This is a genomic window from Streptomyces sp. AC602_WCS936 (genome assembly GCF_019049125.1).
Classification (GTDB): domain Bacteria; phylum Actinomycetota; class Actinomycetes; order Streptomycetales; family Streptomycetaceae; genus Streptomyces.
The window spans coordinates 1-48,671 of sequence record NZ_JAGMUF010000024.1; the positions used below are offsets into that span (position 1 = coordinate 1).

General features: G+C 70.8%; 40 protein-coding genes and 2 pseudogenes. 24 read left to right on the forward strand and 18 right to left on the reverse strand.

The features are described 5' to 3' along the window. Positions 1–116 precede the first annotated feature (116 nt). From KUM03_RS11430 to KUM03_RS11440, 3 genes are all read right to left on the reverse strand, one after another. Positions 117–374 carry a hypothetical protein gene (locus KUM03_RS11430; protein ID WP_217246926.1) on the reverse strand — a complete coding sequence of 86 codons (258 nt, stop codon included), beginning with the start codon at positions 372–374 and terminating at the stop codon, positions 117–119. Positions 375–441: 67 nt separating this feature from the next. Beyond that, complete coding sequence (locus KUM03_RS11435; RefSeq protein ID WP_217246927.1) at positions 442–948, reverse strand: sigma factor-like helix-turn-helix DNA-binding protein; 507 nt, start codon at positions 946–948, stop codon at positions 442–444. Positions 949–1,101: 153 nt separating this feature from the next. After that, positions 1,102–1,611: a MarR family winged helix-turn-helix transcriptional regulator gene (locus KUM03_RS11440; protein ID WP_217246928.1), complete on the reverse strand. Its 510-nt coding sequence runs from the start codon at positions 1,609–1,611 to the stop codon at positions 1,102–1,104. A 162-nt stretch (positions 1,612–1,773) separates the two neighbouring features. On the opposite strand from KUM03_RS11440, the gene ilvA reads away from it, so the two are divergent. The 3 genes from ilvA (at position 1,774) to KUM03_RS11455 (ending at position 5,033) form a co-directional block, all read left to right on the forward strand. Then, complete coding sequence (gene ilvA, locus KUM03_RS11445; protein WP_217246929.1) at positions 1,774–3,003, forward strand: threonine ammonia-lyase; 1,230 nt, start codon at positions 1,774–1,776, stop codon at positions 3,001–3,003. Positions 3,004–3,162: 159 nt separating this feature from the next. Beyond that, positions 3,163–4,170, forward strand: coding sequence for an ATP-binding cassette domain-containing protein (locus KUM03_RS11450; RefSeq protein WP_217246930.1), 1,008 nt, complete (start codon positions 3,163–3,165; stop codon positions 4,168–4,170). Continuing rightward, entirely contained in the window at positions 4,167–5,033 is an 867-nt protein-coding gene (locus KUM03_RS11455) for an ABC transporter permease (RefSeq protein ID WP_217246931.1), read from the forward strand. The genes KUM03_RS11450 and KUM03_RS11455 overlap by 4 nt, the downstream gene beginning before the upstream one ends. An 82-nt stretch (positions 5,034–5,115) precedes the next feature. On the opposite strand, the gene greA is transcribed toward KUM03_RS11455, so the two are convergent. Both greA and KUM03_RS11465 read right to left on the reverse strand, forming a co-directional pair. Continuing rightward, positions 5,116–5,613 carry a transcription elongation factor GreA gene (gene greA / locus KUM03_RS11460; RefSeq protein WP_073724709.1) on the reverse strand — a complete coding sequence of 166 codons (498 nt, stop codon included), beginning with the start codon at positions 5,611–5,613 and terminating at the stop codon, positions 5,116–5,118. Positions 5,614–5,755: 142 nt separating this feature from the next. Then, the gene (locus KUM03_RS11465) at positions 5,756–6,154 is read right to left on the reverse strand and encodes a DUF4307 domain-containing protein (protein WP_217246932.1); all 399 of its coding nucleotides are present in this window, start codon (positions 6,152–6,154) and stop codon (positions 5,756–5,758) included. Positions 6,155–6,355: 201 nt separating this feature from the next. On the opposite strand from KUM03_RS11465, the gene mca reads away from it, so the two are divergent. Both mca and KUM03_RS11475 read left to right on the forward strand, forming a co-directional pair. After that, entirely contained in the window at positions 6,356–7,216 is an 861-nt protein-coding gene (gene mca / locus KUM03_RS11470) for a mycothiol conjugate amidase Mca (RefSeq protein ID WP_217246960.1), read from the forward strand. Beyond that, positions 7,209–7,451, forward strand: a complete 243-nt coding sequence (locus KUM03_RS11475) for a hypothetical protein (RefSeq protein ID WP_217246933.1) — start codon at positions 7,209–7,211, stop codon at positions 7,449–7,451. The genes mca and KUM03_RS11475 overlap by 8 nt, the downstream gene beginning before the upstream one ends. Positions 7,452–7,469: 18 nt before the next feature. On the opposite strand, the gene KUM03_RS11480 is transcribed toward KUM03_RS11475, so the two are convergent. Continuing rightward, on the reverse strand, positions 7,470–10,679 hold the full coding sequence (locus tag KUM03_RS11480; RefSeq protein ID WP_217246934.1) for a tetratricopeptide repeat protein: 3,210 nt from the start codon (positions 10,677–10,679) through the stop codon (positions 7,470–7,472). A 550-nt stretch (positions 10,680–11,229) separates the two neighbouring features. Between KUM03_RS11480 and KUM03_RS11485 the strand changes: the two genes are divergently transcribed. The 4 genes from KUM03_RS11485 to KUM03_RS11500 all read left to right on the forward strand — a co-directional run bounded on the left by KUM03_RS11485 (position 11,230) and on the right by KUM03_RS11500 (position 16,708). Next, a complete protein-coding gene (locus KUM03_RS11485) occupies positions 11,230–12,705 on the forward strand; it encodes a xanthine dehydrogenase small subunit (protein ID WP_217246935.1) in 1,476 nt (491 codons plus the stop codon). Continuing rightward, positions 12,702–15,119, forward strand: coding sequence for a xanthine dehydrogenase molybdopterin binding subunit (gene xdhB / locus KUM03_RS11490; RefSeq protein WP_217246936.1), 2,418 nt, complete (start codon positions 12,702–12,704; stop codon positions 15,117–15,119). The genes KUM03_RS11485 and xdhB overlap by 4 nt, the downstream gene beginning before the upstream one ends. A 1-nt stretch (position 15,120) precedes the next feature. Further along, a complete protein-coding gene (gene xdhC, locus KUM03_RS11495) occupies positions 15,121–15,930 on the forward strand; it encodes a xanthine dehydrogenase accessory protein XdhC (protein WP_217246937.1) in 810 nt (269 codons plus the stop codon). 271 nt (positions 15,931–16,201) lie between these two features. Continuing rightward, complete coding sequence (locus KUM03_RS11500; protein ID WP_217246938.1) at positions 16,202–16,708, forward strand: nucleoside deaminase; 507 nt, start codon at positions 16,202–16,204, stop codon at positions 16,706–16,708. A 73-nt stretch (positions 16,709–16,781) separates the two neighbouring features. On the opposite strand, the gene KUM03_RS11505 is transcribed toward KUM03_RS11500, so the two are convergent. Next, positions 16,782–17,330, reverse strand: coding sequence for a DUF1062 domain-containing protein (locus KUM03_RS11505; RefSeq protein WP_217246939.1), 549 nt, complete (start codon positions 17,328–17,330; stop codon positions 16,782–16,784). Positions 17,331–17,535: 205 nt separating this feature from the next. On the opposite strand from KUM03_RS11505, the gene KUM03_RS11510 reads away from it, so the two are divergent. The 5 genes from KUM03_RS11510 to KUM03_RS11530 all read left to right on the forward strand — a co-directional run bounded on the left by KUM03_RS11510 (position 17,536) and on the right by KUM03_RS11530 (position 26,304). Continuing rightward, positions 17,536–19,566, forward strand: coding sequence for a thioredoxin domain-containing protein (locus KUM03_RS11510; protein ID WP_217246940.1), 2,031 nt, complete (start codon positions 17,536–17,538; stop codon positions 19,564–19,566). Between the two features lie 207 nt (positions 19,567–19,773). Next, positions 19,774–21,036, forward strand: coding sequence for a glycosyltransferase (locus tag KUM03_RS11515; RefSeq protein WP_217246941.1), 1,263 nt, complete (start codon positions 19,774–19,776; stop codon positions 21,034–21,036). After that, positions 21,033–22,682, forward strand: coding sequence for a glycosyltransferase family 39 protein (locus tag KUM03_RS11520; RefSeq protein ID WP_217246942.1), 1,650 nt, complete (start codon positions 21,033–21,035; stop codon positions 22,680–22,682). Before KUM03_RS11515 ends, KUM03_RS11520 begins: the two co-directional genes overlap by 4 nt. Further along, complete coding sequence (locus KUM03_RS11525; RefSeq protein ID WP_217246943.1) at positions 22,679–23,869, forward strand: glycosyltransferase; 1,191 nt, start codon at positions 22,679–22,681, stop codon at positions 23,867–23,869. The genes KUM03_RS11520 and KUM03_RS11525 overlap by 4 nt, the downstream gene beginning before the upstream one ends. A gap of 17 nt (positions 23,870–23,886) precedes the next feature. Continuing rightward, positions 23,887–26,304, forward strand: coding sequence for a galactose oxidase-like domain-containing protein (locus tag KUM03_RS11530; protein ID WP_217246961.1), 2,418 nt, complete (start codon positions 23,887–23,889; stop codon positions 26,302–26,304). Here the strand turns inward: KUM03_RS11530 and KUM03_RS11535 are convergent. Both KUM03_RS11535 and KUM03_RS11540 read right to left on the reverse strand, forming a co-directional pair. Next, a pseudogene (locus KUM03_RS11535) lies at positions 26,301–27,032 on the reverse strand (Mut7-C RNAse domain-containing protein). The gene KUM03_RS11530 and the pseudogene KUM03_RS11535 sit on opposite strands and share 4 nt — an antisense overlap. A gap of 16 nt (positions 27,033–27,048) precedes the next feature. Then, positions 27,049–27,753 (reverse strand): hemolysin III family protein, encoded by a 705-nt coding sequence (locus tag KUM03_RS11540; RefSeq protein WP_217246944.1) that lies wholly within the window; start codon positions 27,751–27,753, stop codon positions 27,049–27,051. A gap of 297 nt (positions 27,754–28,050) precedes the next feature. Here KUM03_RS11540 and KUM03_RS11545 point away from each other — a divergent pair, with 297 nt between their 5' ends. Then, entirely contained in the window at positions 28,051–29,880 is a 1,830-nt protein-coding gene (locus KUM03_RS11545) for a phosphoenolpyruvate carboxykinase (GTP) (RefSeq protein WP_217246945.1), read from the forward strand. A 380-nt stretch (positions 29,881–30,260) separates the two neighbouring features. On the opposite strand, the gene KUM03_RS11550 is transcribed toward KUM03_RS11545, so the two are convergent. The 4 genes from KUM03_RS11550 to KUM03_RS11565 all read right to left on the reverse strand — a co-directional run bounded on the left by KUM03_RS11550 (position 30,261) and on the right by KUM03_RS11565 (position 35,004). Further along, positions 30,261–30,683, reverse strand: a complete 423-nt coding sequence (locus KUM03_RS11550) for a hypothetical protein (RefSeq protein ID WP_217246946.1) — start codon at positions 30,681–30,683, stop codon at positions 30,261–30,263. Positions 30,684–30,760: 77 nt separating this feature from the next. Then, positions 30,761–31,972, reverse strand: a complete 1,212-nt coding sequence (locus KUM03_RS11555; protein ID WP_073724679.1) for a pyridoxal phosphate-dependent aminotransferase — start codon at positions 31,970–31,972, stop codon at positions 30,761–30,763. A gap of 98 nt (positions 31,973–32,070) precedes the next feature. Then, positions 32,071–33,681: an amidohydrolase family protein gene (locus tag KUM03_RS11560; protein WP_217246947.1), complete on the reverse strand. Its 1,611-nt coding sequence runs from the start codon at positions 33,679–33,681 to the stop codon at positions 32,071–32,073. Between the two features lie 21 nt (positions 33,682–33,702). After that, on the reverse strand, positions 33,703–35,004 hold the full coding sequence (locus tag KUM03_RS11565; RefSeq protein WP_217246948.1) for an amino acid deaminase: 1,302 nt from the start codon (positions 35,002–35,004) through the stop codon (positions 33,703–33,705). Between the two features lie 147 nt (positions 35,005–35,151). On the opposite strand from KUM03_RS11565, the gene KUM03_RS11570 reads away from it, so the two are divergent. The 6 genes from KUM03_RS11570 (at position 35,152) to KUM03_RS11595 (ending at position 41,056) form a co-directional block, all read left to right on the forward strand. Continuing rightward, entirely contained in the window at positions 35,152–36,192 is a 1,041-nt protein-coding gene (locus KUM03_RS11570; RefSeq protein WP_217246949.1) for a sugar kinase, read from the forward strand. Next, positions 36,189–36,953 carry an IclR family transcriptional regulator gene (locus tag KUM03_RS11575; protein ID WP_217246950.1) on the forward strand — a complete coding sequence of 255 codons (765 nt, stop codon included), beginning with the start codon at positions 36,189–36,191 and terminating at the stop codon, positions 36,951–36,953. Before KUM03_RS11570 ends, KUM03_RS11575 begins: the two co-directional genes overlap by 4 nt. Continuing rightward, positions 36,950–37,360 (forward strand): RidA family protein, encoded by a 411-nt coding sequence (locus KUM03_RS11580; RefSeq protein WP_073724669.1) that lies wholly within the window; start codon positions 36,950–36,952, stop codon positions 37,358–37,360. Before KUM03_RS11575 ends, KUM03_RS11580 begins: the two co-directional genes overlap by 4 nt. A gap of 133 nt (positions 37,361–37,493) precedes the next feature. Then, on the forward strand, positions 37,494–38,981 hold the full coding sequence (locus tag KUM03_RS11585) for a GntP family permease (protein ID WP_217246951.1): 1,488 nt from the start codon (positions 37,494–37,496) through the stop codon (positions 38,979–38,981). Positions 38,982–39,056: 75 nt separating this feature from the next. Beyond that, complete coding sequence (locus KUM03_RS11590) at positions 39,057–39,647, forward strand: hypothetical protein (protein ID WP_217246952.1); 591 nt, start codon at positions 39,057–39,059, stop codon at positions 39,645–39,647. Positions 39,648–39,727: 80 nt separating this feature from the next. After that, the gene (locus KUM03_RS11595) at positions 39,728–41,056 is read left to right on the forward strand and encodes an Nramp family divalent metal transporter (RefSeq protein ID WP_217246953.1); all 1,329 of its coding nucleotides are present in this window, start codon (positions 39,728–39,730) and stop codon (positions 41,054–41,056) included. A gap of 24 nt (positions 41,057–41,080) precedes the next feature. On the opposite strand, the gene KUM03_RS11600 is transcribed toward KUM03_RS11595, so the two are convergent. From KUM03_RS11600 to KUM03_RS11615, 4 genes are all read right to left on the reverse strand, one after another. Further along, positions 41,081–42,367: a hypothetical protein gene (locus tag KUM03_RS11600; RefSeq protein WP_217246954.1), complete on the reverse strand. Its 1,287-nt coding sequence runs from the start codon at positions 42,365–42,367 to the stop codon at positions 41,081–41,083. 79 nt (positions 42,368–42,446) lie between these two features. Continuing rightward, positions 42,447–42,956, reverse strand: coding sequence for a SigE family RNA polymerase sigma factor (locus KUM03_RS11605; RefSeq protein WP_217246955.1), 510 nt, complete (start codon positions 42,954–42,956; stop codon positions 42,447–42,449). Positions 42,957–43,042: 86 nt separating this feature from the next. Beyond that, positions 43,043–43,234, reverse strand: a complete 192-nt coding sequence (locus KUM03_RS11610; protein WP_217246956.1) for a hypothetical protein — start codon at positions 43,232–43,234, stop codon at positions 43,043–43,045. Positions 43,235–43,245: 11 nt separating this feature from the next. Further along, positions 43,246–44,097 carry a helix-turn-helix transcriptional regulator gene (locus KUM03_RS11615; protein ID WP_217246957.1) on the reverse strand — a complete coding sequence of 284 codons (852 nt, stop codon included), beginning with the start codon at positions 44,095–44,097 and terminating at the stop codon, positions 43,246–43,248. A gap of 209 nt (positions 44,098–44,306) precedes the next feature. Here KUM03_RS11615 and KUM03_RS11620 point away from each other — a divergent pair, with 209 nt between their 5' ends. From KUM03_RS11620 to KUM03_RS38230, 3 genes and pseudogenes are all read left to right on the forward strand, one after another. Further along, positions 44,307–44,795: an ATP-binding protein gene (locus KUM03_RS11620; protein ID WP_217246958.1), complete on the forward strand. Its 489-nt coding sequence runs from the start codon at positions 44,307–44,309 to the stop codon at positions 44,793–44,795. Between the two features lie 121 nt (positions 44,796–44,916). Then, on the forward strand, positions 44,917–45,228 hold the full coding sequence (locus KUM03_RS11625) for a hypothetical protein (protein ID WP_217246959.1): 312 nt from the start codon (positions 44,917–44,919) through the stop codon (positions 45,226–45,228). A 942-nt stretch (positions 45,229–46,170) separates the two neighbouring features. Continuing rightward, positions 46,171–48,105: pseudogene (locus KUM03_RS38230) on the forward strand (DUF6531 domain-containing protein); the annotation flags it as partial. A gap of 468 nt (positions 48,106–48,573) precedes the next feature. Here the strand turns inward: KUM03_RS38230 and KUM03_RS11630 are convergent. Further along, on the reverse strand, positions 48,574–48,671 hold a 98-nt coding region (locus tag KUM03_RS11630), incomplete at its 5' end, for an integrase core domain-containing protein (protein ID WP_217246962.1).

Genomic DNA, 48,671 nt, shown 5'->3' on the forward strand with positions numbered 1-48,671 from the left:
TTCCTCGACAGCTCCACTCCACAACCGGAGGCCTTCGCCGTCCTACAAGTTCAGACCGTGTCGTCGCACAAACTCGACCAACCTGGCTGGGCAGTACAGCTAGCCCGGAGAACGGCTCACCAGCCCTCCCAGCCCGTCACGGGTGGGGTCGTCTCCGACGGCGGCTCCACCCAGGGCTGGACGGTCAGCGCCCACACGGTGAACGCCACGGCCGCGGCGCACAGCAGCAGCCACATCACGCGGCGCACGGCCGTCCTGCGGCGCAGCATGCGGCTCCCGCGGCGCACGGCGTCCGCGTACAGGTCGGGCGGCACCCGCGACGTCGACTGCTCCATGATCCGCCGGGCCGCCGCCTCTCGTTGCAGCCGGTTCACCGGAGCCTCCCCGTCCTCCGCGCGGGCGCGCCGCCCGCACTCGCCGTTCCCCGCGCGGATGCGTCGGTCATGACGTCGCCGCCTTCGGCTCCGGCGCCGGGCGGGACCGCTGCGCGGGCGGGTGCAGCAGGGCGGCCGTGGCGCGCTCGCAGATCGCCCGTACGCGTTCCACGGGCAGACCCAGCAGGGCCGCCGTCTGTTCCTCCGCGACGCCCTCGTAGAGCCTGAGCACCAGGATCAGGCGCTCCTGCGGGGCGAGTCCACCCAGAGGGCCGACGGGGCGCCTGCGGGCGCGGGCGAGGACGGCGCCGTGCCGGTGCCAGGCCCCGCGGGCGAAGCGTGCGGCCAGGTACTGGCGGGCGCGGTCGTACGGGTCCTCGCCGTGCAGCCGGTCCCAGGACGCGTACGTGTGGGCGAGCGAGAGAGCGAGCAGGCGCCGCGCGCGCGGATTGTCGTCCGGCGGTTCGGCCGTGAGCAGGGTGGCGGCATGCAGCAGTCGCCCTGCCGCGCCCGCGACGAACGCCTCGAACTCCCGGGCCCGGCGGGCGCTGTGGGACGCCTGCCTGTCTCGCACCGCGCCTCCCGCCCGGAGAGCGACGGCCTCCGGGACTCGACGACGACCCTGGGGCGGCCTCGTGGACGACCCCTGAGGTCTCATATCAGGACAGGGGTGGCCCGCAGGTCAAGAGTCCGGTGCGATCCGCTCGCGAAAGCCCTGGCGGCCGTCTCAGGTGGATGACGGGGACTCCTGGCCCGTCGCCACGCCCGACGGGGCCATACGGGCGGACAGGGCGCCGTTGAAGCGCGCGAGGAGCGTGCAGAACGCCTCGCGCTCCTCCGGCGCCCAGTCGTGGGTCAGCTCGGCCATGAGCTGACGCCGGGAGGAGCGGACCTCCTCCAGTCGCGACACACCGCGAGGGGACAGCTGGAGGACCACCGCGCGGCCGTCCTCGGGGTGCGAGGTCCGCTTGACGAGGCCGGTGTCGACGAGCGGGGCCACCTGCCGGGTGACCGTCGAGGAGTCGATCCCCATGCTCGCGGCGAGCGCCTTCACGCCCATCGGACCCTCTTTGTCGAGGCGGTTGAGCAGCAGGTAGGCGGCGCGGTCCATGGAGTTGCGCACCTGCCCGACGCCGCCGAGCCGGGTCTGTTCGGCACGACGGGCGAAGAGCGCCACCTCGTGCTGGAGCGTCTCGAGAAGACCGGTGTCACCGGCGGTCGTCATGTCCATCGACATTTCAGGTGTTGTGGGCATGGCCGGGGGCTCACTTCGTGGAGGGCTGCTAATTGGGGGACAGGGTACGCGGCCGGGCGGCGAGCCGTACCTGCGCCGGGCAAAGCGGGTCTCGGAGGTTGGTCACAACGGCCCCGGGCGCCCGTGAACTGCGATGCTGGAGACATGAGCTACCGCACGGTCACCCCTGCCGCTCCCGTCACCCTCGACGACGTGCGCGGGGCGCAGAAGATGCTGTCGGGCGTGGCGCGGGTGACCGCGATGGAGGGCAGCAGGCACCTGTCGCAGCTGGTCGGCGCGCCAGTGCACCTCAAGTGCGAGAACCTCCAGCGGACCGGTTCGTTCAAGCTGCGCGGCGCCTACGTCCGGATCGCCGGTCTGCTGCCCGAGCAGCGGGCCGCCGGCGTGGTCGCGGCGAGCGCGGGGAACCACGCCCAGGGTGTGGCGCTGGCGTCGTCGCTGCTCGGGGTGCACTCGACGGTGTTCATGCCGAAGGGCGCCCCGCTGCCCAAGATCAGCGCGACCCGGGACTACGGCGCGGAGGTGCGGCTGCACGGCCACGTGGTCGACGAGACGCTGGCCGCGGCGCAGGAGTACGCGGAGCGGACGGGCGCGGTGTTCATCCACCCCTTCGACCACCCCGACATCATCGCGGGGCAGGGCACGGTCGGGCTGGAGATCCTTGAGCAGTGCCCCGAGGTACGGACCGTCGTGGTCGGCATCGGCGGGGGAGGGCTGGCGGCCGGGATCGCGGTCGCGGTGAAGGCGCTGCGGCCGGACGTGCGGATCGTGGGCGTGCAGGCCGAGGGCGCGGCGGCGTACCCGCCCTCGCTGGCCGCCGGGCGCCCGGTGGCCGTCGAGAACCCGTCGACGATGGCCGACGGCATCAAGGTGGGGCGGCCCGGTGACGTGCCGTTCGGGATCGTCGGCGACCTGGTGGACGAGGTCCGCACGGTGTCCGAGGACGAGCTGTCCACGGCCCTGCTGCTGTGCCTGGAGCGGGCCAAGCTGGTCGTGGAGCCGGCCGGGGCGAGCCCGGTGGCGGCGCTGCTGAGCGAGCCCGGCGCCTTCGCGGGGCCGGTGGTGGCGGTGCTGTCCGGCGGGAACGTGGACCCGGTGCTGATGCAGGGCGTGCTGCGGCACGGCATGGCCGCGCAGGGCCGCTACCTGGCGGTTCGGCTGCGGCTGACGGACCGGCCCGGCGCCCTGGCCACGCTCCTCGGGGTGTTGTCAGTGGTGGACGCTAACGTCCTCGATGTGAGCCACGTCCGGACCGATCCGCGGCTCGGGCTCACGGAGGCGGAGGTCGAGCTGCACCTGGAGACGAAGGGTCCGGAGCACTGTGCCGAGGTCGGCCGGGCGCTGCATGAGGCGGGGTATCCCGTCATCGGCTGAGCCGGCGACCGCTTCGTCACTCGTTCGAGTAACAGTGCGGGCAATCGCGTTGTGAGACGCGATACATCGCGTTATGGTGTCTCGTAATTCGCTCGCTGAGCCGAGCGAGATGCACAAACCTAGGCTTTTCGAAGAATCCCCGACGACGTGGAGACTCATATGCCAGGCGCCATCTATGCCGAAGGCCTGGTGAAGACCTTCGGTGACGTAAGGGCTCTGGACGGCGTCGACCTCGACGTTCCCGAGGGCACCGTCCTCGGTCTGCTCGGGCCGAACGGCGCGGGCAAGACCACCGCCGTCCGCTGTCTGACGACCCTGCTGCGCCCCGACAGCGGCAAGGCGGTCGTCGCGGGCATCGACGTGCTCAAACACCCCAACGAGGTCCGGCGCTCGATCGGCCTCTCCGGCCAGTTCGCCGCGGTCGACGAGTACCTGACCGGCCGGGAGAACCTCCAGATGGTCGGCCAGCTCTACCAGATGCGGGCCAAGGCCGCGAAGGCCCGCGCCGTCGAGCTGCTCGAGCAGTTCCACCTCTCGGACGCCGCCGACCGTCCGGCCAAGACCTACTCCGGAGGCATGCGCCGACGGCTCGACCTGGCCGCCGCCCTGGTCGTCTCCCCGCCCGTGATGTTCATGGACGAACCGACGACCGGCCTCGACCCGCGCAACCGCCAGCAGCTCTGGGAAGTCATCAAGCAGCTGGTCTCCGGCGGTACGACCCTGCTGCTGACCACCCAGTACCTGGAGGAGGCCGACCACCTCGCGCACGACATCGCGGTCGTCGACCGCGGACACGTCATCGCCCGCGGCACCTCCGACCAGCTCAAGGCCCGCACCGGCGGAGAGCGCGTCGAGGTCGTCGTCCACGAGCGCGAACACATGGCGACGGCATCCGAAGTGCTCGCCGGCTTCGGGAAGGGCTCCACCACCGTCGAGGAGCACACCCGCAAACTCACCGTCCCCGTCACCGGCGGCGCCAAGCTGCTCGCCGAGGTCATCCGGGAACTCGACATACGCGGCATCGAGATCGACGACATCGGCCTGCGCCGCCCCACCCTCGACGACGTCTTCCTCTCCCTCACCGGCCACGCGGCCGAGACCCGGGCCGAAGAGGGCGACGCCGAGGCAGACACCGGTCACCAGCCCGAGAAGGAGGCCGCCAAGTGAGCGCCGCCACCGATGCCGCCCAGACCGCGGCGCCCGCCGGTTCCGGGAGTTCCGTCGGCCAGTCCGTGCGGGACTCGCTGGTCATCGCCCGCAGAAACCTGATCCGGATGACCCGGATCCCCGAGATGGTCCTTTTCGGGGTCATCCAGCCGGTGATGTTCGTCGTCCTCTTCACCTACGTCTTCGGTGGGTCGATGAAGATCGGGAACAGCACCGACCCGGATGTCTACAAGGACTTCCTGATGGCGGGCATCTTCGCCCAGACCGTCACCTTCGCCACCGCCGGATCGGCCGCCGGCATCGCCGACGACATGCAGAAGGGGCTCGTCGACCGGTTCCGGTCACTGCCCATGGCGCGCGGCGCCGTACTGACGGGCCGGACGGTCGCGGACCTCGTGCAGACGTGCATCACCGTGCTCGTCCTCGCGATCGTCGCGCTGCTCGTCGGCTGGCGGACCGGATCCGCCGAGCCGACCAACGCCGGGAAGGTCCTGGGCGCCTTCGCCCTGCTCCTTCTGCTCGGGTACGCCTTCACCTGGATCGGCGCACTCATCGGCCTGTCCGTGCGCACCCCCGAGGCGGCGACCTCGGGCGGAATCATCTGGCTGTTCCCGGTGACGTTCGTGTCGAACGCCTTCGTGGACTCCAGTCAGATGACTCCCTGGCTGCGGCACATCGCCGAGTGGAACCCGTTCAGCGCGACCGTGCAGGCCACACGCGAACTGTTCGGCAACCCGGGCGTCGTGCAGTCCGACGCCTGGCCGATGCAGCATCCCGTCTGGGCATCGATCATCTGGTCCGTGCTGATCATCGCGGTCTTCCGCACGCTGGCGGTGCGCAAGTACCGCTCGGCCGCCGCATGACGAAACCCCCGGCGTCACCAGGACGCCGGGGGCTCGTACGGAAGCGGATGGCCGGGCGCACCGGCCCGGGCCGTCGGCCGGGTCAGCCGTTGTACGGCTCGGCCTTGAGGATCTTCACGGAGGCCAGCTTGCCGTTCGGCAGCTCGTACTCCGCGTCCTCGCCGACCTTGTGGCCGATGACGCCCGAGCCCAGCGGAGACTGCGGCGAGTACGTCTCGATGTCCGAGCTCGCGTACTCGCGCGAGGCGAGCAGGAAGGTCAGCGTGTCGTCCTCGTCACCGTCGAAGGCGATCGTGACCACCATGCCGGGCGCCACCTCGCCGCCGGCGGCCGGGGCCTCACCCACCTTGGCGCTCTCGAGCAGCTGGGTCAGCTGGCGCACGCGGAGCTCCTGCTTGCCCTGCTCCTCCTTCGCCGCGTGGTACCCGCCGTTCTCGCGCAGGTCCCCCTCCTCACGAGCCGCGGCGATCTTGGCAGAGATCTCGGTGCGCGCAGGACCAGTAAGGTATTCAAGCTCCTCCTTGAGCTTGTTGTACGCCTCCTGGGTCAGCCAGGTGACGTTCTCGCTGGTCTGGGTCACGGGTGCTCCTCGTTGGTACTGGGAATACAAATCAACGCCCTACCCAGAAGGATGTTCCTTCATGGAAGGGCGAAACCACGAGCCTAACAATTGAGTGGCCAAAGGGGGAGGACATAAGCCACCAGATTCATGACCCCGCAGGTCAGTCCGCGTGGCAGCCGAGGAGCTCGGCCGTGGTGCCCGCGGCCTTGGTGCGCAGCGTGACCACCTTGTCGACGCGGGTGCCGTCCCCGTCGAAGCGGAAGTCGGCCCGGCCGACCTCGCCGCCGTCCTCGGCCTGGGAACGGACCGTGCAGTAGCCGGTGACCCCGGCGTCCTTGCGGACCTCCAGGTGCACCTGCACCGAGTCCTCGGCCAGCTCGAAGCCGATCAGCTCACCGCTGATCTTGTTCTGGCCGACGTAGTGATAGCCGAACCAGCCGATCACCGCGAGCAGGACCGCGCCGAGCACGGCGCCGACGATCTTGAGTGTGCGGTCGGCCCGTTCGTCCGAGGAGCGGCCGTACCGGCTCTCGGGCGCTCGTGTGCTCGCCGTACTCATGATCGTCCTCTCGGCAGGAGCCGGTCTTCCCGGGCTGCGGAATTATTCGCCCCCCGATTCAGTCACTATAGAAGCCTCCCGCCCGCCACCCGACCGCCGCCCCTCACGGACGCCCCTACGGGGCGGCACCCATTGGATTGCGCCGATGCACGAGGGCGCCGACTGACCGAGGATTGAGTCTTGACTGACCAGCTGCGACTGATGGCCGTCCACGCCCACCCCGACGACGAGTCGAGCAAGGGCGCGGCCACCATGGCGAAGTACGTGTCCGAGGGGGTGGACGTGCTGGTGGTGACCTGCACGGGCGGGGAACGCGGCTCCATCCTCAACCCCAAGCTCCAGGGCGACGCGTACATCGAGGAGCACATCCACGAGGTGCGCAAGAAGGAGATGGACGAGGCCCGGGAGATCCTGGGCGTGAGGCAGGAGTGGCTCGGTTTCGTCGACTCCGGCCTGCCCGAGGGCGACCCGCTGCCGCCGCTGCCGGAGGGCTGCTTCGCCCTGGAGGACGTCGACAAGGCGGCCGGCGAGCTGGTGCGGAAGATCCGCTCCTTCCGTCCCCAGGTGATCACCACCTACGACGAGAACGGCGGCTACCCGCACCCCGACCACATCATGACCCACAAGATCACGATGGTGGCCTTCGAGGGCGCGGCCGACACCGAGAAGTACCCGGAGGCGGAGTACGGGGCGGCGTACCAGCCGGTGAAGGTCTACTACAACCAGGGTTTCAACCGTCCCCGCACGGAGGCGCTGCACAACGCGTTGCTGGAGCGCGGGCTGGAGTCGCCCTACGAGGACTGGCTCAAGCGGTGGTCGGAGTTCGAGCGCAAGGAGCGCACGCTCACCACGCACGTGCCCTGCGCCGACTTCTTCGAGATCCGCGACAAGGCGCTGATCGCGCACGCCACGCAGATCGACCCCGACGGGGGCTGGTTCCGGGTGCCGATGGAGATCCAGAAGGAGGTCTGGCCCACCGAGGAGTACGAGCTCGCGAAGTCCCTCGTGGAAACCTCCCTCCCCGAGGACGACCTCTTCGCGGGCGTCCGGGACAATGCCTGACATGAGTGCAAGCGCAAGCATGGCTATGACGCACCTCGTCACGCTCGCCGAGCTGGACGAGGACAAGGTCACGCCCGGTGTCCTCGGGTTCATCGTCTTCGCGGTGATGGCCCTGGCGGTGTGGGGGCTGATGCGGTCCATGAGCCGGCACATGGGCAAGGTCGACTTCAAGGAGGCGCCGGAGCCGGGGGCCGAGGCGGAGGCCTCCGGCCGGGCGGAGCCGCAGAAGGGGTGACCCGGGGCCGGCCCGCGGTCACGGCTTCGCCGTGACCGCCACCCCCATCACCTCCCGGGCCTGGCGGTTCGGGACCATGCCCAGGTGCCAGGCCTGCCAACCGGACTCCAGTTGGACGCCGCGTTCCAGGAGCAGATGGTAGGCCTCGATGTAGTCGTCCAGCTTGGTGTCCCGGGCCGGATGGGGGGTGCGGGACAGCTGGGCCAGCTCCTCCTGCGCCACCGCCGTGCCGATCTCCACGCCCCCCGGAGCGGCGTACGGCAGCAGCGTGCACCGCAGGAAGCGGGCCCAGTCGTCGCCCCGCCGGTCGCCGTACGCCGCGAAGAGCGCCGCCGCCTCGTCGCACAGGGCGAGTGCCTGCGGCGTACGGGCGTTGCCCGCGTCCACGACCGCCAGCTCCAGGCAGGTCCACGCCTCGCCGTGGCCGACGCCGATGCGCTGGAAGTCGGCGCGCGCGTCGACCAGGAGCTGCCGGGCGAAACCGGAGTTGCGCAGCGAGCCCGTCTGGACGGCGCGCTGGTCGCGGGTGACGCGGGCCGAGTGGTGCCGGGCGCAGGCCAGCCCGTACACGTCCCGCATCCGGGAGAACATCGTGCGGGAGCGTTCCAGCGCACGCACCGACTGGTCCAGGGCGCCCGTCTCCTCCAGCGCCTGGCCCAGGTAGTAGATGCTCCACGCCTTGCCGCGCGCGTCCTCGTTCTCGCGGTGCCGGGTCGCCGCCCGCCGCAGCTCCTCCACCGCCGCGGACACGTCACCGTCCACCAGCCGGGCCCGCGCCAGCTGGGTCAGTGCCCAGGCCTCGCCGCGGGCGTCCTGGGTGCGGCCGTACAGCTCCAGGGCCGTGCGCAGGTCCGTCTCGGCCCGCGGTACGTCCCCCATACGCAGGTGCAACTGGCCGAACTGGAAGTGGGCCCACGCCTGGCCGTGCACCGACTCGCCCGCGCGGTGCAGCACCAGCGACTCGGTGAGCAGGTCCAGGGCCTCCGCGAGCCGCGCCCGGTCGCGCTGCACCGCCGCCAGCGCGTGCAGCGTCCACGCCCGGTCGGTGGCCAGCCCCGGCGGGGCCTGGAGGTCCAGCGCCTCCCGCAGTTTCGCCGCCGCCTCGGTCAGGTTGCCCTGGTGGTGCAGCGTGATGCCCAGCGAGCACAGGGCACGGGCCGCCCCCGCGTCGTGGTGGGCCTCCATGTACAGGTCAACCACGGAGGTGAGCGTCGTCCGCGCCGTGTCCAGCTCGCCCAGCTGGCGCGCCGCGATGCCGGTACGCCACTGCACCGAACGCACCAGCAGCCCCTGGTCCACGGACTGCGCCAGCTCGCTGATCTCACCGAGCCGGTACAGGTCGCCGCGCAGCAGGCAGTAGTCGCACAGCGCGCCCAGCAGGTTCAGCACCGCGCCCTGGTCGACGCCCTCCGCGTGCCGCAGCGCCGCCGTGATGAAGCTCGACTCGTCGTCCAGCCAGCGCAGCGCCTCGTCCAGGGACGCGAAGCCGTACTGCCCGAACCGGTCCGAGCGGGTCGACATGTTGCCGTCGACCATGCGCAGCACCGAGTCGGCCAGCTCGGCGTAGTTCGCGATCAGCCGTTCCTGCGCCGCGGCCCGCTCGCCGGGCTCCTCCTCGTCGGCGAGCCGGGCCAGGGCGAAGGCCCGCACGACGTCGTGCAGCCGGTAACGGCTGCCCCGGACGTGGTCCAGCAGGCCCGCCCGCGACAGTTCCGCGAGCTGCCGGGCCGCCTCCGTCTCATCCGTGGCCAGCAGCGCGGCGGCGGCCGGGGCACCCAGCGAGGTCCGCCCGGCCAGCGCCAGCCGGCGCAGCAGCCGACGGGCGGGCTCCGGCTGGTCGGTGTAGCGCAGCCACAGCGCCCGTTCCGCCGGTTCCACCGGCCCGTACGCGCCCAGGTCGGTCGCCAGGGCGCGCGGCGAGCGCGGGCCCAGCGACGACCCGGCGACGCGCAGCGCCAGCGGCAGCCCGCCGCACAGCTCCCGGATCCGGTCACTGGAGTCGGCGTCGTAGGGGCCCGAGCTGTCCTGCGCGCAGGCGGACAGCAACTCCTCCGCGCCGGCCGCGTCCAGCGCCCCGACGGGCAGGTCGTACACCCGCGCCGGCAGGTCGGGCGGCAGGCGCAGCGGCTCCCGCGCGGTGACCAGCACCAGGCTGTCCGACCGCTCCGGCACCAGCGTGCGCACCTGCTCGGGGTCCGAGGCGTCGTTCAGCACGATGGTGACCGGTACGCCCGTCAGGTGCTGGTGGTACAGCTCGCTGAGCCGCTTGACCTGCTGGGCCGCCGAGGAACGCTCCCGGAACAGCAGCTGCTCGCGGGGCGCCCCGAGCCGGTTCAGCAGGTGCAGCAGGGCGTCCCGGGTGCTGAGCGGGGACTCGCCGCCCGGGACGGGACCGTCCCCGCGCAGGTCGACCACGCAGGCCCCGCGGAAGTAGTCCCGCAGCTCGTGGGCGGCGCGTACGGCGAGCGTCGTGCGGCCGCTGCCCGGCGTCCCGTGCAGCACCACCACCGTCGGCTGCGTCTGCGCACTCGCGCGGGCCGCCTGCACCCACTGCCGCAGCCGCGCCATCTCCTGCCGTCGGCCCGCGAAGGTGGCCTCCGGTTCCGGCAGCTGCGCGAACGACTGCTCCAGCGCGCTGCGCCCGCGGGCCGCCGCGCTCTTGTCGGCGCCCCGCAGCTTGGGCCCCGCCTTCTTGGGACCGGTCGACGCGGCGAGCATCCGCTGCTGGTCCAGGAACGGGCGGATGCCCCGTACCTCCAGCGCCGTCAGCCACTGCAACCGCAACTGCTCGGGTCCGCCGGGCTGGCTGACGGCACCGGCGCGGTGGTGGGCGGCCGGCACGTGGGACCCGACGACCTTCACCACGGTCGCCGCGGCGCCGACGACCCCGACGGTCACGCCCGCGCCCACCGCGGTGCCCGCGCCGGTGCCGAGGGCCATGTCGGCCACCACCGCGGCGACCGCCGCGACGGCGGCCACCAGCAGGGGAGTGCCGGCGCCCTCCCGGGCGTACCGCTGCCGGAAGGTCAGCTGGCCGGCCGCCGCCTCGTCCAGCGAGCGGGTGTAGGCCTCGTACTCCTCGGCGGCCGTGCCCGCCATCGCGTCCAGGGAGGCGCGCGCCCGGGACAGCAACACGTTGCCGTCCGTGCGCCCGCCCGAGCGCCGCACCTCCTCCTCCACGGCCCGCCTCAGTAGCCGCTCGGCCTCCGACCGATGACTGTCCCGCATGTCGCGCCCCCTCCGGCGGCATCGGTGTCACCCGGGTGTCCCCAGACCACAGACCACTCTGGATCTCTCCCGGCCCATCCCCGGGTCCTTCCCCGGTTGTGCGTCGGTCAAGTGTCCTGCGCGGGGGAGACCGCGGGGAGACCCCGCGTCGCCCCGTTGTCCCGTTGTCCCGTTGTCCCGTTGTCCCGTTGGCCCGTGTTGTTCCGCACCCCTTGACCCGGGTGACCGCAGCCACTAATTTGCGAAGGAAGCAGACCCATCATCATCGAAAGGAGGCGACCGGCGGATGTACACCAACTCTGATCTCGGTCGCCTCGCCCGCCGTACGGTCTGGGTTTCCGGTCGGGTCGCGCACGGCTGCTGAGTAGCCGTTCCGCTGTGCCCCCGCGTGGCACATTTCGGGTTTCCCCCTTCTTCACTTCACGGCATGCCCCTGTCGCGTGCCGCTGTGCGCCCGCGCTCTGACGCGGCGCGTTTCGAACATAGAAAGCTGCCTGGAATTGGCGAACATGATGAATCGACCTGCCCGAAACCGAAATGAAGGCCTGGCATGGTAGCGGCACGCATCACCGTCAACGGGAAAGAAGAACCGATCGCCCCCGTCGCGCCCCACACCACGGTGCTGGACTTCCTGCGCGAGCGCGGCCTCACCGGCACCAAGGAGGGTTGCGCGGAGGGCGAGTGCGGCGCCTGTTCCGTCCTGGTGGCCCGCCCCGGCGTGAACAAGCCCACCGACTGGGTCGCGGTCAACGCCTGCCTGGTCCCGGTCGCGGCGCTCGACGGCCAGGAGGTCGTCACCTCCGAGGGCCTCGCCACCGTCGGTGAGCCCGGCACGCCCGCCGCCCTGCACCCGGTGCAGGAGGAGATGGCGGTCCGCGGTGGCTCGCAGTGCGGCTACTGCACGCCGGGGTTCGTGTGCAGCATGGCGGCCGAGTACTACCGGCCCGGCCGCTGCGAGCACGCGGGCGCGGCCGAGGAGGCGGCCGACGCCGCCGACGCCGAGCACGGCCCCAACGGTTTCGACCTGCACGCGCTGAGCGGCAACCTGTGCCGCTGCACCGGCTACCGCCCGATCCGGGACGCCGCCTTCGCCGTCGGCGAGCCCACCGACGAGGACCCGCTGGCGCAGCGCCGCGAGCAGTCCCCGCCCGCGCCGGTCGCCACCGAGTACACGCAGGACGACAGCGCGTTCCTGCGCCGGGACACCCTGGCCGAGACCCTGCGGCTGCTGCGCGAGCGGCCCGACGCGGTCGTGGTCGCCGGCAGCACCGACTGGGGTGTGGAGGTCAACATCCGCTCCCGCCGGGCGGGTTGCGTGGTCGCCCTCGACCGGCTGCCCGAACTGCGGGAACTGCGCGTGGAGGACGACCGCCTCGAGATCGGCGCGGCCCTCACGCTGACCGAGATCGAACGCCGCCTCGACGGCACCGTACCGCTGCTGGCGGAGCTGTTCCCGCAGTTCGCCTCCCGGCTGATCCGCAACGGCGCCACCCTGGGCGGCAACCTCGGTACCGGCTCGCCCATCGGGGACAGCCCGCCGGTGCTGCTCGCGCTGGAGGCGTCGCTGGTCCTCGCCGACGCCGACGGTGAGCGCGAGGTCCCGCTGGCCGAGTACTTCACCGGTTACCGGCAGAGCGTGCGCCGTCCCGGTGAGCTGATCCGCGCGGTGCGCGTCCCGCTGCCGCTGTCGCCGGTCACCGCCTTCCACAAGATCGCCAAGCGGCGTTTCGACGACATCTCCAGCGTCGCCGTCGCCTTCGCCCTCGACGTCGAGGAAGGCGTCGTCCGCAAGGCCCGCATCGGCCTGGGCGGCGTGGCCGCCACCCCGGTGCGCGCGCTCGCCACCGAGGCGGCCCTGGAGGGCCGGCCGTGGACGGCTCAGACCGCCGAGGCCGCGGCCCGGGTGCTGCGGGGCGAGGGCACACCGATGGACGACCATCGCGCCAGTTCCCTCTACCGTTCCGCGATGCTCGGCCAGAGCCTGCTGAAGCTGTACGCCCAGACCACCGAGGCGGTGCCGTCATGAGCCACCTGTCCGAGCGTCCCGAGAAGCCGGCCGTCGGCGTCTCGCTGCCCCACGAGAGCGCCTACCAGCACGTCACGGGCACCGCGCTCTACACCGACGACCTGGTTCAGCGCACCAAGGACGTGCTGCACGCGCACCCCGTCCAGGTGATGAAGGCCCGCGGCCGGATCACCGCGCTGCGCACCGCCCCCGCGCTCGCCGTGCCCGGCGTGGTCCGCGTCCTGACCGGAGCCGACGTGCCCGGTGTCAACGACGCCGGGATGAAGCACGACGAGCCGCTCTTCCCCGACGAGGTCATGTTCCACGGCCACGCCGTCGCCTGGGTGCTCGGCGAGACCCTGGAGGCGGCCCGGCTCGGTGCCGCGGCCGTCGAGGTGGAGCTCGAGGAACTGCCCTCCGTGATCACGGTGCAGGAAGCGATCGCGGCGGACAGCTACCACGGCGCCCGCCCCGTCATGACGCACGGCGACACCGACGCCGGCTTCGCCGACTCCGCGCACGTGTTCACCGGCGAGTTCCAGTTCTCCGGCCAGGAGCACTTCTACCTGGAGACGCACGCGGCGCTGGCCCAGGTCGACGAGAACGGGCAGCTGTTCATCCAGTCCAGCACCCAGCACCCGTCGGAGACCCAGGAGATCGTCGCGCACGTGCTCGGTGTGCCCTCCCACGAGGTGACCGTGCAGTGCCTGCGGATGGGCGGCGGCTTCGGCGGCAAGGAGATGCAGCCGCACGGCTTCGCCGCCGTCGCCGCGCTCGGCGCCAAGCTCACCGGCCGCCCGGTCAGGTTCCGGCTCAACCGGACCCAGGACCTGACCATGTCCGGCAAGCGGCACGGGTTCCACGCCACCTGGAAGATCGGCTTCGACGCCGAGGGCCGCATCCAGGCCCTGGACGCCACGCTCACCGCGGACGGCGGCTGGAGCCTGGACCTGTCCGAGCCGGTCCTCGCCCGGGCGCTGTGCCACATCGACAACACGTACTGGATTCCCAACGCGCGTGTCGCCGGCCGCATCGCCAAGACCAACACGGTCTCCAACACGGCCTTCCGCGGCTTCGGCGGACCGCAGGGCATGCTGGTGATCGAGGACATCCTCGGCCGCTGCGCGCCGCGGCTCGGCCTGGACCCCATGGAGCTGCGCGAACGCAACTTCTACCAGCCGGGCCAGGGCCAGACCACGCCGTACGGGCAGCCGGTCACCCAGCCCGAGCGGATCTCCACCGTCTGGGAGCAGGTGCGGGTCGACGGCGGCATCACCGACCGCAAGCGCGAGATCGCCGCCTTCAACGCCGCGCACCCGCACACCAAGCGGGCCCTTGCGGTCACCGGCGTCAAGTTCGGCATCTCGTTCAACCTCACCGCCTTCAACCAGGGCGGCGCACTGGTCCTGATCTACAAGGACGGCTCCGTCCTGATCAACCACGGCGGCACCGAGATGGGCCAGGGCCTGCACACCAAGATGCTCCAGGTGGCCGCGACCACCCTGGGTATCCCCCTGCACAAGGTGCGCCTCGCCCCGACCCGGACCGACAAGGTGCCCAACACCTCCGCCACCGCCGCCAGTTCCGGCGCGGACCTCAACGGCGGGGCGATCAAGAACGCCTGTGAGCAGTTGCGCGAACGGCTGCTCCAGGTGGCCGCCTCGCAGCTCGGCGCCAACGCCTCCGACGTGCGCATCGTCGAGGGCGTCGCCCGCGCCCTGGGCAGCGACAAGGAGCTCGCCTGGGACGACCTGGTGCACACCGCGTACTTCCAGCGGGTGCAGCTGTCGGCGGCCGGCTACTACCGGACCGAGGGGCTGCACTGGGACGCGAAGTCCTTCCGAGGCTCCCCGTTCAAGTACTTCGCGATCGGCGCCGCGGCGACCGAGGTGGAGGTGGACGGCTTCACCGGCGCGTACCGCATCCGGCGGGTCGACATCGTCCACGACGTCGGCGACAGCCTCTCCCCGATGATCGACATCGGTCAGGTCGAGGGCGGCTTCGTGCAGGGCGCGGGCTGGCTGACGCTGGAGGACCTGCGCTGGGACACCGGCGACGGCCCGAACCGCGGCCGGCTCCTCACCCAGGCCGCCAGCACCTACAAGCTGCCGAGCTTCTCGGAGATGCCCGAGGAGTTCAACGTCCACCTGCTGGAGAACGCCACCGAGGAGGGCGCCGTCTACGGCTCCAAGGCGGTCGGCGAGCCCCCGCTGATGCTGGCGTTCTCGGTGCGGGAGGCGCTGCGGCAGGCCGCCGCCGCGTTCGGCCCGAGCGGCGCGAGCGTCGAGCTGGCCTCGCCCGCCACGCCGGAGGCGGTGTACTGGGCGATCGAGGCGGCCCGGCAGGCCGACACGGCCGGGAACGACGGGGCCCGGAGCGTGACCGCCGACGCCGGCGAGGTCCGCGCCGGCGCGGAAGCGCTGAGCGGTGCCTGACATGACGTGGATCGCCGCGGTCGCACGGTTGCGGGCACGCCGGGAACCCGGCGTGCTGGTGACCGTCGCGACCGTGCGCGGCCACGCCCCGCGCGACGCCGGTGCGAAACTCGTCGTGGGGCGGACCGGGGCGTGGGGCTCGATCGGCGGCGGCAACGTCGAGGCCGTCGCGATCGACCGGGCCCGGGAGCTGATCGACGCGTCCGATCCGAAGCCCGAGCTGATGGATTTCGCGCTGAACGACAAGGTGACCAACCAGCACGGTGTGCAGTGCTGCGGCGGCACGGTGTCGGTGCTGCTGGAACCGCTTCCGGTGGTTCGGGCGGTGGCCGTCTTCGGGGTCGGGCACGTCGGGCTGGAACTGGCCCGCATCCTGGCCCGCCAGGACCTCGACCTCCACCTGGTCGACAGCCGCGCCGAACTCCTGGCCGAGGAGCGGCTCGGCGTGCTGGCGGACTCGGTGGCGCAGGTGCACGTGCACCACACGCCGCTGCTGCCGGAGGAGGTGCTGGCCGAGCTGCCGCCCGGCACCCACGTCCTGATCATGACCCACGACCACGCCGAGGACGCCGCCCTGTGCGACGCCGCCCTGCGCACCGGCCACCTCGGTTCCATCGGGCTGATCGGGTCGGCGGCGAAGTGGACGCGGTTCCGCAAGCGCCTGTCCACCGAGGGCGGTCACGACGACGCCGTCATCGACCGGATCAAGACACCGATCGGACTGTCCGACATCAACGGCAAGGAGCCCGCGACCATCGCCGTGAGCGTCGCGGCCGACCTGCTGCGGACCTTCGAGTCGACGGGGGACTGACCCTCCCTCCGGACGCTCCTCCGGAGCCTCCTGGCGAACCCGGTCTCCAGGGTGCCCCGCCCGCGTCGACCACGCGGGCGGGGCACCTTTCCGCGTACTCGCGGGCCGGCGCCGCAAGTCTGAATAACCTTTGTAGGACCCTACGAAGCGCTCGTTTGAGCCTGCTCGTTGTTCGTGCCTTCGGTCCCTGGCCGGTTCCGGCCCTCAGCCTGTGTACTCCCCATACGGGTTGCAGCCGCAGGTCCACCCACACATCAGCCGAGGAGCCGCAATGACCATCCACACCGCCGACGAGACCGGCATCCGCGAGCACGAGCGCGCCTGGATGAACCAGGCGATCGAGCTGGCCACCACCAGCGTCGCCAACGGCGGCGGCCCCTTCGGCGCGCTCATCGCCAAGGACGGCGACATCGTGGCGCTCGCCAACAACAAGGTCACCTCCAGCCTCGACCCCACCGCGCACGCCGAGGTCAGCGCCATCCGCGCCGCCTGCCAGCAGCTCGGCACGTTCAGCCTGGAGGGCTGCACCCTCGTCACGTCCTGCGAGCCCTGCCCGATGTGCCTGTCGTCCTCCCTGTGGGCGCGCGTCGACCGGCTGATCTACTCCGCCGACCGCCACGACGCCGCCGTGGCCGGCTTCGACGACCGCAAGTTCTACGACCTGTTCGAGAAGCGGCCCCAGGAGCTGTGGCCGATGTCCGTCGAGCACCTCGACCTGTCCCACCGCACCCAGCCGTTCGACGCCTGGATCGCCAAGACGGACCGCATCGACTACTGACCGGCCGTCCCCCTTGCGCGGAGCGGTGGCCGCACGTCCCGCCACGTGCGGCCACCGGTCGCCGAGCCGGGACTCAGTGCTTGAGCGTGAAGGCGAAGTCCCCGCAGATGCGGCCGCTCAGCCGGACCGCCGACACGAGCCTCCCCTCCGTGACCAGCCGCTCCACCGCGGCCCGCGAGAGACCGCACCCTTCAGCGATCAGCCGCACCGGCCGCAGGGGTATCGGCGCCCCGAAGCGGACCGCCACGTCGATCACCTCGCGGTCCAGGTGATCCGTTCCGCCGGTCTCCAGGCGCCAGGCGCCGTCCCAGTCGAGGGCGACGCGATTGCGGCGCAGCAGGACCGGGTCCCGGAGCAGCTCGGCCGCCAGGGCGGAGTCGTTGTCGTGCATCCGGTCCAGCAGTTGGGACCGTACGGAACGCACGTTCGCCCGCTCCAGGACCGTGAGCTTCGCGGTGTCCCCGCAAGCGGTACAGAGGACGAGCAGCCAGGCGTCGATCAACTTGTGGTTGGCGTTGACGCGGAACTTGCCGTTCGCCCGGAAGCGGTCGGACGCGCACGTGTGGCAACGGCGTCGGACGAGTGGCAGGCAGGTGGGCACGACGGCCCATTCATTGAGCACAGGGGTACACCGGTTCCAGTGAGAAATCCGCAGCAAAAAGGAGCGCGGCGCGCAGGCGCGACGCGCGACAGATCAGCGCTCGGGAGGTCTCACACGGTGTACAACGGCACGTCCTCACCCAGACGACTCGGTCAGCCAGCACGGTAAGGGGGCGCGGCGGCGCCCTTCCACCGGTTTTCGCGGGCACGTGCGCGAGGATGGAGACATGGCCAACCGACTTGCGCAGGCGACGTCCCCGTACCTCCTCCAGCACGCGGAGAACCCCGTCGACTGGTGGCCGTGGGAGGCCGACGCGTTCGAGGAGGCCCGGCGGCGCGACGTACCCGTCCTCCTGAGCGTCGGCTACAGCGCGTGCCACTGGTGCCACGTCATGGCGCACGAGTCCTTCGAGGACGACGACACCGCCACGTTCATGAACGGGCACTTCGTGTCCGTCAAGGTCGACCGCGAGGAGCGGCCCGACGTGGACGCCGTCTACATGGAGGCCGTACAGGCGGCGACCGGGCAGGGCGGCTGGCCCATGACCGTCTTCCTCACGCCGGACGCCGAGCCCTTCTACTTCGGCACCTACTACCCGCCCGAGCCCCGCCACGGCATGCCCTCCTTCCGCCAGGTGCTCCAGGGAGTCCACCAGGCCTGGGCGGAGCGGCGCGGCGAGGTCACCGAGGTCGCGGGGAAGATCGTGCGGGACCTCGCCGGGCGGGAGATCTCCTACGGCGACGCCCAGCCGCCCGGCGAGGCGGAGCTGGGGCAGGCGCTGCTCGGGCTGACCCGGGAGTACGACCCGCAGCGCGGCGGGTTCGGCGGGGCGCCGAAGTTCCCGCCGTCCATGGTGGTCGAGTTCCTGCTGCGCCACCACGCCCGCACCGGCGCCGAGGGCGCGCTCCAGATGGCGGCCGACACCTGCGAGCGGATGGCGCGCGGCGGCATCTACGACCAGCTCGGCGGCGGCTTCGCCCGCTACTCCGTCGACCGCGAGTGGGTCGTGCCGCACTTCGAGAAGATGCTGTACGACAACGCCCTGCTGTGCCGCGTCTACGCCCACCTGTGGCGCTCAACGGGCTCCGACCTCGCCCGCCGGGTCGCCCTGGAGACCGCCGACTTCATGGTCCGCGAACTGCGCACCGCCGAGGGCGGTTTCGCCTCCGCCCTGGACGCAGACAGCGACGACGGCACCGGCAAGCACGTCGAGGGCGCCTACTACGTGTGGACGCCCGCGCAACTCACCGAGGTGCTGGGGGCCGAGGATGCGGAACTGGCCGCACAGTACTTCGGCGTGACCCAGGAAGGCACCTTCGAACACGGCTCCTCCGTGCTGCAACTGCCCCAGCAGGAGGGTGTCTTCGACGCCGACCGCATCACCTCCGTCCGGGAGCGGCTGCTGGCCGCCCGGGACGGCCGCCCGGCACCCGGCCGGGACGACAAGGTGGTCGCCGCCTGGAACGGGCTCGCGATCGCCGCGCTCGCCGAGACCGGCGCCTACTTCGAGCGCCCCGACCTGGTGGACGCCGCCGTCGCCGCCGCCGACCTGCTCGTGCGGCTGCACCTCGACGACCACGCCCGGCTCTTCCGCACCAGCAAGGACGGCCGCGCGGGCGCCCACGCCGGGGTGCTGGAGGACTACGCCGACGTGGCGGAAGGGTTCCTCGCGCTGGCGTCGGTCACCGGGGAGGGCGTCTGGCTGGACTTCGCCGGGCTGCTGCTCGACCACGTCCTCACCCGCTTCCGGGACGACTCCGGCTCCCTCTACGACACCGCCTCCGACGCCGAGCGGCTGATCCGGCGCCCCCAGGACCCCACCGACAACGCCACCCCGTCCGGCTGGACCGCCGCCGCGAACGCCCTGCTCTCCTACGCCGCCCAGACCGGCTCCGAGCCCCACCGCAGCGCGGCCGAGCACGCGCTCGGCGTGGTGAAGGCGCTCGGACCGCGGGTCCCGCGCTTCATCGGCTGGGGTCTGGCCGCCGCCGAGGCGCTGCTCGACGGCCCTCGCGAAGTAGCCGTCGTGGGGCCCGCGTTGAGCGATGCCGCCACCAGGGGCCTGCACCGCACGGCGCTCCTCGGCACGGCGCCCGGTGCGGTCGTCGCCCTCGGTGTCGAGGGAAGCGACGAGTTCCCGCTGCTCGCCGACCGGCCGCTGGTGGGCGGGGCGCCGGCGGCGTACGTCTGCCGGAACTTCACCTGTGACGCGCCGACCACCGATCCGGAACGGCTGCGCGCCAGCCTGAACAGCTGAAACGACAAAAAGAGAAAGAGTTGGAACGAGACCGGTGGGTGAAATGTTCAGACCCGGTCCTCGTTGTGAGGAAACACGCTCTTCACCCAACCACCTTATGTGTTTCACAGATTGCCCTTAGCCTCTTCACCGTGACGCGGCGGAGTGGTCGCCCGGGATCGGGCGCGCCGCCGCGGCAGGGGGAGTTCAAGGATCTGGGGGGATCTTTTGCTGACGTCCGTGTTCATCGCTGCCGTTTCACTGGCGCTCTTCTGGATGGCGGCGTTCACGCTGTGGTGGCAGATGCACGCCTGGCGTACGCCGGAGGTTCTCGCCTCCACCCGGTTCAGCCCGCCGGACGGGGACGAGCACGTGTCGTTCTCGCTGCTCCTGCCCGCGCGGCACGAGCAGGCGGTGCTGGACCACACCATCCAGCGGCTGCTGACCTCGTCCCACACCGACTTCGAGATCATCGTGATCGTCGGGCACGACGATCCGGAGACCACCGCGGTCGCCGAGCGGGCCGCCGACCGTGATCCGCGCGTGCGGGTCGTCGTCGACACCCATGAGAAGAAGAACAAGCCGAAGGCCATGAACACGGCGCTGCCGCACTGCCGCGGCGACGTCGTCGGGGTCTTCGACGCCGAGGACCAGGTCCACCCCGAGCTGCTCGCCCACGTCGACCACGCCTTCCGCACCACCGGCGCCGACGTCGTGCAGGGCGGCGTCCAGCTGATCAACTTCCACTCCAGCTGGTACAGCCTGCGCAACTGCCTGGAGTACTTCTTCTGGTTCCGCTCGCGGCTGCATCTGCACGCGCAGAAGGGGTTCATCCCGCTCGGCGGCAACACCGTCTTCGTCCGCACGGACGTGCTGCGGGCGGCCGACGGCTGGGACCCCGAGTGCCTCGCCGAGGACTGCGACCTCGGCGTCCGGCTCTCCAGCATCGGCAAGAAGGTCGTCGTCGCCTACGACTCCGACATGGTCACCCGCGAGGAGACTCCGGGCTCGCTGGTCTCCCTGCTGAAGCAGCGCACCCGCTGGAACCAGGGATTCCTCCAGGTGTACCGGAAGAAGGACTGGAAGCAGCTGCCCACCTTCACCCAGCGGCTGCTGGCCCGCTACACCCTGATGACGCCGTTCTTCCAGGCTTTCACCGGCGTGATCATCCCGCTCAACGCGGCCATCGCGCTCCTGCTGGACGTGCCCGTCGGCATCGCCTTCGTGACCTTCCTGCCGGCCGTCACCGCCCTGGTCACCTTCGTCTTCGAGGTCGTCGGCCTGCACGACTTCGGCAAGCAGTACGGCCTGCGCGTCCGCTTCACGCACTACGTGAAGCTGATCGTCGGCGGCCCCTTCTACCAGGTCCTCCTCGCCGGGGCCGCCGTACGCGCCGTGTGGCGCGAGCAACGCGGCCGCACCGACTGGGAGCTGACCAGCCATGTCGGCGCCCATCTCGCGCCGGTGGACCGAGAGGACGTTCCCGCGTGACCTCCACCCTCCCCGCGGCGACCGGCACCCAGGTCCCCGCGCAGCGCCGGCCTGCCCACGACACCGACCCGCCCGCCCGAAGAGCCACGCCACCGGGCCGGCTCCGCTCCTCGCGCCCCGACCTCCTGCTCGGCGGCACGCTCCTCGTCGCGATCATGCTCGTGCAGGGCTGGAACATCTCCGCCTACCCGACCCTCAGCGACGACGAGGGCACCTACCTCGCCCAGGCCTGGGCCGTCCAGCAGGGCGAGGGCCTGGCCCACTACACCTACTGGTACGACCATCCGCCGCTGGGCTGGATCCAGATAGCCGTGCTGACCTGGATACCCGCGCTCCTCAGCCCGGAGTCGATGACCGTCGGCACCATGCGCGGCGTGATGCTGCTGATCAGCGCCGTCTCCGCCGTCCTCGTCTACGTCATCGCCCGCCGCATGTCCCTGCCCCGCTGGGCGGCCGGACTGGCCATGGCCCTCTTCGGCCTCTCCCCGCTGTCGGTGGTCCTCCAGCGGGAGATCTTCCTCGACAACCTCGCGGTGATGTGGACGCTGCTGGCCTTCGCGCTGGCCGCCTCCCCGAGCAAGCACCTGTGGCACCACTTCGGCGCGGGCATCGCCGCCGCCACGGCCGTGCTCACCAAGGAGACGATGCTCGTCGTCCTGCCCGCCCTGTTCGTCACCGCCTGGCGCCACAGCCACCAGGACACCCGCAAGTTCGCGCTGACCGGCGCCGTCACGGCCTGCGCGCTCATCGGGTTCTCGTACCCCCTGTTCGCCCTGCTCAAGGGCGAGCTGCTGCCGGGCGCCGGGCACGTGTCGTTGTGGGAGGGCATCGAGTACCAGCTCACCCGCCCCGGCTCCGGCTTCATCCTCGACGAGGGCTCCGGCTCGTGGGGCGTCCTCCAGTCCTGGCTGTACTACGACCGGGTCCTCCCGCTCGGCGGGCTCGCGGGCGCGCTGCTGCTGCTCGCCACCTGGCGCTGGTCGGTCACCGCCCGCGCCCTGGCCGGCCCCGCCCTCACCGTCGCGATCCTCGCCGCCCTCGCCCTGCGCCCCACCGGCTACCTGCCCGCCATGTACGTCATCCAGGCCCTGCCCTACCTCGCCCTGGTGCTGGCCGGCGGCGCGGCGAGCGTCGCCCACGCCGTGCTGCGCAGATGGCGCACCCAGGCCGAGAAACGGGGCGTCACCCTCGGCCGGTACGCGCTCGCCGCGGTCCTGGTGCTCGCCGCCGGCGCCTACGTCGTACCCCGCTGGTACGACGGCGACCGCACCGCCGTCACCGCCGACGCCAACGCCCCCTACGAGGCCGCCGCCGACTGGATGGCGACCGAGGTGGAGAACCCGGAGGACACCCGCGTCCTCGTGGACGACGCGCTCTGGCTGGACCTCGTGCACGCCGGGTACGAACCCGGGCTCGGCGTCATCTGGTTCTACAAGGCCGACCTCGACCCGGCCGTCACCGAGACGATGCCGGGCGGCTGGCGGGACATCGACTACGTGGTCGCCTCCCCGACGGTGCGGCGCGACGCGGTCGACCTGCCCAACGTGAAGGCCGCCATGAACCACTCGGCTCCGGTCGCCGTCTTCGGCACCGGTGCGGACCGTATCGAGATCCGCCGCGTCCAGCCCTCCGGAGCCGCCCGATGAGCCACGAGTCCACCGTCCCCGGCGAGCTGGGGAATCCGGCCGTAGACGCCTCGGAGGTGCCCGAGCCGGGCGCCGTCACCATCGTCGTACCGACCTTCAACGAGTCCGGGAACGTACGGCGGCTGCTGGACCTGATCACCGAATCGGTGCCCGCGCGGCTGCCCTGCGAGGTCGTCTTCGTGGACGACTCCACCGACGACACCCCGGACGTGATCCGCGCGGCGGCCCCCGACTGCCCCTTCCCGGTCACCGTCCTGCACCGCGACGAACCCTCCGGCGGGCTCGGCGGCGCCGTCGTCGAGGGCATGCGGGCGGCGGGGTCGGACTGGATCGTCGTCATGGACGGCGACTGCCAGCACCCGCCGTCCCTGGTGCCGGAGCTGGTCGCCACCGGCGAACGGGCCAACGCCGGGCTCGTCGTCGCCTCCCGCTACGTCAAGGGCGGCAGCCGCGCCGGGCTCGCGGGCAGCTACCGGATCGCCGTCTCGCGTGCGGCGACCTGGCTGACCAAGGCGCTCTTCCCGCGCCGCCTGCACGGCATCAGCGACCCGATGAGCGGCTTCTTCGCCATCCGCCGCAGCGAGGTCTCCGCCGACGTGCTCAAGCCGCTCGGCTACAAGATCCTCCTGGAGCTGGCCGTCCGCAGCCGCCCCCAGACGGTCACCGAGGTGCCCTTCGTCTTCGAGGAGCGGTACGCGGGCGAGTCCAAGTCCACGGCGCAGGAGGGCGTGCGCTTCCTGCGCCACCTGGCCGGACTGCGCACCGCCTCGCCGCTGGCCCGCATGGTCGTCTTCGGGCTGATCGGGCTGAGCGGCTTCATACCGAACCTGGCCGCCCTGTGGGCGCTCACCGAGGCGGGCGTGCACTACCTGCCGGCCGAGATAGCCGCCAACCAGTTCGGCGTGGCCTGGAACTTCCTGCTCCTGGAGCGGCTGCTCTTCCGCGACCGGCGCCGGCACCGGCACTGGGCCGACCGGACCGCGCGGTTCGCGCTGATCGCCAACGCCGACCTGGTGCTGCGCATCCCGCTCATCGCCCTGCTCGTCGGCCAGTTCGGGCTGGCGGTGCTGCCGGCCACCGCGCTGGCCCTCGTCATCACCTTCGTCCTGCGCTTCGCCGGGACGGAGGCGCTCGTGTATCTCCCGCGCCGACGCCGTACGGCCCGCACAGCAAGGAGCGACGCATGAGAAGCAGAACGCGAAGAATGCCCCGCCGGGCCCCCGGGCGCCGGACCTCCGCCCTCCTGGCGGTGTCCGCCCTCACCGGCGGCCTCCTCCTGACCGCGCCGCAGTCCGCCTCCGCCGCCAACCTGATCACCAACCCCGGCTTCGAGACCGCCGGCACCGGCGACATGCCGTACTGCTGGGAGAAGTCCGGCTGGGGCGACAACGACTTCACCTTCGAGACGGTCGCCGACGCCCACTCCGGCACCAAGGCCATGAAGGTCGAGCTGACCCGCCGGACCGACGGCGACCGCAAGGCCCTGATCACCGAGTCCGCCGAGTGCGCGCCGGTGGTGACGGAGGGCAAGCAGTACGACCTGTCCCTCTGGTACAAGTCGACGACCCCGGACGCCTCCCTCACCCTCTTCCGGCACGACGCCACCGCGGGCTGGCAGTACTGGACCGACCTCAAGACGCTGGACATGGCGGCCGGCTGGACCGAGGCCGGCGTCCGCACCCCCGAGGTCCCGGCCGGCACCGACCGCATCAGCTGGGGCGTCTCCGTCTACGGCACCGGCTCGGTGACCACCGACGACTACACGATGGAGCAGGTCGCCGACCCGGTCCCGGACCCGGACTGCACGGCCACCGCCGAGGAGTGCGCCAACGGCCGCTGGGACGTGCTGCCCACCAAGAACCCGGTCCGCTCCATGCACTCCGTCGTCCTGCACAACGGCAAGGTGCTGCTGATCGCGGGCTCCGGCAACGACCCGGAGATGTTCGAGGCGGGCACCTTCACCTCGGCGGTCTACGACCCGCAGACCGGCGACTACAAGACGATCCCGACGCCCAAGGACATGTTCTGCGCCGGGCACGTCCAGCTCAAGGACGGCCGCGTCCTCGTCATGAGCGGCAACGCCGGCTACCCGTCGGCGGACGGCACGATCGGCTACCAGGGCTACAAGGACTCGTACATCTTCGACCCGGAGACCGAGACCTACCTCAAGACCAACGACATGAACGACGGCCACTGGTACCCGTCGGCGACCATCCTCGGCAACGGCGACGTCATCTCCTTCGGCGGCCTGCGCGAGGACTCCACCGGCTCGGTGACGGCGGACCTGTGGTCGGACGAGCAGCAGAAGTGGCTGCCGACCTGGCAGGTCAACCAGACCTGGTCGTACTGGGGCCTGTACCCGTCGATGATCCTCATGCAGGACGGCCGCCTCTTCTACTCCGGCAGCCACGTCTTCGGCAACAACATCCCCGGCACCGGCTCGGCGATCTACGACTACGAGGCCAACACCATCACCCAGGTGCCGGGCCTCCAGCGCAAGGACGAGCGGGACCAGTCGATGAGCGTGCTGCTGCCCCCGGCGCAGGACCAGAAGGTGCTGACCATCGGCGGCGGCAACATCGACTCCAACCCGGACGCCAACCGCCTCACCGACATCATCGACCTCAAGCAGCCCAACCCGACGTACGTCGCCGGGCCGCCGCTCCCGCAGGGCACCGTCGACCTGGGCAACGGTCCCGTCCCGCAGACCGGTGACCAGGGCAAGATGTACGTCTCCGCGGTGCTGTTGCCCGACGGCAAGGTCCTGGAGACCGGCGGCGCCCTGCACAACCGGGCCAACCCGGTCTACGAGACGTCGATCTTCGACCCGGAGACGGAGACCTTCGACCAGGTCGCCACCGACCCGGAGGCCCGCGGCTACCATTCCTCGGCCTTCCTCCTCCCCGACGGCCGCGTGATGACCACCGGCGACAACCCGGGCAACGGCTCCTGGAACCACGACGTGTCGATCTACACCCCGCCCTACCTGCTCAAGGGCGAGCGTCCGACGATCACCTCGGTCATCGACACCGAGTGGAACTACGGCGACACCCAGCGGATCACCGTCGACCGGCCGATCGCCAAGGCCGAGCTGATCCGCCCCGCCGCCGTCACCCACTCCTCCGACCCGAACCAGCGCTTCGTGGACCTGCCGCTGTCCGTCGACGGCAACAACGTCGACCTGAACGTGACCAGCAACCCCAACCTGGCCCCGCCCGGCTGGTACATGCTCTTCGCGGTCGACGCGAACGGCGTGCCCTCGGTGGCGGAGTGGGTGCACCTCGACGGCCCGCAGGCGCTCAGCACCAAGGACGCCTCCGCCCACGTCCACTCCTTCGCCGACGCCCCGAAGGGCAAGGTGACCGGGCCCGGCGACAAGCGCGCCTCCCAGCCGGTCAGCCCCACCGTCTCCGGCTGCGACCGGCACTACGGCTCCGCCAACGTCTGCGTGCCGACCGCCTTCCCCGAGGAGGTGAAGGCGACGACGGCCGACCGCTGCACCTGGCTGAAGGAGCACGACTACGGCCGCCTGAAGGTCAACGGCAAGGACGACCCGCTGAAGCTGGACCGCAACCGCGACGGCTTGGCCTGCGGAAAGGGCGACGTGCGCGGCAAGCGCTAAGGCTCGCGCCGCGACTCGGCCAGGGCGCGCTCCACGATGGCCTCCAGCTGATCGTGGTGCGCGCCCTTCCAGTACGCCCGCCCGCACTCCCGGCACTGCGCGAACACGTCGTACGACCGCTGGGTGCCGCCCTTGAGCTGGTCGGCCACCTCGTCCTTCGTGGCCTGCCTCAGCAGCCCGTTGCAGGCGGTGCACCGCGTCCACGGGCGCAGTTCGGGCCGGAACCGGTCCAGCACCTCGCGGAGCTGGTCCTCGGGCCGGGTGCTGTAGACATAACCGCCGGCCCACAGCTAGCGGCGGCGCAGCAGGCCCCGGTCGCGGCTGAGCATGACCCGCTTCTCGGCCGCCGACAGCGCGGCGAGCGCCGGGTCGCCGAGGTCGGTGGACTCGTAGGACGTGTCCACGCCGAGCAGCCGCAGCCGGCGGGCGAGGGTGCCCAGGTGCACGTCGAGCAGAAAGCGCAGGGGAGCGCCCGGCACCCGCTGCGGGCGCTCGACGGCACGCACGCTCACCGACTCGCCGCCGGCCGGCACGTGTCCGGGCGCCACCTCACGGCCGTCGACGAGGAGCGTGCCAACCTCGGTCAGCGGGACGCCGAGGGACTCGACGACGTGGCCGAGGGTGGAGACGCCGTCGGTGGCGGCGCGGGTGGCGCCGGTGGGGCGGGCCCGGGGGACGAACAGGTGCAGTTCGGGGGCGAATTCGACTTGGATCTCGGGTCCGTTCACGCGGTCAGGATGCCATCTAGTACGCGACCAGCGAGATCCCCACGTAGTGCGCGATGAAGGCGGCCAGCGTGAAGGAGTGGAAGACCTCGTGGAAGCCGAACCAGCGGGGTGAGGGGTTGGGGCGCTTGATGCCGTAGATGACGCCGCCCGCGCTGTAGAGCAGACCGCCCACGATCACCAGGACCAGGACGGCGATGCCGCCGGTCCGCATGAACTCGGGGAGGTAGAAGACGGCCGCCCAGCCCATGGCGAGGTAGCAGGGGGTGTAGAGCCAGCGTGGGGCGCCGACCCAGAAGACGCGGAAGAGGATGCCGGCCGCGGCGGCCGCCCAGATGCCCCACAGCAGCCACTGGCCCTTGGCCTCGGGCAGCAGCAGCATCGTCAGGGGCGTGTAGGTGCCCGCGATGATCAGGAAGATGTTCGCGTGGTCGAGTCGGCGCAGGACGCCGTCCATGCGCGGGCTCCAGTTGCCCCGGTGGTAGAGCGCGCTGACGCCGAACAGCAGGCAGGCGGTGAGGACGTAGATCCCGCAGGCGATGCGACCTTCTGGCGTCTCGGCGAGGGCGGTGAGCACCAGGCCCGCCACCAGCACGGCCGGGAACATGCCGAGATGCAGCCAGCCGCGCAGCTTGGGCTTGACCGGATGCGGCAGGGAGAGCGCCACGGGACCGCGGCCGGCGGCCGGCGTGTCATCGGGCGCGTCGGGGACGGACGCAGTCATGGGCGCATCGTACCTACGGGACCGTAAGTTACGTATCAGTACGGAGGCTCGACGTTCGTGAGTGGTCATCGTCTCACGGGGTACCCGGCCGCGCATCCCCCCAAAATCCCCGATGCGGGCACGTGGCGATCCTCACGCCGCTCAGGTGTGACGCCCTCTGGACAGATGGGCGCTCACGTCGGATGATCAAATGAGTGCGGTCGACACCGGATGAGCGCCCAAGAGGACAACGTCACGCATCCGGGTCGCAGCCCCCACGGGGCCCCCAAACAAAAAACCCCTCATTTAGGAGCAATCGTGGCGCGCGACATCGCTGCTCCCCCCGTCCCCACCAACCACCAGGAGCTGATCTCGTGGGTGAACGAGATCGCCGAACTGACCCAGCCGGACGAAGTGGTCTGGTGTGACGGAACCGAGGCCGAGTACGAGCGCCTGTGCGGGGAGCTCGTGGAGAAGGGCACCTTCCGCAAGCTCGACCCGATCAAGCGCCCCAACTCGTACTACGCGGCCTCCGACCCCTCCGACGTCGCGCGCGTCGAGGACCGGACCTTCATCTGCTCCGCGAAGGAGGAGGACGCCGGCCCGACCAACCACTGGAAGGACCCCGCCGAGATGCGGGAGATCTTCCGTGGCACGGGCGGCGAGGGCGGCCTGTTCCGCGGCTCCATGCGCGGCCGGACCATGTACGTCGTGCCCTTCTGCATGGGACCCCTCGGCTCCCCGCTGTCCGCGCTCGGCGTCGAGATCACCGACTCCGCGTACGTCGCCGTCTCCATGCGCACCATGACCCGCATGGGACAGCCGGTCCTGGACGAGCTGGGCGACGAGGGCTTCTTCGTCAAGGCCGTGCACACCCTCGGCGCCCCGCTGGAGCAGGGCCAGACGGACGTCCCGTGGCCCTGCAACAGCACCAAGTACATCTCGCACTTCCCCGAGGACCGCGAAATCTGGTCCTACGGCTCCGGCTACGGCGGCAACGCCCTGCTCGGCAAGAAGTGCTACGCCCTGCGCATCGCCTCCGTCATGGCCCGCGACGAGGGCTGGCTCGCCGAGCACATGCTGGTGCTGAAGCTGACCCCGCCCACCGGCGAGCCCAAGTACGTCGCCGCCGCCTTCCCGTCGGCCTGCGGCAAGACCAACCTCGCCATGCTGGAGCCCACGATCTCCGGCTGGACCGTGGAGACCATCGGCGACGACATCGCCTGGATGCGCTTCGGCGAGGACGGCCGCCTGTACGCCATCAACCCCGAGGCCGGTTTCTTCGGCGTCGCGCCCGGCACCGGTGAGCACACCAACGCCAACGCGATGAAGACCCTGTGGGGCAACTCGGTCTTCACCAACGTCGCCCTCACCGACGACAACGACGTGTGGTGGGAGGGCATGACCGAGGAGACGCCCGCCCACCTGACGGACTGGAAGGGCAACGACTGGACGCCGGAGTCCGGTACGCCCGCCGCGCACCCCAACGCCCGCTTCACCACCCCCGCCGCGCAGTGCCCGATCATCGCGCCGGAGTGGGAGGACCCCAGGGGCGTGCCGATCTCGGCGATCCTCTTCGGCGGGCGCCGCGCCACCGCCGTACCGCTGGTCACCGAGTCCTTCGACTGGAACCACGGCGTCTTCCTCGGCGCCAACGTGGCCTCCGAGAAGACCGCCGCCGCCGAGGGCAAGGTCGGCGAGCTGCGCCGCGACCCGTTTGCCATGCTGCCGTTCTGCGGCTACAACATGGGCGACTACATGGGTCACTGGGTCGACGTGGCCAAGGACAAGGACCAGTCCAAGCTGCCCAAGATCTACTACGTCAACTGGTTCCGCAAGGACGACGAGGGCAAGTTCGTCTGGCCCGGCTTCGGTGAGAACGGCCGCGTCCTGAAGTGGATCGTGGAGCGCCTGGAGGGCAAGGCGGACGGCGTCGAGACCCCGATCGGCGTGCTGCCGACCAAGGAGTCCCTGGACACCGACGGTCTCGACCTCGCCGACGCCGACCTGGAGTTCCTGCTCAGCGTCGATAAGGAGGTGTGGCGCGAGGAGGCGGCGCTCGTCCCCGAGCACCTGAACACCTTCGGCGACCACACGCCCGCCGAGCTGTGGGACCAGTACCGGTCGCTGGTGCAGCGCCTGGGCTGACGTCCCCCGCAGTCTCCGCGGCCGGTCCGACTAGCCCTGACCCGCGAAGTCGTCACGAAGGCCGGCCGCGAGGGGACCTCCCCGCGCTCCAGTAGCTCAGCAGTACCCGGAGCACGGAGAGGTCCCGCTCGGGCCGGGTCACCGCACAAAGGCGTGCGGACGACCCGGCCCTTCAGCATTTCGACACGCCGGTGAAATCCGCGCCCCGCCAGGGGCGCGGGGAACTGCGCGAGCAACCACCGAAAACGGAAAGCCGCCAACCGCCAGCCGCCCCCACGGCGCCGTCGCGACCCAGCCAAGGCCAACGCAGTGAATGGCACCCGGCCCGCACGTCGCTGCGGGTGCGCGCGGGCCGGGGCCGTAGGGGGAGCCCGGAGGGCTCAGTGGGACGCGAGTTCGCGCGGTTCGAGGGCCGCCGCGTGCGCGTCCATGCGCTCGGCGGTCAGGATCGCGACCGCCGTGTCGGCGCGGGAGGCCGCAACCACCAGGGCGCGGCCCGCCAGGGTGTGCGCCCGGCGGTGCAGGGCCGCCAGGTGGGGCGAGGGGCGGGCCGCGGTCACCGGCACGCGGACCGGCGCCTGGCCTCCCCGCAGCCGGGCCACCTGCTCGGCGAGCCGGTCGGCGGCGGTGTCCAGGTCGGTGTCGGGCGCCAGCGTGCGCAGCTCGTCCGTGACGGCGAGCAGTGCCGCGAGATGGCCCGCGAGCTGGATGTCCAGCTCTTCCTCCCGGGACCGGTGGGGGAAGTCCGAGGTGTCGCCGGCCATCGTGCTGTGGACCGACTTGGTGCGGATCGGTTCGTACATGGGACGGCCTCCTGAGTGCTTCAGGAAACTATCCTACATTGGATTCAATCTAAAGTTGACGGTCGTCGGAGATTGGCTCAGGGCTGGCCGTACCCGTCCAGGAAGTTCCCGATCCGCCCCACCGCCTCGCGCAGGTCGCTCGCCGTCGGCAGGGTCACCACCCGGAAGTGGTCGGGCTCGGGCCAGTTGAAGCCGGTGCCCTGGACGACCATGATCTTCTCCTGGCGCAGCAGGTCCAGGACCATCCGCCGGTCGTCCTTGATCTTGAAGACCTTGGGGTCCAGCCGTGGGAAGAGGTACAGCGCGCCCTTCGGCTTCACGCACGTCACGCCCGGGATGCTGGTCAGCGCCTCGTGCGCGGCGTCCCGCTGCTCCCGCAGCCGCCCGCCCGGCAGTACCAGCTCGTTGATGGTCTGCCGCCCGCTGAGCGCGGCGACCACGCCGTGCTGACCCGGCATGTTGGCGCACAGCCGCATGTTGGCCAGGACCGTCAGGCCCTCGATGTAGGACTCGGCGTGCGCGCGCGGCCCGGAGATCGACATCCAGCCGACGCGGTAGCCGGCCACCCGGTATGCCTTCGACATGCCGTTGAAGGTGAGGGTGAGCAGGTCCGGGGCGACCGCGGCGGTCGGGGTGTGCGTGGCCTCGTCGTACAGGATCTTGTCGTAGATCTCGTCGGAGCAGACCAGGAGGTTGTGGCGGCGGGCGATGTCGGTCAGCGCGCGCACCATCGCCTCGTCGTAGACCGCGCCCGTCGGGTTGTTCGGGTTGATGATCACGAGTGCCTTGGTGCGGTCGGTGATCTTCCGCTCGACGTCCGCGAGGTCGGGCATCCAGTCGGACTGCTCGTCGCAGCGGTAGTGCACCGCCGTGCCGCCGGAGAGGGACACGGCGGCCGTCCACAGCGGGTAGTCGGGCGCCGGGACGAGGACCTCGTCCCCGTCGTCCAGCAGGCCCTGCATCGCCATCACGATCAGTTCGGAGACGCCGTTGCCGATGAAGACGTGCTCGACGTCCGTCTCGATGCCGAGGGTCTGGTTGTGCATGACCACGGCCCGGCGCGCCGCCAGCAGGCCCTTCGCGTCGCCGTAGCCGTGGGCCGTCGACACGTTCCGGAGGATGTCCTCCAGGATCTCCGGCGGGCACTCGAACCCGAAGGCGGCCGGGTTGCCGGTGTTCAGCTTCAGGATGCGGTGACCGGCCGCCTCCAGCCGCATCGCCTCCTCGAGCACCGGGCCCCGGATCTCGTAACAGACGTTGGCGAGCTTCGTCGACTGGATCACCTGCATGTGCGCGAGCTTACGGCCCGGTCACGTTCCATGGGTGGTGTTATCCGCCACTTGAGACGGGTGCTTTGGGTGGGTTTCGTCACTCCGCGCGGGCTGCGCTACCGGGGAGTGCGCCGCACCGACCGCCCCGCCAGCACATCCGTGCGCCGCCCGTCCTCCATCACGAACCGCCCGTCGACCAGCACGTACGGGATGCCCGTCGGCAGCACGCGCGGGTTCTCGTACGTGCTGCCCGCCGCGACCGTCGCCGGGTCGAAGAGCACCAGGTCGGCCCGGTACCCCTCACGCACCAGCCCCCGGTCCGGCAGCCGCAGCCGGGCCGCCGCGCGGGAGGTGAGGTGCGCGACGCACTCCTCCAGTGACAGCACGCCCAGCTCGCGGACGTAGTGCCCGAGGTAGTGCGGGAAGGTGCCGTAGGCGCGCGGGTGCGGTTTGGCGCCCTGGAGGATGCCGTCCGAGCCGCCGGTGTGCACGCGGTGCCGCATGATCGCGCGGACGTTCTCCTCGTGGCCGACGTGCTGGAGGATGGTCGGCGCCAGCCGGTCGGCGAGCAGCAGGTGCCGGGCGACCGTCCAGGGACTCTCGCCGCGCAGCTGCGCCGACTCCAGGACCGTACGGCCGACGTACTCCGCCAGCGCCGGGTCGCCCGTGCCGGAGATCTCGATCGTCTCCCACTCCATGGGCACGCCGTGGGAGCCGTCGGAGCCGATCTCCTCCATGTGGTGGCGGATGCGCTCGGCGGTGTCGTCGTCCGCCAGCCGCTTCATGATCTGGTCCGGGCCGCCCTCGCTGGCCCAGCTCGGCAGCAGCGCCACGAGGGTCGTGCAGCCGGGGGTGTACGGGTACGTGTCGAGCGTGATGTCGGCGCCGGCGGCGAGCGCGCCGTCCAGCAGCGTCAGCAGCTCGGGCGCCTTGCCCTTGTTGACGCCGAAGTTCATGGTGGCGTGGGCGAGGTGGAGGGGGCAGTCCGCCTCCCGCGTCAGCTCCACCATCTCCTCGTACGCCTGGAGCGCACCGGCCCCGTACGAGCGGTGGTGCGGGCAGTAGTAGCCGCCGTACGACGCCACCACCCGGCACAGCTCGGTCAGCTCCGCGTCCTTCGCGTACATGCCCGGTGTGTACGTCAGCCCCGACGACATGCCGACCGCGCCCTGCTCCATGCCCTCGGCGACCAGCCGCCGCATGTGCTCCAGCTCGGCGTCGGTCGCCTCCCGGTCGTCCCAGCCGACCGCGAGGGCACGCACCGTGCCCTGCGGGATCAGGTAGGCGGCGTTCACGGCGATGCCCCGGTCGAGCCGGTCCAGGTACTCGCCGACCGACCGCCAGTCGAAGTCGACGTCGTCGCCGGGACCGTTCCACCCGGCGATCGCGCGGCGCACCTCGCCGAGGGTGCGGTCGTCGACCGGCGCGTACGACAGCCCGTCCTGGCCGATGACCTCCAGGGTGACGCCCTGCGCGGCCTTGGCGCTGTGGTCGGGGTCCCGCAGCAGCGCCAGGTCGCTGTGGGCGTGCATGTCGATGAAGCCGGGGGCCAGGACCAGGCCCTCGGCGTCCAGCTCGCGGCGTGCCTTGGGGCGCTGGCAGCCGGCGGCCGCCGCCTCCTTGACGATGGAGACGATCCGGCCGCCGTCGACCACGACGTCCGCGCGGTACGCGTCCGCGCCGGAGCCGTCGACGACGTCCGCGTCCCTGATGACCAGCTCTTCCATGTCCAGCTTCTCCCGGCTCCTCTAGAAGAACGTGCGGATGTAGTCGACGACCGTCCCGTCCGCCTCGGCGACCGGGATGAGCTGCCACTTGTCGAAGGACGTGCAGGGGTGCGACAGGCCGGTCCCGAGCCAGTCGCCCACCTCCAGCTCCGCGTCCGGGGTGGTGCGCAGCCAGGCGTGCTGGTCGGACAGGCCGGTCACCTCGATGCCGGTCGCCGGGCGCTCCGGGCCGCCGTCCGCGGGGCGCACGACCTGGGCGAAGGGCAGATGGAGGTCGTAGGCCGCGTCCCGCTTGCCCGCGTTGGTGAACGCCTGCTCGGGGGAGGGGCGGGAGACGACCTGGCTCCACAGGCGGAAGGCGGGCTCCAGGGCGCCCTCCTCGGGGACCCGGTTGAAGGGGGTCAGCTCGCGGTAGTGGCCGTCGTCGTGGGAGACGTACGCGCCCGAGCGCAGCAGCTTCAGCACCGGCAGGGACAGGTCGGGGACCTCGGCGAACACGTCGGCCACCGCGTCGAACCAGGCGCTGCCGCCCGCGCTCACCACGATGTCCTCGAGCCCGCCGAACCGCCCGGCCTTGTCGAAGTCGACGGCGAGCGCGACCAGCCGCCGCAGCCAGGCGTGCACCTTCTCGGGGTCGGCGTCCGGTACCTCGCCCTCGTACCCGGCGACACCGGCGAGCCGCAGCGTCCGCGCCCCGGCCACCGCGTCGGCGACCGCCGCGCACTCCGCCTCGGTGCGCACGCCGGTCCGCGCGCCCTCACCGGCGGCCAGCTCGACCACGACGTCCACCGGACGGGAGGCGCCCGCCTCCGTCAGCGCCGCGTCCATCAGCGCGACCCCGCGCACGGAGTCGACGTAGCAGACGAAGCGGAAGTCCGGGTCGGCGTCCAGCTCCGAGGAGATCCAGCGCAGGGCGGCGGCGTCGACCAGCTCGTTGGCCAGGAAGATCCGCTCGATGCCGAAGGCCCGCGCCACCCGTACCTGGTGCGGAACGGCGAGGGTGATGCCCCAGGCGCCGTGCTCGATCTGGCGGTGGAAGAGCTGCGGGGCCATGGAGGTCTTGCCGTGCGGCGCGAAGGCGAGGCCGTGCCGGGCGGAGTACGTCTCCATGAGCTTCAGGTTGTGCTCCAGGCGCTCGGCGGACAGGGCCAGCACGGGCGTGGTGAAGCCGCCGGTGAAGAGGTTGCGGCGCTGGCCGGCCAGCTCGGCGACGGTCAGACCGTACGCGTCCGGCGGGAGGCCCTTGAAGCGGTGGTCGACGTGCTCCTCGCCCAGCTTGGCGAGGGCTTCGCGGCCGTTGGCAGAGCCGGTGTCGAGGGCCATGGAGCCTCCCTGATCTGATGCGTACCAGGCGCGTTGCAACACCTGCAACGACCGTTGCGTATATCGCTTACTGCTGTCTAACATCTCGGCGAACGCGGGGTCAACGGAGCCGCCGCCCGCGAGACGCGACGAGGAGTCCCCACCATCGTGACCGCCACCGGACCCACCAGCACCGCCCCCGACGTCGTGGACGTCGTCGCGCTCGGCGAGTCCATGGTCACCTTCCTCCCCTCCCTACCCGGCCGCCTCGCCGACGTCCCCTCCTTCGACCGCGCCATCGGCGGCGCCGAGTCCAACGTGGCCTGCGTGCTCGCCGCCGCCGGACACACCGCCCGCTGGATCAGCCGCGTCGGCGCGGACGGCTTCGGCGACCACCTCGTCGAGGCGATCGGCGCCTACGGGGTCGACGTCTCCGCCGTGCGCCGCGACCCCGACCGTCCCACCGGCGTCTACTTCCGCACCGCCGGGGACCGCGCCACCGACGCCCACGAGGTCGCCTACTACCGCGCGGGCTCCGCCGCCTCCGCGATGTCCGTCCGCACCATGGACCTCGACGCGATCCGCTCCGGCCGCGTGCTCCACCTCTCCGGCATCACCCCCGCGCTCTCCGCCGACTGCCTCGACCTGATGCGCGAACTGACCGCCCGCCACCCCGGCCGCCCCCTCGTCTCCTTCGACGTCAACCACCGCCCCGGCCTCTGGCGCGGCGACACCGACGGCGCGCGGGTGCTGCTCGACCTGGCCCGGGGCGCCGACCTCGTCTTCGTCGGCGAGGACGAGGCCTGGGGACTGGGCGGCCCGGAAGCCGTGCGCGCCGCGCTGCCCGAACCCGAGCTGCTCGTCGTCAAGCAGGGCGCGAGCGGCGCCACCGCCTTCCACGGGCCGGAGGTCGTCTCTGTCCCCGCCCTCACCGTCGACGTCGTCGCCGCCGTCGGCGCGGGCGACGCCTTCGCCGCCGGGTTCCTCTCCGCCACCCTGCGCGACCTGCCCGTGCGCGAGCGCCTGCGCCACGGCCACCTGATGGCCGCCGCCGCCCTCACCGTCCCCGGCGACCTCGCCGCACCCCCGGCCCGAGGCCACGCCGACCGCCTGGCCGCCCTCGACGACGACGCGTGGGGGACACTTCGACTCGGCCCCGGCTGGACACAGGCCGACGCGAGGGCCGAGGAGGAGGTACGCACCCCATGAGCCAGACCGTCGACCGCGCGCTGAGCATCCTGCCGCTGCTCGCCGAGGGCCCCGCCGACCTGGGCCGGGTCGCCGACCGCCTCGGCGTCCACAAGTCCACGGCCCTGCGCCTGCTGCGCACCCTCCACGAACACGGCTTCGTCTACCGCCAGGAGGACCAGCGCTACCGCCTCGGCGCCCGCCTCATCGCCCTCGCCCAGGAGGCGATGGAGAACCTCGACGTCCGCGAGATCGCCCACCCCCACCTCGTACGCCTCAACGAGCAGTGCGGCCACACCGTCCACCTCGCCGTCCACGAGGACAACGAGGTCCTCTACATCGACAAGGTGGAGAGCCGCTACCCGGTCCGCATGTACTCGAGGATCGGCAAGCCCGTCGCCATAACCGTGGCGGCCGTGGCGAAACTGCTCCTCGCCGACCTCCCCGAGAACGAACGCCGAGCCGTCGTCGAGAAGCTCGACTACCCCCTGTACACGGCCCGTTCGACACCCAACGCCGACGGCTTCCTCACGGAGCTGGCCAAGGTGCGCGAACAGGGCTGGGCCACCGACCTCGGTGGCCACGAGGAGTCCATCAACTGCGTCGCCGCGCCCATCCGGGGCGCCGACGGCCGGGTGGTCGCCGCGATGTCGGTCTCCGCGCCGAACGTGGTCGTCACCGCCGACGAACTCCTCACCCTGCTCCCGCTGGTCCGCCGTACGGCGGACGCGATCAGCGGCGAGTACTCCGGCAGGACCCCAGTCAAGGAAGTCACCGCATGACCGACAAGATCGCTCTCACCCCCGCGACCCACACCGTCCCTCCGGCGAAGTTCAGCCACGGCGTCAAGAAGGGCAACATCCTCCAGGTCGCCGGCCAGGTCGGCTTCCTCCCTCACGAGGACGGCAAGGCCCCCACCCCGGCCGGCCCCACCCTGCGCGAGCAGACCCTCCAGACCCTCGCCAACGTCAAGGCGATCCTGGAGGAGGGCGGCGCCTCCTGGGACGACGTGATGATGCTCCGCGTCTACCTCACCGACGTGGACCACTTCGCGGAGATGAACGAGATCTACAACGCGTACTTCGAGGAGCAGGGCCTCACCCAGCCGCCCGCCGCCCGCACGACCGTCTACGTCGGTCTGCCCGCCGGCCTCCTCATCGAGATCGACGCGCTGGCCGTCCTGGGCTGACCCGCCCCCCCCGGCCGCACCTTCTTCTCTTCACCTGTCGCACGGCACGGCGCCCTCCCCCTTCGGAGCCCGGGCGCCGTGCCGCGCCCCGCCCTGCCCGAAAGCAGTATGTGTTTACCCAGAGGACCCCCGTATGTCCTTTCCATCCCTCCAGCTCGCCGCCTCCTCCGCCCCACAGACCCCACCGCACACCGGCGGCCTGCTCACCCTGATCGACGGCACGGCGGGCCTGCTCACCGTCGCCGCGATCGGCATCGCGCTCCTGCTCTTCCTGATCATCAAGGTCCGGCTGCAGCCCTTCGTCGCGCTGCTCGCCGTCTCCATAGCCGTCGGCCTGCTCGCCGGCCTGTCGGTCACCGAACTCTTCGGCACCGTCCAGAAGTCCGACGCCGTCTCCACCATCGAGTCCGGCATGGGCGGCATCCTCGGCCACGTCGCCATCATCATCGGCCTCGGCACCATGCTCGGCGCGATCCTCGAAGTCAGCGGCGGCGCCCAGGTCCTCGCCTCCCGCCTGCTGGGCCTCTTCGGCGAGAAGCGCGCCCCGCTCGCGATGGGCCTGACCGGCCTCATCTTCGGCATCCCGGTCTTCTTCGACGTCGGCATCTTCGTCCTCGCGCCGATCGTCTACGCCGCCGCCAAGCGCTCCGGCAAGTCGGTCCTGCTCTACTGCCTGCCGCTGCTGGCCGGCCTGTCGATGACCCACGCCTTCCTGCCGCCGCACCCCGGCCCGGTGGCCGCCGCCGGACTGCTGAAGGTGGACCTCGGCTGGGTCATCCTCATGGGCATCGTCTGCGGCATCCCCGCCGTGCTCGCCGCCTGGGCGTTCTCCGCCTGGATCGGCCGCCGCATCTTCGTGCCCGTGCCGCAGGACATGGTCGAGGCCGCCGACGAGGCCAAGCAGGCCGTCGTCGAGGAGCAGGCCAAGGCGGGCGTCGCACCGTCCGAGACCCCCGTCGCGCTCGGCACGGTCCTCGGCATCATCGGCACCCCGCTGGTCCTGATCCTCGCCGCGACCTTCTCCTCCATCGCCCTGGACGAGTCCACCCTCCGCTCGGTGATCGAGTTCTTCGGCAACCCGTTCGTGGCCCTGACCATCGCCCTGCTGCTCGCCTACTACCTGCTCGGCATCCGGCGCGGCTGGTCCCGCAAGTCCCTGGAGACCGTCTCGACGGCCTCGCTGAAGCCGGTCGGCAACATCCTGCTGGTGGTCGGCGCGGGCGGCGTCTTCGGTGCCGTCCTCAGCGCCAGCGGCGTCGCCCAGGCCCTCTCCGACACCTTCAACGACGTCGGCCTGCCGGTGATCGTCCTCTCCTACCTGATCTCCCTGGTGCTGCGGGTCGCGCAGGGCTCGGCGACGGTGGCCATCGTGACGACGGCGGGCATCGTGGCGCCGCTGCTCGCCGAGGGCGACCACTCGCAGGCGTTCGTCGCCCTGGTCATCATGGCCATCTCGGCGGGCTCCATCTTCGCCTCGCACGTCAACGACGGCGGCTTCTGGATGGTCGCCAAGTACTTCGGCATCAGCGAACGGGACACGCTCAAGACGTGGACCGTGCTGGAGAGCGTGCTGTCGGTCGCCGGGTTCGTGGTCGCGGCGGTGCTGAGCCTGTTCGTGTAGGGCGCGTGTAGTCGTCTGATAACGATGACGGGGCTGGCTGGGCCCGGCACAGGTTCGTCGACCATACTGCCCGCTGTGGAGCAGCGCAGAGGATCGACCAGCCAGCCCCTGGAAGGCGCCGGATTCGACCCGGCCTTCATCCCCGGGCTCACCGCGCCCGTGACCGGTGAGCCGGAGGACGCGAGACCGGCGAAGGAGACGACCGAGGAGAAGGCGGACGCCGAGACGTCCGACGCCGTGTCCGAGGCCGAGGACGTCCGCGAGCCGGAGGACACCGCCGAGCAGACGGACGAACCGGACGAGGACGAGGAGGCCCCCGACGGCCCCGTCTTCGAGGCCGCCGACCGCCGCGCCCGGATCGTCGCCGACCACAAGGGCGTACGTCTCGCCCTCGACGACCAGAACTGCGAGTTCCGTTGGGACGAGGTCGGCGCCGTCGAGACGGAGACGGGCCGCTTCGGCAAGCGGTTCACCGTCACGGTGCACACGCCGGACCGCCGCTGGTACCCGATCGAGATCGAGGCGACGTCCCGGAGCCGTTTCAAGGAGTGGGAGGCCGCCCTGGACGAAGTCCTGGACGCGTACTTCGAGGACGGCGAGGCGCAGGCCGAGGCGACCGAGGAACAGGCCACGGCCGAGGAGCAGGAGACGGCCGACGCGAAGTAGGGCCCGGGTCGGGCACCTTCGAGTGAAGATCCCCGCACGCCCTCTTGTCCCAGCGTCCACCATGGGCTTTCTTGGCCCGCATGGCGGACACCACGGGCAACACCAGTGACAAGGCCACGGGGACACCACACGGCCCCGACTCGGCACCCCGCAAATCCAGTTGGCGCTACATCGGCCCCGGCATCGTCGTCGCGGCGACCGGGGTCGGCGCCGGCGATCTCGTGGCCACCCTGATCGCGGGCAGCAACTTCGGCTACACCCTGCTGTGGGCGGCGGTCCTCGGCTGCCTGGTCAAGATCTCCCTGGCCGAGGCGGCGGGCCGCTGGCACCTCTCCACCGGCCGCACCCTCTTCGACGGCTGGGCGAGCCTGGGCAGCTGGACGACGTACTTCTTCGGGTTCTACGTCGTCATCTGGGGCTTCTCCTACGGCGCGGCTGCCATGTCGTCCACCGGCCTGCCCCTGCAAGCCCTCTTCCTCGGCGTGATGGACCTCGAATGGTGGGGCGTGGCCTGCGGCGTGGTCGGCCTGGTCTTCGTCTGGTTCAACAAGTACGCCGTCTTCGAGAAGGTCATGACGGTGCTGGTCGGCGTCATGTTCGTGGTGACGGTCTACCTGGCGATCCGGGTCGCCCCCAACCTGGGCGACGCCTTCGCCGGCCTCCTCCCCGTCATCCCCGACGGCGAGGACTCCGTCCTCAACACCCTCGGCCTGATCGGCGGCGTGGGCGGCACGATCACACTCGCCGCCTACGGCTACTGGGTCAACGCCAAGGGCTGGTCCAACGCCGGCTGGATGAAGGTCATGCGGTTGGACAACCGGGTCGCCTACATCACCACCGGCGTCTTCGTCGTCGCCATGCTCATCGTCGGCGCGGAGCTGCTGCACGCCGCGAACATCGCGCTCTCCGGCGGCGGCAAGGGCCTGGTGCAGCTCGGCGACATCCTGGAGGACGAGTACGGCACGGCGACGGCCAAGTTCTTCCTGATCGGCTTCTTCGCCACGTCCTTCACCTCGCTCATCGGCGTGTGGCACGGCGTGAGCCTGATGTTCGCGGACTTCGTGAGCCGGCTGCGGGACAAGCGGGCGGGCAAGGCCAGGGAGGTCGCCACCGGTGAGCACGAGCGCTCCTGGCCCTTCCGCGCCTACCTCCTGTGGCTGACCTTCCCGCCCATCTTCCTGCTCTTCCAGGGCGAACCCTTCCGCCTGGTCATCATCTACGGCGTCCTGGGCGCGGCCTTCATGCCCTTCCTGGCCCTGACCCTGGTCTGGCTCCTCAACTCCTCCCGCACACCCGCCGAGTGGCGCAACGGCTGGCTCAGCAACGGCATGCTCACGGTCGCGGGCCTGCTGTTCCTGGTGCTGTGCGTGAAGGAGATCTGGGACCAGCCGTGGGCGGACTTCTTCTGACCGTCGCCCGGACCACCGCCGTCCCTACCGAAGCTTGTCCCACTCCGGGCTGAGCGCCATCTCCCGCAGCTGATCGATGGTCAGCGCGGGAGTGGCACGGGACGGCTCGGCATGCGCGGCTCCGTTGTTGAAGGCGCTGATCACCACACGGAAGCCGTCCTTGCCGGGCCGCAGGGTGTCGGCGGTCCACATGAGCACTCCCGGGACACGGTCGTCCCCGATTCCCTGCCGGGTCTTGACCAGGGTCCCGTCGGGAAGCTCCTCCCCACCGCCGTAGAGCTGGCCGGCGACGTCGCCCATGCCGTACTGCACGTTCACCTGGACGAGGCTCTCACCCTGCCCGTCATCGACGACGACGTAGGTGAACTCGCTCTCCTGCCCGCCCTCCTTGACCACGTCCAGCCCCTCGGGGAGCAGCCCGACCAGTGTCTCGTTGGCGTCCCTGCCGGAGACGGGGGCAGGCGGCACGTCGGCGGACGGGACGCCCTTGGTGGGCTCGGCGGACTTCGGGTCCTCGGGAATCGCGTCGACCACCCCGCGCCACACCTCGGCCGTGACGACCTCCTTCAGCTGCTCGGCCGACAGCGGAGGCTCCGCACGGGAGACGGGCGCGCCCTTCTGCGCGGGCGCGTTCCACTCGCTCAGGCTGACGTGCTGCCCCTTGTCTGTGACCAGGTCGGCGGTCCAGAGCTTGGTGTCGACGCGCTTGTCGGGATACTCGTAGCCCTTGAACAGCCGCAGCAGCGAGCCGTCGGGCAGGCGGGTGGAGGAGCAGGAGTCATGCGGGACGAATGTCTCGTCGGGACACTCCATCAGCTGGCGGACCTGCGAACTGCCCGGCTCCACCCGGTAGAACCCCATGCTGATCGCGGCGGCTCCCTCCCCGTCGTCGTACACGACATACGCGTACGGCGAAGGCTGGTCGGCCGACCCCCGGGCGTCCTCCTGGCTGAACTCACCGTCGGGGAGCAGCTCCTTGAGCTGGCCGAGGATGGTGTCGCCGGAGACGGGAGGCGGAGCGGGCGCCGTTGACGAGGCTGAGGGCTGCGAGGTGGCCCCGGCGGTCGCGGCGGAGACGTTCCGTCCGTCGGAGTTCCCCTGCGGCAGCAGCATGGCTCCGCCCACCCCGACCAGCGCGACCCCGGCCACCCCGCCGAGCACCCCGGCCCGGCGCCGCGTCAGCGCCCGCCGCCCGCGGGCCCGCCCGCCGGTGACGAGGGCCGAACGGTCGGCGTGGAAACCCCCGCCGGTCTGGTGCAGAGCAGCGGAAAGCCGCTCCTCGAAGATTTCCTGGTCCTGGTTTTCGGGCATGGCGAACCACCCTTTCCGCATGGTGGGAGAAGTGAGAGCCGAAGTGGGGGAGTGGGAGTGGGGAACGAGGGCGGGAACGTCAGGATCTGGCGTACTCCGCGAGATCCTCGCCGAGCAGTTCACGCAGCCGGCCCAGCGCACGGGAACACCGGGTCCGCACGGCCGCCGAGCTGACGTTCATGACGTCGGCGGTCTCCTCGATCGACCGGTCCTCCCAGTACCGCAGGACGACGACGGCCCGGTCCTTGGCGGGCAGCCGCGCCAGCGCGTCCAGCAGCGTCAGCCGCAGCGAGGCGTCGCCGTCCCCGGCGCCGGGCAGGTCCGGGAACACGTCCGTGGCCCGCTCCCGGCTGCTGCGCCGCCGCTGGTGGGCGAGGAAGGCCCGGGTGAGCACGGTCTGCGCGTACCCGGCGGGGTTCTCGACGCGGGACACGCGTCCCCAGCGCACGTACAGCCGCCCGAAGGTCTCCTGGACGAGATCCTCGGCCAGGTGCGTGTCCCCGGCGGTGAGCAGGCAGGCGGACCGGTACAGGTGTCCGGCCCGCGCCACCGCGAACTCGGCGTACTCGTCCGCCCGCGCCTGTCTCATGTCCGCGTTCCCCCGCCTTCACCGCTGTCGTGTACTGCCTTCACCTCACTGATGCGGTGGGCCCCGGGAAATGTTTCATATGAACTTCACAGGAGGTGGTCGGCCTTGCCCGCCTTGATGTCGAGGATCATGCGGCGCAGGGCGTCCCGGCTGTCGGTGAGGGGGGTGTCCTCCTCGCCGGCTATGGCGATGTAGGCGTTGCCGGTGGTGTCGGTGCCGAGGCGGAAGCAACTGGCTCCCTCTCCGCAGAAGGGCTCTTCCCAGGTGATGCCGTCCATCGTGCGTCTCCTCACAGGCCGTTGGCGATGTCCCGGATGAAGTCGCGGGACGCCTGTGGCGACAGGGCGATGCGCTCCATCCAGTCCAGGTGCGTACGGTACTTCGCGAGCTGGGAGTCACCGCTGAGGAAATCCGGCCCGTGGGTGCTGTCGATCTGCACGGTGTCCAGCTGCTGGACGGGCCCCTCCAGGTAGTTGAACGTCTGCCCGGAACCGGGAAACGCCCCGGCGGCGAAGGGAACGACCAGCAGCCGTACGGAGGGCCGCTCGGACACGGCCAGGAGATGTTCGAGCTGGGCGCGGGCGACCTTGGGCCCACCGAACTGCATCCGCACTGCGGCCTCGTGCACGACCGCGACGTACTCCGGCGGGCCCTCCTCTTCGAGAACCCTCTGCCGTTCGATGCGATACGCCAGCCGTAGGGCGACCTCGTGGTCGGGCAGCGGTGGCAGGACGGCCCTGAAGAGTTCGAGGGCGTGGTCACTGGTCTGCAGCAGCCCCGGGATGTGCGCGATGTGCACGGTCCGCATCCGGGTCGCCAGCGCCTCGAACTCGGCGATGTCGAGCAGCCCCGCGGACAGCGAACCTCGATACCGCTCCCACCAACCGCGCCCGCCGGGTCGGGCAAGGCTGACCAACGCCTCGACGTAAGTCTCGTCCCAGCAGTCGCAGTTGCACGCCAGGGTGCGCAGCCGTTCCGGGCTGATGGTGCGGATACCCGTCTCGATGTTCGAAATCTTGGCCCGGTCGAGTCCGAGCAGCCCGGCGGCTTGGTCGGCCGTTATGCCCGACGCGGTCCGCATCTTCCGCAGTTCGGCGCCCAGACGCCGCTGGCGCTCGGTCGGTGTCGTCCTCGGAGGCATGCCCTTCCTTCCCTGCGATCCGGCAGCAGTCTGCCGCCCTCGGAGGCGCGCGCACCACGATCGGGGTCACTTTCCTCGATGAGGTGGCAATTGAACCATCCACGTCTCTACATTCAGTGACGCACCGAGTACGTACCGGCGTCGGAAGTGCATCGCGGAGGCCTGCCCGCGCGACGGAGCCACCGACCGCCCCTGCCAAAGGAGTCGCCATGCCCCCGTCCCGCTGCCCCGTCGCCCCCGCCTACCCGGCGGACCCGACACCCCCCATCCCCGAAACCCTGGCCTACAGCTTCACCCTCCCCGCCGCCCTGTCCAGCCCCGCCCTGGCAAGGGCAACGGCACGCCACGTCCTCCAGGCGCACGGCCTGACGGACATGCTGGACCCGGCACTGCAAGCGATCAGCGAACTCACCGCCGTCGCCAGCCAGTTCACGGAGTCGCCGGACTACTACCTCACCCTCCGCTACCGCTTCTCCACCCTCCGGGTCATCGCCTACGACAGCCACCCCCGCCACACCAGCCCCCACCTCGCCACCGCCTGCGACACCCGCCGCCGCGCCGCCCTCCGCCTCCTGGCCTGCGTCTGCCGCGCCTGCGACGGCACGTGGGGCTTCGGCGAGGCGAGGGAGCCCGGCGGCGGCACGCGCATGTGGGCGACCCTGCCGAGGGCGAGCGCGGCGGCGTACGGCGCGCCCTGACGGCGTACGTCACAGTCGATCTTTACTCGCCCTTGGCGCCACCCATACCTCCCGCATAACCGCCCTCACTACGGTCGTGAGGTTGGCATGTGCACAGGGTTAATCACGGGGGAGGGGCCGCATGGCGGACCTGGCGAAAGAGGCTGCGTCGCTGCACAAGGCGGCAAAGGGACTGCGCGCGGTGGGTCAGCACACGGCGAAGCCATTGCAAGAGTTCGAGTCGGCCTCGCACGACTTGTCGGCCCTGGGGGCCCTGGGCGCCCTTCTCGGTGCGAAGGGCGACATCGAGGAGGGCATGACCACGCTCGCGAAGCTGGCCAGGCAGTTGGACGACGAGTGGGAGACCGAAGCGAAGTTCATGGGCGACGTCTCTGACGCGTTCGACCTGCTGGACGTGCTGTTGACGGCCGCGGCCCGCGCCGAGAAGGGCTGAGCGGGAGTGGTCGATCTCAACCCACTGCACTACATCAACAAGTTCAACCACATGTTCGGTGACACGGTCGCCGACGGACTGGAGTTCCTGGGCATCACCGACCCGGCGGTGGACCCGGACGGCATCCGGGAGATCGCCAAGAAGTGGCGCGCCCTGGCCACGGGCCTGGACGAGGCAGCCGAGGCGGCGCGCAAGGCACTGACGGACGTGGAGTGGGAGGGCAAGTCCGCCAAGGCCCTTCACAAACGGGCCAAGTCGGCCCGTCAGCAGGCCACCGAGATGGCCGACTCTCTCAGGGAGGGCGCGAAGGCGCTGGACGACTTCGCGGACAAGGCGCACGAGCTGCTCTCGGAGATCGGCGTCATCCTGGTGGAGATCGCCGAGTTGGAGCTGGCGGGGCTCGCCCTGTCCGTGCTGACCGGCGGCACGTCGGCCGTCGTCTCCACGCTGATGGCCGGCTCGCGCGCGGCGAAGGTGGTCGCACTGGTCGCCCGGATCGAGCAGGAGGGCACCGTCCTGGCGTCCGCGATCCGCGGGGTGATGGAGGTCATCAGAGCGGTGGAGCGGGCGCTGAAGGCGCTGAAGGAGATCCGCGGCGTCGCGGCGGCCGGGAAGATGGCGAAGGAGGGCATGAAGTTCTCCGCCTTCGACACCCTGCTGCGCGATCCTGAGGCCTTCAAGGACCCCGACAAACTCGCCGTCATCCTCACCGAGGGCGCACTCCTCGGGGTGGGCTTCGGCGCGCTGGGCAAGGCCCTCGGGAAAGGCCTGAAGGCTCTCAAACCTGCCGACCTGGCCAAGCTCAGCAAGGGCCTCAAGCTGAACTGCGCCTCGTTCGAGCGCCTGAGACTCAACCCGGGCTTCAATAAACTTCCTGCGTCGATCCGTAACGAGATCAAGAAGTTCGTCCGGGACCCGATTGACGTGGCCACCGGCGACATGATGCTGGCCCGCACTGATGTGTCGTTGCCGGGTGTCCTACCCCTGATCATGGAACGGACGCACCTCTCCTCCTACCGCTGGGGCGGCTGGTTCGGCCCGTCCTGGGCCTCGACGCTTGACCAGAGGCTGCAAGTGGATGACGAGGGCATCGTCTACGCGACGGCGGACGGGGCACGCATCTGTTTTCCGCGTCCTGAGCCGGAATCAAGTGACCCCGTCAGCGCGGTCACTCGTGGCTCCCGCCTGGCCCTTCTGTGGGACGACGAGATCGACGGCGCGCTCCGCATCACCGACGCCGACGCCAAACTGGCCTATGTCTTCCACAGCCCGGTGCCCGCAGCCGACGACATCGCTGTTGATCTCCCCCTACAGCACATTGAGGACCTCAACGGCAATCGCATCACCGTCGTCTACGCAGCAGGCGACGACATTCCGACAGCAGTGGTCCACTCCGGCGGTTATCACATCGCTGTCGACCACCACGCGTCCCTGCCTCGCATCACTGGCCTACGCCTGCTCAACTCCAGTTGTCCGGACGAACCCGGCACGTCCTTGCTCCGCTTCACCTACGACGAGCAGGGCCATCTGGTCGAGGAAACCAACTCCTCCGATATGCCCATGCGCTACGCGTACGAAGCAGAAGGCCGCATCACGTCATGGACCGACCGCAACAACACCACGTACCGATACTCGTATGACGGCGAAGGGCGCGTCGTGGCCACCGACGGCACCGGTAACGCCCTGGCGTCAACTCTCATGTACGACGGTTCCAGTCGTATCACCCGTGTCACTGACTCCCTCGGCCACACACGCATTTACGAGCACAACGAAATGCTTCGGCTCATCCGCGAGACCGATCCGTTCGGCTACGTCACCGAGCAGGAATGGGACGAGGACCTGCGACTCGTCGCGGTAACCGACCCGCTCGGCCACACCACTCGGTACGAATACGACGGACTGGGCCGAACGGTGTCGGTCACCCGCCCGGACGGTGGGGAGGTCCGCGCCCTCTACAACGAGCTTGGATTGCCCACGACGATCTCCGACGTGGACGGATCCGAGTGGCAGCGGGCGTACGACGAGCGCGGCAACCTCATCACCGTCACAGATCCGTCCGGAGCCGTGACCCGGTCCCGTTACAACGAGTTCGGTCACCTCACGGCTGTCATTGACGCGCTCGGTCACACTGCCCGTGTTCGCTGCAACTCTGCTGGGCTGCCCGAGTGCGTCACAGATCCGCTCGGCAGGACGACGCAATACGGGCGGGATGTGTTCGGACGGCTTGTAGTCTTCACCGATCCTCTCGGCAACGAGACCCGCGTGCAATGGAACGTCGAGGGCAGACCGACACGGCGCACCGCCCCGGACGGCAACAGCGAGTCCTGGACGTATGACGGCGAGGGCAACTGCGTCAGTCACACCGACGCGATGGGGGCCGTGTCCCGCTTCGAGTACACCTACTTTGATCTGATGGCGGCCCGAACAGGTCCGGACGGCGTCCGGTACCAGTTCACCTACGACAGTGAACTGCGGGTCACGGCGGTCGCCAATCCGCAGGGTCTCACCTGGACGTACGCCTACGACTCAGCTGGATCCCTGGTCGCGGAGACTGACTTCGACGGTCGTACGCGTACCTACGCGTACGACGCGGCCGGTCGTCTCCGTTGCCGTACCGACGGCCTTGGCTGCACGGTGCAGTTCGAGCGCAACGAGCTGGGCCAGATCACCCGGAAGAACGCGATGGGGCAGGTCACGGCGTACGAATACCACGCCACAGGCCAACTGATGCGTGCCATCGGACCGGAGACGATCCTTTCCCGCACCTTGGACACCATGGGGCGCATTCGTGCGGAGACGGTAAACGGCCATACGGTGAAGTACACCTACGACGAATTGGGCCGATGCACGGGCCGCACCACGCCCCGTGGTGCCGTCACCCGTTGGACATACGACGCGGCAGGTAACCGTATCCAGATGGTGGCCTCGGGGCGTACCTTCGACTTCACCCACGACCCGGCCGGCCGCGAACTAGCATGCCAAATCGGTGCGACGCTCGCTCTGGCACACACCTACGACCGCCTGGGCCGCCTGACGGCGCAGTCAGTGACGACCGGAGGCGGTCACGTCGTCCAGAGTCGGGCATACACCTATCGTGCCGACGGTAATCTGATCGAGGTCGAAGACCAACTCTCCGGGACGCGCCGCTTCCACCTGGACGCGGCAGGCCGGGTAACCGCGGTGCAGGCGGCCCGTTGGTCGGAGACGTACGCCTACGACGCGGCCGGCAACCAGACTTTCGCATCCTGGCCGTCAGAGCACCCTGGCCATGACGCTGTCGGCGAGCGTACGTACCAGGGCACCTCCGTCACCCGCGCGGGCAATGTCCGGTACGAACACGACGCTCTAGGTGTGCTGATCGGACAGGTTGGTGACGCGGCTGGCTGGTGTTTGGCCGCCGATTCCGGTGTGGGGTCGGTGGTAGTTGTACCAGTCCAGCCAGC

Bases quoted from the DNA above. Each gene is read 5' to 3' on its own strand.
- KUM03_RS11555 (WP_073724679.1), bottom strand. From the start codon at position 31,972: ATGCAGGTGATCCAGTCGACGAAGCTCGCCAACGTCTGTTACGAGATC.
- KUM03_RS11480 (WP_217246934.1), bottom strand. From the start codon at position 10,679: ATGCGGGACAGTCATCGGTCGGAGGCCGAGCGGCTACTGAGGCGGGCC.
- KUM03_RS11620 (WP_217246958.1), top strand. From the start codon at position 44,307: ATGCCCCCGTCCCGCTGCCCCGTCGCCCCCGCCTACCCGGCGGACCCG.
- KUM03_RS11565 (WP_217246948.1), bottom strand. From the start codon at position 35,004: ATGGCCCTCGACACCGGCTCTGCCAACGGCCGCGAAGCCCTCGCCAAG.
- KUM03_RS11595 (WP_217246953.1), top strand. From the start codon at position 39,728: ATGGCGGACACCACGGGCAACACCAGTGACAAGGCCACGGGGACACCA.
- KUM03_RS11610 (WP_217246956.1), bottom strand. From the start codon at position 43,234: ATGGACGGCATCACCTGGGAAGAGCCCTTCTGCGGAGAGGGAGCCAGT.
- KUM03_RS11600 (WP_217246954.1), bottom strand. From the start codon at position 42,367: ATGCCCGAAAACCAGGACCAGGAAATCTTCGAGGAGCGGCTTTCCGCT.
- KUM03_RS11465 (WP_217246932.1), bottom strand. From the start codon at position 6,154: ATGAGTACGGCGAGCACACGAGCGCCCGAGAGCCGGTACGGCCGCTCC.
- KUM03_RS11615 (WP_217246957.1), bottom strand. From the start codon at position 44,097: ATGCCTCCGAGGACGACACCGACCGAGCGCCAGCGGCGTCTGGGCGCC.
- KUM03_RS11530 (WP_217246961.1), top strand. From the start codon at position 23,887: ATGCCCCGCCGGGCCCCCGGGCGCCGGACCTCCGCCCTCCTGGCGGTG.
- KUM03_RS11440 (WP_217246928.1), bottom strand. From the start codon at position 1,611: ATGTCGATGGACATGACGACCGCCGGTGACACCGGTCTTCTCGAGACG.
- KUM03_RS11450 (WP_217246930.1), top strand. From the start codon at position 3,163: ATGCCAGGCGCCATCTATGCCGAAGGCCTGGTGAAGACCTTCGGTGAC.
- KUM03_RS11625 (WP_217246959.1), top strand. From the start codon at position 44,917: ATGGCGGACCTGGCGAAAGAGGCTGCGTCGCTGCACAAGGCGGCAAAG.
- KUM03_RS11575 (WP_217246950.1), top strand. From the start codon at position 36,189: ATGAGCCAGACCGTCGACCGCGCGCTGAGCATCCTGCCGCTGCTCGCC.
- KUM03_RS11485 (WP_217246935.1), top strand. From the start codon at position 11,230: ATGGTAGCGGCACGCATCACCGTCAACGGGAAAGAAGAACCGATCGCC.
- KUM03_RS11580 (WP_073724669.1), top strand. From the start codon at position 36,950: ATGACCGACAAGATCGCTCTCACCCCCGCGACCCACACCGTCCCTCCG.
- xdhC (WP_217246937.1), top strand. From the start codon at position 15,121: ATGACGTGGATCGCCGCGGTCGCACGGTTGCGGGCACGCCGGGAACCC.
- KUM03_RS11560 (WP_217246947.1), bottom strand. From the start codon at position 33,681: ATGGAAGAGCTGGTCATCAGGGACGCGGACGTCGTCGACGGCTCCGGC.
- KUM03_RS11605 (WP_217246955.1), bottom strand. From the start codon at position 42,956: ATGAGACAGGCGCGGGCGGACGAGTACGCCGAGTTCGCGGTGGCGCGG.
- KUM03_RS11500 (WP_217246938.1), top strand. From the start codon at position 16,202: ATGACCATCCACACCGCCGACGAGACCGGCATCCGCGAGCACGAGCGC.
- KUM03_RS11540 (WP_217246944.1), bottom strand. From the start codon at position 27,753: ATGACTGCGTCCGTCCCCGACGCGCCCGATGACACGCCGGCCGCCGGC.
- KUM03_RS11550 (WP_217246946.1), bottom strand. From the start codon at position 30,683: ATGTACGAACCGATCCGCACCAAGTCGGTCCACAGCACGATGGCCGGC.
- KUM03_RS11510 (WP_217246940.1), top strand. From the start codon at position 17,536: ATGGCCAACCGACTTGCGCAGGCGACGTCCCCGTACCTCCTCCAGCAC.
- mca (WP_217246960.1), top strand. From the start codon at position 6,356: ATGGCCGTCCACGCCCACCCCGACGACGAGTCGAGCAAGGGCGCGGCC.
- xdhB (WP_217246936.1), top strand. From the start codon at position 12,702: ATGAGCCACCTGTCCGAGCGTCCCGAGAAGCCGGCCGTCGGCGTCTCG.
- KUM03_RS11475 (WP_217246933.1), top strand. From the start codon at position 7,209: ATGCCTGACATGAGTGCAAGCGCAAGCATGGCTATGACGCACCTCGTC.
- KUM03_RS11525 (WP_217246943.1), top strand. From the start codon at position 22,679: ATGAGCCACGAGTCCACCGTCCCCGGCGAGCTGGGGAATCCGGCCGTA.
- ilvA (WP_217246929.1), top strand. From the start codon at position 1,774: ATGAGCTACCGCACGGTCACCCCTGCCGCTCCCGTCACCCTCGACGAC.
- KUM03_RS11585 (WP_217246951.1), top strand. From the start codon at position 37,494: ATGTCCTTTCCATCCCTCCAGCTCGCCGCCTCCTCCGCCCCACAGACC.